The sequence below is a fragment of the Candidatus Pelagibacter sp. HIMB1782 genome (assembly GCF_052047475.1).
Classification (GTDB): Bacteria; Pseudomonadota; Alphaproteobacteria; order Pelagibacterales; family Pelagibacteraceae; genus Pelagibacter.
The window spans coordinates 517954-575322 of sequence record NZ_JBNAKE010000002.1 but is presented as its reverse complement, the minus strand read 5'-3'; the positions used below and the strand labels follow the sequence as shown (position 1 = coordinate 575322).

Genomic DNA, 57369 nt, shown 5'->3' with positions numbered 1-57369 from the left:
GAGATGGAACAGTTATTCAGTCTCATGTAAATATAACAGGTAATACTAAGATTGGTGCTAATAATAAAATTTATCCATTTGTGTCTATAGGAAATGATCCACAAGATTTAAAATTTAAGGGTGAAAAAACTTTATTAGAGATAGGTGACAATAATAAAATAAGAGAATACGTTACTATAAATCCAGGCACAGAAGGTGGTGGAGGTAAAACTAAAGTAGGTAATAATTGTCTGTTTATGGTGTCTTCTCATATTGCTCATGATTGTATTGTTGGTGATAATGTTATTTTAGCAAACAATGTTCCATTAGGTGGCCATGCTCATGTTGATGATAATGCCATAATTGGTGGCAATTCAGCTGTACAACAATTTACTAGAGTTGGTAAATTTGCAATGATAGGTGGGATGTGTGGTGTAGTAAGAGATGTGATACCGTATGGTATAGCACATGGAAATAGAAGTATATTGCAAGGGTTAAATCTTATTGGTTTAAGAAGAAAAGATATACCAAATAAAGAAATATTATCTCTTAGTGAAGCTTATAAAATAATATTTAATAATGAGAATTTAACAGAGAATTTAAGTAATTTATCAAACGATTTAAGAAAAAATGAATTAGTTTCCGAAGTAGTTAGTTTTATAGAAAAAGATAAGAAAAGACCAATTTGCACTCCCTTTTCAAAATAAAATGATTGGTTTATTTTTAGGTGACACAGATTTTCCTGAAATAGTTTTAAAGAAAATTAAAAAATTAAATAAAGAATATTTTATTATAGATTTTTCTAAAAATAATAAATTTAAAAGAGATAAAAATTCTTACAGGATTAGCATTGGAAAATTTGGAAAAATAATCAAATTAATTAAAGAAAAAAAATCTAAAAAAGTTTTGTTTGCAGGTAAAATAGCAAAGCCTAATTTTACATCCCTTAGATTAGATTTAAAAGGTATATATTATATGCCAAGTATTATTAGAGCTTCAAAAATTGGTGATGCTGCAATTATAAAATCTATAATTAAGATCCTAGCAGATGAAGATATTAAAGTTATTAGCTCTGTATATTTTAATCCAGAACTATCTCTTAAAAAAGGAAATTATACAAAAAATAAGCCTAATAAGAATGATAACAACTCAATTAAAAAAGCTAAAAATTATTTCAATAAAATTAATAGTTTGGATCATATACAGGCTTTAGTTGTCAAAGATGAAAAAATAATTGCAAAAGAGGGAAGGCAAGGAACAAAAAAAATGCTTTCAAAAGTAAAGAAAAATTCACAAGGTATATTAATAAAATTACCTAAAATTAAACAAGATTTAAGAATGGATTTACCAACTGTTGGTTTGCAAACCTTAAAAGATATAAAAAAATATGGATTAAAAGGTCTAGTTTTAAAATCTAAAAAGAATATTTTTCTTGATAAGAAAGAAGTATTAAATTTTGCTAATAAAAACAAAATTTTTATTAAAGTTATATGAAAAAAATCTTTGTATTAACTGGCGAACCATCAGGAGACAAACTTGCTTCAACTTTAATTTCAAGATTAAAACTAGAAAATCCTGAAATTGAATATTTATCCGTTGGTGGTACTCACTTACAGAATCTAGGAATTAAATCTATTTATGATTTGAAGGAAATTACATACCTAGGATTTACAAGTGTATTGCTTAATATTTTTAGAATTAAATCAAAAATAAATAAAACTGTAGAAGAAATAATAAAATTTAATCCTGATATATTGCTAAGTGTAGATAGTCCTGATTTTACTTTACGGGTAGCAGAAAAGGTTAAAAAAATAAACAGCAACATTAAAACAATTCATTATGTAGCACCTCAGGTATGGGTGTGGCGAAAAAATAGAGTTAAAAAAATTAAAAAATTTATTGATCATATTCTTTTGTTGTTTGAATTTGAAAAAAAATACTTTGACGAAGAAAATATTAATAATACTTTTGTTGGCCATCCTCTAATAGAAATAAATCAAAATAACAAAACTATTATTGACAATATTTTACCTAAAAATAAAAAAATAATATCTTTATTTCCTGGTAGCAGAAATTCTGAAACTAATGTTTTGCTACCTATATTATTAGGTTTTATTAAATTAATGAACCAAAAGCATAAGGAATATTTTTTTTACATTCATGCAACCGAAGAAAATAAAAATTTAATTTTAGAGTATGTAAAAAAATTCAACGTTGAAAATATAGATATTGTATCTGAAGAAAATATTAAATCTGAAATTTTGTCCAAATCTATTTTTGCTGTTTCAAAATCCGGAACTGTTTCGTTGCAAATTTGTAATTTTAATGTTCCATCAATTATTATTTATAAACTTAGTTTTATTAATTTTATGATCTTTAAAATGTTAGTTAATGTAAAATTTGCAAATATTATAAATATAATTAATAATCGTGAGGTAATTCCTGAATTACTTCAAAAAGAATGTAATGCAGATGAAATATATAGGTCTGTTATTTATTTTCTTAAAAACCCCATTTTGATGAAAAAACAAGTAAGTGAATGCTCTAAAACTTTAGAGGGCATCAGATCTAAAACTTCATCAGCTGGTGAGGCAAGTTCTATTTTAATTAAGTATCTTTCTTAATCTTTTCTCAACATCTGCTTTACCTAAAGATATAACAATATCATATAGGCCTGGTCCAAATTTAGATCCTGTTAGGGCTACTCTTAACGGTTGACCTACACCTTTGAAATTTGTTTCATGTTTTTTTATCAAGTTGTTAACTATTGGTTCTAAATTATCTCTAGTTAAACTTTCTAAGTTTTTAATTTCATCTTGAAATTCATTAATTATTTTTTTTGATTTATCGTCAATTAGTTTTAAATCATTTTCATTAAAATTAACTTCATCATTAATAATATATTTTGCATTATTAAATATTTCTTCCAGTGTTTTTGCTTTGTTTTTTAAAAATACTAAAGATGATTTTATTTTTGATGCTTTTTCTGTATTAATTTTATCTTTATATTCTTCACAATATCTTAAAAGATGATCATATAGATCGTTTTCATCAATATTTTTTATATAGTGCTCATTCATTGATAAAATACGGCTCATATCTAATTTTGACGGTGATTTTCCAATTCCTTCTAAGTTAAAAAATTTAATACTTTCCTCTAAAGTAAATATTTCTTTGTCTTGATATGACCATCCTAGTCTTAGTAAATAATTTCTTAATGCGTCAGGCATAATTCCAATTTTTGAATAGTCATCCAATGTTGAAGCATTATCTCTCTTGGATAATTTTTTACCCTCTATTGTATGAATTAAAGGTATGTGGGCAAACAGTGGTACATCCCATTTCATTGCTTCATAAATTTGTATCTGTTTAAAAGTATTTATTTTATGGTCATCACCCCTAATTATATGCGTCATTCCCATTTCATGATCATCTACAGTTGCTGACAAATTATAAGTTGGAGTTCCATCATTTCTTAATATTACAAAATCTTCTATTGTGCTGTTTTCTATTTCAACATCACCTTGAACCAAATCTTTAAGAATTGAACTTCCTTCAATTTTACTTTTAAATCTGATTACAGGTTTAATTTCATTAGGAGCATCTTTTTCTTCTGCATCCCTCCATTTTCTGTTGTAAATATAAGGTATTTTCTTTTGTCTAGCTCTTTTTTTTTGCTCTTCTATCTCTTCAGGTGAACAGTAACATTTATAGGCATACCCATTTTTTAATAATTCATTTGCAATTTTTACATGATTATCAATTTTATTTGACTGAATATATTCTTTACCATCATGTTTTATCCCTAACCAATTTAGGGATTTAATTATTTGTATTTTGTGTTCTTCTTTCGATCTTTCTTTGTCAGTATCTTCAATTCTTAAATGAAAAGTGCCTTTTTGATTTTTTGAATATAACCAATTAAACAAGGCGGTTCTAACACCGCCAATATGAAGAGCTCCAGTAGGAGAGGGAGCAAAACGGGTTGCTACTTTTGACATCAGAGATGTTTAGACTATTTTTTTAGAAGTTTCTATATAAAGATACTAAAACACCCTGAACTTTTACTCTATCGGGGCCAAATATTTTGGTTTCATAGTTTCTATTTGCACTTTCCAATGCAACAACTTTACCTTTTTTACGAATTCTTTTTAACATTGCTTCGTGCTCGTCAATTAATGCGACTACAATTTTTCCATTATCTGCTGTATCTGTTCTTTTAATAATAACTGTGTCTCCTTCGTGGATTCCAGCTTCAATCATTGAGTCACCTTGAACTTTCAATCCAAAATAATCTCCATTTTTTTCTAAATTATTTGGTAATGGTATTCTTGAAACTTCATTTTGTATTGCTTCAACAGGAGTTCCTGCTGCAATTTTTCCTAATACTGGAACTTCCATTTCATCAGAATTGTTAGTTTCTTCGTCTAAACCACCTTTGATAACACTTGGCGAAAAACTATTGTAAATATCATTTGCTGAAGCTGTTTCAGGTAATTTTACTACCTCTAAAGCTCTCGCTTTATGAGCTAATCTCTTAATAAATCCTCTTTCTTCCAAGGCGCTAATCAATCTATGAATACCTGACTTTGATTTTAAGTTTAGAGATTGTTTCATCTCTTCGTAAGAAGGAGATACACCAGAACTTCTCAACTTCTTGTTGATAAATAAAAGTAAGTTTTTTTGTTTTTTTGTTAGCATAAGAACAAATATCGTACAAAAGATGTTCTATAAAAGTTCTTTTGTTTTAACAATACTAAAAAATGCTAGTAAAATAGGGATTAAATTGACTACAAAACTGAAAAAATTGAATTTTCATCCAATTTTTTCAAAAGTGATTCACCAATTAAAAAAGTATTAATCGAAGTCTTATTGTTTAATTCCAATAATTCTTCTTTAGATTTAATACCACTCTCAGAAATTAGAGGTCCTTTGTGGTTTTTTACAACATTGTAAATATCATAGGTTGTATTTATATCAGTTTTAAGTGTTTTTAAGTTTCTGTTGTTAATACCAATTAGCGCATCTTTAAAATTTAATGCTTTTTGAGCCTCTTCAACAGTATGCACTTCTACTATTACTGACATATCTAATTTCAATGCCTCTTGATATAAATTGTTTGCAAGATCATCTGAGACACCAGCTAAAATAATCAGAATTGCATCTGCACCATAACTTTTGGCAAGTGGCACTTGAAAAGTATCAATAAAAAAATCTTTACATAATATTGGTAAATTAACCTTATCTTTTATTTTGCTTATATGAATTAAATTTCCTAAAAAATAATCTTCTTCGGTTAAAACTGATAAACAAGTAGCATTATTTTTTAAATAAATATTAGCTATTTCTACTGGATTGTAGTCTTCAATTATAACACCTGCAGAAGGACTTGCTTTTTTTATTTCAGCAATAATTGAAGTTTTATTGTCTTTTAAATTGTTCTCAATTTTATCTTTAAAATTTATGTATGATTTATTTTTTTGTATTAATTCGTCTAATTTTTTAAGATCTATTGATTTTTTTAGATTATCAATTTTTTCGATTTTTTTTTTAATTATATTTTCTAAAACGTTTTCAGACATTTTGTATTTGTTCCAAATGTGAAAAAGTTTTACCAGAAAGAATAAATTGTCTTGCGTGATTATAGGCCTCTTCAAAATCAACAAACTTTTCTGCAACGATTAAACCAGCTGCAGCATTTAAACAAACTGCTTTTGAAAAATCATTATCTTTGCCTTTAAATATTTCAATCATTTTATCTGCATTAAATTTTGCATCATTACCAATTAAGTTCTCAAATTTTTCTGCATTCACACCAATTGAATTAGGATCAACCAAGATTTCAGATATTTTTCCATTCTTCAATTGTATTATATTTGTTTTTGCATAAGGAGATATTTCATCCAATCCATCTTCGCTATTTACTATCCATGCAAATTTTATATTTAAATTTTTTAATCCCTCTGCAAAAATTCTTAACAATTTTTTATCAAATACTCCAACAACCTGCCTTTCTACTAGAGCCGGATTGCTTAAAGGACCAATCATGTTGAAAATAGTTCTTTTACCAATTTTCTTTCTTACAGGACCTACAAATCTCATGGCACTATGATAATTTGGAGCGAACATAAATCCAAAATTGTTATTGTTTATTTCTTGTTCTATTTCTTTCGGTTCTAAATCAATTTTAATATTAAGAGCTTCCAAAACGTCTCCAGAGCCACATTTTGAAGATACTGCTTTATTGCCATGTTTTGCAACTTTTATACCCATACTAGCTAAAAGTAAGGCTGATGCAGTTGATATATTAACAGTGTTCATGCCATCACCACCTGTACCACATGTATCTATGCAATCTTGAACGTTTACTCTTTTAGATTTTTCTCTAAGAACATAAACACCTCCAGCAATTTCATCTGCAACTTCTCCTTTTTCAGACAGAAGTGTTAAAAAATTATAGATTTGATCCTCATCAGCTTTACCAGTCATTAAAATTTCAAATGCTGACTTACTTTCTTCAAAGGTTAAATTTTCTTTATTTTTAAGTTTTTCTAAAATCTTTTCCATAAAATTAATAATTTATAAAACTTTTTAAAATTTTAATTCCTATCTTAGTTTTAATACTTTCTGGATGGAATTGCACACCATGAATATTAAATTGCTTATGTTGGATAGCCATAATTACCCCATCATCAGTTTCAGCTGTAATCTCTAAATCTTTCGAAAGGGTTTTTTTATCAATAATTAAGCTATGATATCTTGTAGCCTCAAAGGTACGAGGTAGATTTTTTAAAATCCCAATTTTTTGTGATTTAATTTTACTAGTTTTTCCGTGCATTAATTTTTTTGCTTGAATAATTTTAGATCCAAAGACTTGACCTATAATTTGATGTCCAAGACAAACACCTAAAAAGGGCAATTTTTTATGCAATGATTTTAAAATGCTTATGCAATTTCCAGATTGATTTGGATTTCCAGGTCCAGGTGAAATAACAATTTTATCATATTTTTTTCTTAATATTTCTTTAGAGTTAATTTTATCATTTCTTATGACATCAACTTTTACATCTAATGAAGAAATGTAATGATAAAGATTAAATGTAAAACTATCATAATTATCTATTAATAATATTTTCATTATCTTAAAGCATTTATCAAAGCTTTCGCCTTGTTCACTGTTTCATCATATTCGTTTGTAGGCTTACTATCAGCCACGATACCTGCTCCAGCTTGTACATAGAATTTTTTATTTTTTGCCACAGCTGTTCTTAATGCAATACAAGTATCAAATTCACCATTAGCAGAAAAGTATCCAATTCCACCAGCGTAAACTTTCCTTTTTGACGTTTCTAATTCATCAATAATTTCCATTGCTCTTATTTTAGGAGCACCAGATACTGTACCAGCAGGAAATCCTGCCAACAGTGATTTAAATTTTGAAAACTTTTTATTATACTCTCCAACTACATTGGAAACTATATGCATTACATGAGAGTACCTCTCAATTGTGAAACTCTCAGTTACCTTTACAGTATTTATTTTGGATACTTTACCAGCATCATTTCTTCCTAGATCTAAAAGCATTAAATGTTCAGAAAGTTCTTTTTTGTCTTTAAGAAGGTCTTTTTCATAAAAAAGATCTTCTTTTTTATTTTTTCCTCTTGGTCTAGTACCTGCTATTGGTCTAACTGTAATTTTATTATCTCTTAGTCTTACTAAAATTTCTGGACTTGCCCCAATAATTTGGAAGTCATTAAAGTTGAAGTAAAACATAAAAGGAGAGGGGTTAGTTACTCTAAGTTTTTTATAAATTTCCAAAGGTTTTTTTGTTAATTTTGCTTCAAATCTTTGACTTAAAACAACTTGAAAAATATCACCAAGTTTAATGTATTTCTTAGCTTTATTAACCATTGCAAGAAATTTATTTTTAGATGTGTTTGATTTAACTTTAATTTTTTTTTCTTCAAATACTCTTTTTGTATCAATATTTTTGATCGATGATTGAATTAATAGTTTAAATAGATCAGTTTTTATAGTGTCATACTTTTTTTGATAATTTCTAATTTTTTCATCATTAAAAACATTACTTATATAAAATATTTCTTTTTTTAAATTATCATGAATAACCAAGGTTCTTGGTCTCATCAATCTTACATCAGGTAAATTAAGATCATTTTTACATGAGTTAGGAATTTTTTCTATGTACCTAATAGAGTCGTATGAAAAATAACCAGAAATTAGCGAACAAATCTTAGGTAAATTTTTAGGTGTATCAAATTTAAAATTTTCAATAATTTTTTCTATTATCTCTTCTGGTTTATCTTTAAGAATGATTTTTTTATTTTCAGTGATTAAATATGACTTTTGGTTGTTGAACTCCCATATTTTATCAGGATCTTTACCAAAAATTGTGTATCTACCTTTAATTTTTCCTTTTTCAACAGACTCAAATATAAAACTATTTTTTTCCTCTAAAAAATTATCGATTAAATTTATTACTTCATCATCAGAATTTACTTTTTTAGAAGTGTATATAATCTGATTTTTTTTGCTTCTATGTCGAAACTTAAAATCTTTGAAGCTTCGATTAATTATCATTTGAAATAGTTTTTAATTCTATCAATAGTTTTTTGATTCAATTGAACCTGGTATTTATTATTCAACAGGGTATCGTAAGATTGTAAAATACTTTTTCTGTTGTTTGTATTTTGTGAATTTACAAATCCTTTGTATTCTTCACCTTGTTTATTTATAGTATTTTTATTTACATCTTTTATTTTGACTAAAAATATTTGATTATTAGTATTGTTTACTAAAGCAAAAGAATTTTGAGGTAATGAGTAGAGCATTTTAATTGAATTTACTTCAAACAGCCTATCATCACTAATTGAATTAATTAATCCAGTTTGGATTTTACCTGAACTTAACTCTATAAATTTACTTTCATTAAATCCATCATTCTGTATTTCTTCAATTATTTTTCTATTGTAATCAAATTTACCTTTTTGATAAATAAGCTCGACAATTTCACTTTTTACTATCTCATCATTTAGATCTGGTGAACGATCATATTCATCCTCTATATTATAAAGAATATAATTATCGCCACTTTCAAATATATCTAATTTGCTTGATTTTTTAGAGTAAATTAACTTTTCGTTCATACTAGAGTTTTCATCTGGAGCAAATTCATTAATATTATTCAAATCTACATTTATGTTTTCGATTATCGAACTAAAACTTTCATTTTGAGAAATTTTATTTTCTATTGCATCAATCTCGTTAAAAAAATCTTGATTAAATTCATCAATTCCAATTAAATTTTTTGGATTTAAAACCACATATTTGAAGTCAATATATTCTCTTTTTAATTGATCTTTGTTTTCTTCAATAAATGAGTTGATTTCATCTGATGTATAGTCATCTGCAATCTTATATAAATTTTCCATATCGAAGTATTCAATAGATAATGATTTATTGTTTTCTTCAAATTTACTTTCTATTAGAAATTCAGGGGTAACAGTGCCTGCACCGATAAAATCAAATAAGTGTTTCTGTAAACCTTGATTTTTTAATTTCAACTCAAACAAAGGAGCAGACATATTATTTGAAAGTAAAAATTTTTCATATTTAATTCTTTCAAAAGCACCGTTCTCGTCTTTAAAATTTTTATTGTCTTTTAAATATTTTAAAATTGTCTTTTCGTTTATAGAAAGTTTAAAATTTTCAATCTCTAGATCAATTAAAGTTGTTGAAATAAGTCCTGATAATAATTCTTCTATAATGTTGTTGTCTAAATTATTTCTTATTGCTTCTTGTGAAATTCCACTTTGATTGACATAGTCCATGAAATCTTGAGTGGTTACGTTAGTTTTATTTATTTTAGCAATGTTATTTTGATTGTTAGTGCTAAAGCCACCACCAAATCCACCAAAGCCAAAAGCTATTATGATGATTACTATTAGAACTAATCCACCAAATTGTTTCCAACCTAAATTTTTTAATTTTTCAACCATAACGTTATAAATTTATTGATCTGTAAAAAACAAATCTATAGATTAAAAAGTCAATTATGACAAATAAATATATGTATTTTATAGCTAATTGGAAAATGTTTGGAGATTTAAAAACTATAAATTCATTAGATAAAGTTATTAAATTCTCAAAAAGTCATAAAAAAAATAAGTTCAAACTAATTTATTGTCCTCCAAATACTCTAATACGTCCAATTTCAAAAAGACTTAGTAAAACAAATATTGAAGTTGGTGCACAAAATTCTCATCAAAATTTAGATTATGGAGCTTTTACAGGTCAGGTTAATGCAAGAATGCTTAAAAGTGTTGGAGCAAAATATGTGATCTTGGGTCATTCCGAAAACAGAATGGCTGGAGAAAATGACAATCTAATTAATCTTAAAATAAAAAATTCAATTAAATCTGGTTTAAAAATTATTTTTTGTATTGGTGAAACTCTAAAACAAAAAAGAGATAAAAAGACTAATCAAGTTTTAGATAGTCAATTAAAGAAAGGATTAAAATCTATCAAAAAAATTAATGATATAATTATTGCATACGAACCAGTATGGTCAATTGGAACTGGTTTAATTCCTTCATCAGAGGAACTGTCTAAATCAATTAAATTTATAAAAAGTAAATTTGGAAAAAAATCTCTAAAAGTTTTATATGGAGGCTCTGTTAACAGTAAAAATGTTGATCAATTAAAAATAATTCCTGACATAGATGGTTTTTTAGTAGGTGGAGCATCACAAAATCCAAAGAAATTTATTGATATAATTAAAAAAACCATTAATTAGTCCCCCATGGAAACATTATTACTTGTAATTAACATCATACTTGCATTTATTTTAGTTGTGCTTGTGCTACTTCAAAAATCAGAGGGTGGCGCTCTAGGTATTGGTGTTTCACAAGAAAATTTCATGCTATCGAGATCAGCTGGTAGTTTTATTACCAAAGCAACTGCGATAGTTGCAACTTTATTTATCATTTGTAGCCTTGCACTGACAATAATTTCAAGAGCAGAATTAACGCCTACAGGATCAGTTTTAGACACAGTTGAAGAAAAAACTGAAGATACTCCATCAATTCCTGAAAATAATTAATTAATACTTTCTATTTCTTTTTTTATTAGCTATAAGATAACTCCATGGCGCGATATATATTTGTCACTGGCGGCGTGGTTTCATCACTTGGAAAAGGTCTATCATCAGCATCACTAGCATATCTTCTGCAATCTCGAGGTTACAAAGTTAGGCTTAGAAAATTAGATCCTTACCTAAATGTAGATCCTGGAACAATGAGTCCATTCCAGCATGGAGAGGTTTTTGTAACAGATGATGGCGCTGAAACAGATTTAGATTTAGGTCACTATGAAAGATTTTCAGGAGTTACTGCAAAGAAAACAGATAATATTACTACAGGAAAAATTTATAGCGATGTTCTGAGGAAAGAAAGAAAAGGAGAATATCTTGGAAAGACAGTACAAGTTATTCCACATATAACCAATAGAATTAAAGAATTTATTAAATACGATACGTCAAAAGAAGATTTTGTAATTTGCGAAATAGGTGGAATTGTAGGTGATATTGAAAGCTTACCATTTGTTGAGGCTATAAGACAATTTTCAAATGATATTGGGAAAAAAAATGCTTTATTTATTCATTTAACTTTAGTTCCATATTTAAAAGCATCAGATGAAATAAAAACTAAACCAACACAACACTCCGTAAAAGAATTGAGAAGTATTGGTATTCAACCTGATATAATTATTTGTAGATCAGAAAGACCAATACCTTTAGAGCATAGAAAAAAAATATCTCTATTTTGCAATGTTGATATTAAAAATGTAATTGAAACGGTTGATGTAAAAACAATTTATGAAGCACCAATTAGTTTTGCTAAAGAAAAGTTAGATCTTCAAGTTTTAGATTACTTTAAAATAAAATCTAAAAAATCAAATAACTTAAATCCTTGGAAGAAAATTACCAAAATTACACTTAATACAAAAAAACAAGTCAATATTGCAATAATAGGTAAATATGTAGAATTAAAAGATGCATATAAATCATTAGATGAAGCCTTAACGCATGGAGGAATTACAAACAACCTGAAGGTAAATTTAGTTAGAATTGATTCAGAAAAATTAAAAGTTTCTGAAATTAAAAGCAAACTTAAAAATGTTTCAGGTATTCTAATACCAGGAGGATTTGGAAAAAGAGGAACTGAGGGAAAAATTGAAGCAATTAAATATTCAAGAATTAATAAAATACCATTTCTAGGTATTTGTTACGGTATGCAAATGGCGATAATAGAATTTGCTAGAAATAAATTAAAAATTAAAAAAGCAACTTCTTCTGAGTTTGATAAAGGTGGTGTTCATATAATTGGTTTAATGAATGAGTGGGAAAAAAGTGGAAAAAAAGTTAAAGGTACAGATAAAAATTTAGGTGGAACAATGAGACTTGGTTCTTATGATGCAATTTTAAAAGATAAGTCTAAAATTAGAGATATCTATAAATCAAGATTAATCAAAGAAAGACACAGACATAGATATGAAGTGGATATTTCATTTAAGGAAAAATTTGAGAAAAATGGACTAATATTTTCTGGTTTATCGCCAGATAATAAACTTCCTGAGATAATTGAACTTAAAAATCATCCTTGGTTTATTGGAGTTCAGTTTCATCCTGAATTTAAATCTAGACCTTTATCTCCTCATCCTTTATTCTCTTCATTTATCAAAGCAGCAAAAAATCATAAATGAGTAGTATTACAGTTAATTGTGGGAACATAGAAATTTCAAATGATAAAAAAATTTGTATTATTGCTGGTCCATGTCAGCTTGAAACAGAACAGCATGCAATGGATATGGCTGGAAAAATAAAAGAAATAACTTCCAAATATGGTCTAGGTTTTATTTATAAAACTTCTTTTGATAAAGCTAACCGAACAAGTTTAAAAGGTAAGAGAGGTGCTGGTTTGGAAGCTTCATTACCTGTATTTGATAAAATTAAAAAAGAATTAAATGTTCCAATTTTGACTGATATTCATAATTCAGAGCAATGTTCAGTAGTTGCTAATCATGTTGATGTTTTACAAATTCCAGCTTTTCTATGTAGACAAACTGATCTTTTAATTGCTGCTGCAAAAACAAATAAAATTATAAATGTTAAAAAGGGTCAATTTTTAGCTCCTTGGGACATGGTAAATGTTACAAAAAAAATATCAGACTCAGGAAACTCAAATATTCTTGTTACTGAAAGAGGTGCAAGTTTTGGATACAACACTTTGGTTTCTGACATGAGATCTTTACCTATTATGGCCAAGAATGGTTATCCGGTTATTTTTGATGCAACGCATTCAGTTCAGCAACCTGGAGGACAAGGAGAATCTTCTGGTGGTCAAAGAGAATTTGTTGAGTATCTTGCAAGAGCAGCTGTTGCTGTTGGGGTTGCCGGTGTATTTATAGAAACACATCAGGATCCTGATAACGCACCATCTGATGGGCCTAATATGGTTCCTCTAGATAAATTAGAAAATTTATTAAGACAGTTAACCGAAATTGATAAACTTATTAAGTGAGTAAAATAACAAAAATTAAAGCACGACAAGTTTTTGATAGTCGAGGAAATCCAACAGTAGAAGCTGAGGTCTATACAAATAATTTAAGTGCATCTGCCATATGTCCATCAGGTGCATCAACTGGCACATACGAAGCTTTTGAAAAAAGAGATAAAAATAATAAAAAATATTTAGGTAAAAGTGTTTTAAAAGCTGTTGAATTAGTAAATTCAAAAATTTCAAAAAAATTAAAAGGTCAAAGCGTTCATAATCAAGAGAGAATTGATGCCTTATTAATTAATTTAGATGGTACGAAACAAAAAACTAATCTAGGTGCAAATGCAATGCTTGCAGTATCAATGGCTGTAAAAAAACTTTCTGCAAAAGTAAAAAAACTACCTTTGTATAAGACATTTTTTTTAAAAAATAATTTTCAATTACCTTATCCATTAATGAATATTATTAATGGAGGAGCTCATGCCAACAATGGTCTTAGAATTCAAGAATTTATGATAAGACCAGATAGAGCAAAAAGTTTCTCAGAAGCAATGAGGATTTGTTTTGTTGTAATTAAAAACCTAAGTAATTTAATAAAAATCAAAGGTTACTCTACTTCAGTTGGTGATGAGGGTGGTTTTGCACCTATGATTAGTAGCAATAACCAGGCTTTAGATTTGATTGTCTCAGCAATTAAGAAATCTGGATTTATTAATGGTAAAGATGTTTCAATTTGTTTGGATGTAGCCGCAAATGAACTATTAAAAAAAAACAAATATTCAATCCATTCAAAAAATTTTGTTTCTGTTGAAAAATCAATAAAAGAATACCAAAAAATTATTAAGAAATATAAAATTAAATCTATAGAAGATCCTTTTGCAGAAAATGATTGGTTAGCTTGGAATAAATTAATCCGTTCTGTAAAAAACGTTCAGATTGTGGGAGATGATCTTTATGTTACAAATCTTGAGAGATTAAAAAAAGGATTTTTAAATATTTCATCTAATTCAATATTAATTAAACTTAATCAGATAGGCACTGTTTCTGAAACTCTAGATGTAATTAAATTTGCTCAAACTATTGGTTATAAAACAATAATTTCTCATAGATCTGGAGATAGTGAGGACACATTCATTGCTGATTTAGCAGTTGGAACAAATTCCAATCAAATTAAAACAGGATCTTTAGCACGTTCAGAAAGGGTTGCTAAATACAATCAATTAATTCGTATTGAAGAAGAACTTGGAAATAAGGCAAGAATGAATAAGATCAATTAATGTTGAGATTAATAAAAAGAAATTATTTTTTATTAACATCAATTTTTTTAATATTTTATTTCATTTTTAATCTAGTTTCTGGAGAAAGAGGGCTTTTTTCATATTTTAAAAAAAAAGAACTTTTGTCTGACTTGAAAAAAGAAGAGACATTATTAATTAAGAAAATAGAGGATATAGATCATAAAAATTCTCTATTAAGTACAAATCTAGATTTAGATTATGTGGAGATATTAATTAGAGAAAGATTTTTATTTGGTAAAAAAGATGAAACAATTTATTTAATAAAAAAAGATGAAAAGTAGACATCCTGAAAAAGAAAATAAGCCAATAAATCCAATTAAAAAAAAACCAGATTGGATTAGATCAAAGCTTACAAATAGCAAAGAATTTTTTTTAACGAAAACAATAGTTAATAATAATAATTTAGTAACTGTTTGTCAGGAAGCAAACTGTCCAAATATTACTGAGTGCTGGAGTAAGAGACACGCAACTTTTATGATAATGGGTGATACTTGTACAAGAGCATGTGCTTTCTGTGATGTTAAAACTGGTGTTCCTGGAAATTTAGACTTATTAGAACCAGTTAAAATTGCTGAAGCTGTTAAAAAGTTAAATTTAAAACATGTTGTAATAACTTCAGTTGATAGAGACGATCTAGATGATGGAGGTTCTGAACATTTTTATAATGTGATTAATCAAACTAGAAAATCAAATCCAAATACAACTATAGAAGTTTTGACACCAGACTTTTTAAGAAAAGGGGAAGCTTACAAAAAAGTTATTGAAGCTAGACCAGATGTTTTTAATCATAATATTGAGACTGTACCCAGTCTTTATTTAAAAGTAAGACCAGGATCTAGATATTTTACATCCTTAGAACTTTTAAAAAATGCAAAGAAAATTGATAAAAATATTTTTACTAAATCTGGAATTATGGTTGGTTTAGGAGAGACAAGAGATGAAATATTTCAAGTTATGGATGATTTAAGAGCAGCTGATGTAGATTTTATAACTATCGGCCAGTACTTGCAGCCATCAACAAAACATTTTCCATTAGATAGATATTATACCCCAAAAGAATTTGATGAATTAGGAACTATAGCAAAAGCTAAGGGATTTTTATTAGTTTCCTCATCGCCTTTAACAAGATCTTCTTATCATGCCGATGAGGATTTTGCTAAGTTACAACAAAACAGAATAAAAAGTAATTAATGCCTAAAGCATCAGTTACACGTCATATCGCACGTGATAAACAAACATTAATTGATTTTGTTTTAGATATTGAAAAGTATCCTGAATTTATTCCATTTTGCATTGACTCAAAAATTTATGAAACAAATGACGATGTGGATGTAAAAAAAATAATTGCTGATTTGACCATTGGCAAAAAACCCTTTGTAGATACTTATAAGAGCGATGTAAGATACGATAAAAAAAACGACTCTATTCACGTAACCAATATTGATGGTCCCTTAAAACATCTTGAAAATAATTGGAAATTTGTAGAAAAAGATAATTTAACAGAAGTTCAATTTGATGTTGATTTTGAAATTAAAAATAAGTTTTTGAATTTAATAATGGAAAAATCATTTCAATTTGGTTTAAACAAAATAGCTGATGCTTTTCAAAAAAGAGCTGAAAATCTTTAGGAAATAATTTTTATAATTTTATTTAATACTTCTCTTACTGTATTTTTTTGAATACTTGATCTGTTCTTAGATTTAAATTTATTTTCTAAAATTAATAAATATTTTCCTGTTTTAATCCCAATATAGACAAGACCAACTGGTTTTATTTTTGATCCTCCTCCTGGCCCAGCTATACCAGTAATTGATACATTAATTTTGCTTTTAGAAATTTTAGATAAATTCTTTACCATTTCTTCACAGCATTCTTTGCTTACAGCACCATATTTTTTAATGATATTTCTATCTACTTTTAAGATTTTGGTTTTTGCCTCATTAGAGTAAGTAATTAAACCCATTTGAAAGTATTTGGATGAATTTGCTAGTTTAGTAAGATTGCTAGCCAACAAACCTCCTGTACAAGATTCAGCTACAGAAATTGTTAATTTTTTATTTATCAATTTTTTATGTAGTTTTTTTAAATTCATCAAAATATGAAACTAACTAAATAGACTACAACCATTGAGTAAAGACCAGCCATTATATCATCCATAATTATACCAAAATAATTTTTATGATTTTTATCGAAATAGCTTACCGGAAATGGCTTTAAAATATCAAAAAATCTAAAAGATAATAAAGAAATAATATAATAAAATTCAATAGCAATATTGATTTGATTTGTTTGATTTAAATATAGCAAAAGTATCAAAGGCATCGATTGACCTAAAACTTCATCAATTACAATTTGTCTAGGATCTTTATTTTCAAATTCACTCTCTGTGTCTTTGACAGCAAAAAAAGAGTAAAAAAATAAAATAATAAAAAAAACTATTGAGAACTTTAAACTTGTATAATCAAGAATTTCATAAGCTATATAAATAAAGACTGTTGTAACAATCGATGCAACAGTGCCAGGCATTTTTGTCAAATAACCGTACCCAAAGAAAGTCGAGATTAAAACATTAATTTTTTTCATTTTGATATCGAGCAAATTACTTCACAGGCAATTGCTTTTTCTTTTCCTATTAATCCAAGTTTTTCTGTTGTTTTACCTTTTAAATTAATTAAATCTTTATTTATATTTAATAGATTTGAAAGCGAATTTAATATTTTATCTCTATATTTTGATATTTTTGGTTTTTCACATATCAGATTGATATCTAAATTATTGATATGGTAATTATTTGAATATAATAACTTTATAATTGGTTTTAGCATTTTTGGAGATCTAATATTTTTAAACTTGTTACTGTTGTCTGGAAAAAAAGTTCCAATATCCTTTTTTCTCATAGCTCCTAATATCGAGTCAATTATCGAATGAATAATTACATCACCATCCGAGTGTCCTTTTAATCCTGAGTGATAAGGTATTTTAATACCCCCTAGATAAAGTTTTTTACCTTTGATTAATCTATGGATATCAAATCCAATACCAAAGTAAGTTAATTTTTCTTTAATATCTTCTTTAAAAGTAATTTTAGTATTTAAATTTTCACCTTGAATAAATTTTACGTTTAAGTTTTTTTCAATAAATAAACTTGCCTCATCTGTAATCACTTTTTTTTGTTTAATTGATAGATTGTACAAATCTTGAAATTTAAAAGCTTGAGGAGTTTGTGTTAGAATAGAATTATCTCTACTTAAATTGATTATTTGATTTTTAATTTTATACTTGATTGAGTCTTTAGATTTGATTGAAGGTATTACTGCTTTATTTTTCTGTAGTGAAGTTATTAATTTTTTTAATAGATTTATGGTAAAATTTGGTCTTGCAGCATCATGTATTAGTACATTGGTAGGTTTGTATTTCTTAATAAACTTTAAAGCAATCAATGAAGAATCAGATCTTTCTTTCCCACCAACAATAATTGAAACATTTTTAGGAAATTTTTCTTTAATTTCTTTTTTTTTGTTAACTACAATTATTATTTTTTTGAAAAGTTTTGACTTTAAAGCCTTATCAAGAGAGTGTTTGAATAAAGGTTTACCTTCGTAAATGTTGTATTGTTTAAGTTTTTTCGAATTAAACCTTTTGCTTTGTCCCGAAGCTAGTATTATAAAATAATTAGTCATTAATTATAGAAATTTTATACCTAAATGTCAGACTTTATTAAGAAAAACATCTATTTGATAATATTATTTATTATCACATTATCGATAGGTTTTTTAACGTTTTTAACTTTTATTGACAAAGGTTTCATCAAACTAACTGATAAAAATCTACAATATCTTTTAATAGTTGATATTTTACTTTTAACTTCACTCTTTGTATTTATTTTTTTTGAAATTAGAAGAGCAATCAAAACTGATATTGATAAAGATGGTTTAAAATCTAACAAAAAGTATATTACTGTATTTGCTCTATTTACTTTAATACCCTCAATTCTAATTTCTATTTTTTCATTATTTCTTTTTTCTTTTGCCTTAGAAAAATATTTCGATAAGAAAGTTACAACTGTAGTTAATAATTCTTATGAGTTAGCTAAAAATTATGTAGAAGAAATTAGAAATAAAATTCAATCAGATATTGTTTTAATAGCCTTTGATACTAATAAAAGTAAAAATTTTTTAAATGATAATTCAAATGAATATAGAAGATTTTTAGATACCCAGAAATTAATCAGAGGTGTTGATGAAATTCACATCATTAATATTGATAAAAAATTATTATTTACATCACTAAAAGATGACCAGCCATATGTGCCCCCTGTAGATAGAGCTTTGGCACTAGTTCTTGACGATGACAGACCTTTAAAAATTATAAACGCTCCAGAAAATATGTCTGCAGCTATTATGAGGCTGCAAAATTTTGATAATAGATTTTTATATGTAATTAAATATCTAGATAAAGATATTTCAAAATACTTAACTGAATCTCAAGAAGCTATAAATTTTTATTATACTGTTGAGGAAAAAAGCACAGGTATAAAAATATCTTTTGCAATTATTTATGTTATAGTTGTTAGTGTTTTATTGTTTGTCTCTATATCAATAGCTATACGATTTTCTTCTAGATTTTTTAGATCTATTAATAATTTAATTAACGCATCTGTATCAATTGGTGAAGGAAAATTTGATACAAAAGTTCCTGAAGTAAAAACTGATAAAGATTTAGAAACTTTGAATAAAAATTTTAATTTGATGATTGATAGACTAAGAAATCAACAAGAAAAATTAATTATAAACGAAAGACATGAAGCTTGGAGCAATTTAGCAAGAAAACTTGCGCATGAAATTAAAAATCCCCTAACTCCTATTCAATTAACAATAGATAGAATGAAAACAAAATATTCTAATCAGATTAATGAAAACGAAAAAGAAAATTTTGATGAAAATTTAAAGATAATAAATAATCAAATTAAACAAATAGGAAATTTAGTTAATGAATTTTCAGATTTTGCTCGTATGCCGAAGCCTATTTTAAAAGAAAACAATTTAATTCAAATCATTCAAGACAATATTACATTATTAAATGAATTAGATAATACGATTAATATTTCGATTGCTAGCAATGAAAAAGAAGTTTATTTAAATAGTGATAAAGAACAACTTGCTAGAGTTTTCTTTAATTTAATTAAAAATTCTATTGAGAGTATTCAGCAAAGAGCTGAAAATGTCACTAATTTAGTGAAAAAGATCACTATTGAAGTTAATAAGGAAAATAACCACATAATTATAAACATTATAGATAATGGTATCGGATTTGGAATATTTGCAGCAAATATTAAAGATATTTTAAACCCATACTTTACTACTAAAAAAAATGGAACTGGATTAGGTCTTTCAATAGTAAGTAAAATTATAAATGATCATAATGGAAATATTGAATTTATACCTCTAGATGATGGTGCAAAAATTAAAATAAATTTTATTAAATAGAATGAGTTCTGAAATTTTAATTGTAGATGATAATGCCGATATAAGGAATATCATTAATGAGTTAATTTTAGATGCTGGTTATAAAACAAGACTTGCTGCTAATTATAATCAGGCATTATCTGAAATAGATAAAAAACTTCCAGATGTTGCCATTCTAGATGTAAAATTAGATAAGGGTGATAATGATGGAATAGAATTGTTATCACATATTAAATCAAAAGATAAAGATGTGCCTGTCATTATAATCTCAGGTCATGCAAATATTGAAATGGCTGTAAAATCTCTCCATGAGGGAGCTTTTGAATTCATTGAAAAGCCTTTTGATCAAGAGAGATTGTTAAATTTTGTTAGAAGGGCAGTTGAGAATTATAATCTTAAAAAACAAAATAAAGAATATGAAACAAAATTATTTTCATCATACGAATTAATTGGAAATAGTAAAAATATTTTAAATATAAATGATCAAATTAATAAAATTTCTATTACTGAAAGTAGAGTATTTATAAACGGTCCATCAGGATCTGGTAAAGAATTAATAGCAAGAAAAATTCACAAATTATCTAAAAGAAATAAAAATCCTTTTATAGTTTTAAATGGAGCATTGCTAGATTCAAATAAATACGAATTAGAATTGTTTGGAGAAGAAAAAGATAACGGCTCTATATCTTATGGAGCATTAGAAAAAGCTAACAAAGGAACTTTATTGATAGATCAAGTTTCAGAAATACCTTTGGATATACAGTCAAAAATTTTGAGAGTTCTAACAGATCAAAAGTTTAAAAGAGTTAATGGTTCAAATGACGTAAGTGTAAATGTTAGATTAATATGCTCCTCAAGCAAGGATTTGAAGAAAGAAATTGAAATAGGAAATTTTAGAGAAGATCTATTTCATAGACTTAATGTTTTTGAAATAAACGTTGAACCATTGAATCAACGTATTTCAGATATTCCACTTTTAATTAAATATTTTTCAAAAAAAATATCTGAAAATTATAATATTAATGAATTAGAAATAGATGAAGATAATACTTATATTTTAAATCATGAATGGCACGGTAATGTTAGAGAATTAAGAAATCTAATTGAACGAATTGCAATTTTGCAACCTGACACAAAGGAAAAAATTTCAAATATAATAAAAGAATCTCTAAAAAATATTAATTTCAATGAGCAATTGGCTGAAAATAGCCTATCTGTGCCATTAAAAGAGGCTAGAGAAAAATTTGAAAAGGAGTATTTAACTATTCAATTGAAAAAATTTAATGGAAATATTTCAAAAACAGCCAATTTTGTTGGAATGGAAAGAAGTGCCTTACATAGAAAGTTAAAAGGCCTAGGAATTAAAGAATTTAATTAAATGAATATAATCATTTGCGGTGCGGGTAGGGTAGGTTTTACTATTGCTAAACAGCTTAGTGAACAAGGTCATTCTATTACAGTAATAGATCCTTCTAGCGAAGATATTCAAAAAATTGACGATGCACTAGATGTAAAAGCTATTGTTGGAAAAGGAAGTTACCCATCAATACTTGAAAAAGCTAATGCTCAAGAAGCAGACATGATTATAGCAGTAACTCGAAATGACGAAATTAATATGGTTATATGCCAAATTGCTTTTTCGATATTTAAAATTCCAAAAAAAATTGCGAGAATTAGATCACAAGATTATTTAAATCCTAAGTTTACAACAGTTTATAATAAAGAAAACTTACCAATAGATGTAATTATTTCACCAGAAATTGAAATTGCAAAATCAATTCAAAGAAAACTTGAGGCACCTGGCGCCTTAGATAGTGTACCTTTTGCGGAAAATAAAATTAGGTTGCTTGAAATATTAATTAATGAAAATTGTAATTTGATCAATATTAAATTAAGTGATCTTACAAAAAAATACCCTAACCTCAAAGCAAATGTAATTGGTGTCATAAGAGAAGAGAGGTTTTTTATTCCAAAAAAAACTGATGAAATAAAAACTAATGATAAGATTTATGTGATTATAAATTCAACACAAATGTCTGAGACATTGGAAGCATTTGGACATACCGAAAAAATTTCAAAAAAAATTCTTATAGTTGGTGGAGGTAATATTGGTTTTAATTTAGCCAAAAATATTGAAGAAAATTTAGATGCTGCAAGAGTAAAAATTATTGAAAAAAATAAAGATAGGGCTGAATTTCTTGCAAGTGAGCTAAACAATACAATAGTTATTAATGGAGATGCGTTGGATGAAGAGGTTTTAGCAGAAGCAAATTTAGAAGAAGCAGAGACAGTTTTAGCTCTTACAAACGATGATGAAGATAATTTAATGGTGAGTGTTTTAGTTGAAAAATTTGCAAAAGATGAAAAAGAAATTGATGATAAACGAACAATGGCCTTAATTAATAAACCAAACTATTCGTTATTACAAAATTCACTTAAAATTGATGATTTAATTGATCCTAGAATGAATACTGTATCAAGCATTTTAAAACATATTCACAAAGGTACTATTGAAACAGCTTATACAATAATGAATGGCGAATATGAGGTAATAGAAGCTGAGATTATTGAAACATCTGAATTAATCAATAAAGAATTAAAAAATTCTAATCTTCCTGAAGAAATTAGAATAGGTGCTATACTTAGAGATGATAAAGTAATTATACCTAGATCAGACTTCGTATTTCAAAAAGATGATAAAGTTGTTTTTTTAGCCAAAAAAGACTCAATCTCTGTTGTTGAAAATATTTTTAGAATTAGCTCAATTTAATTAAATGCCAATACTTCGGGTAAAATATTTAAGTTTTTTCTTCCTATTGATTTCAATTTTTTCATTTATAAATATTATTTATTCTTATTATTTTAATTTATACTTAAACTTAAATACATATTACTTTAGCTTTATAATTTCTGCTTTAGTTGGTTTATTGTTTTACAAAATTGATAACTCAGAAAAAAAACCAACAATATTTGAAAAAATAATAACAGTTCTTTTTGGATATTTTATTATGCCATTAGTTTTATCCATTCCATTTTATTTTAGTATTTATAACTTAACTTTTTTAAACGCTTTATTTGAATCAGTTTCCGGTTTTACTTCAACTGGTTTTACAATCTTTGAAAATATAAAACATATCGATCAAGGTTTAATAATATGGAGATCATCAATTCAGTGGATAGGTGGGTTATATTTTTTATTTTCTATAATTTTTTTGATTGATATTTATGATGAAAACTTAAAAAAATCTCTTACAAATTTTTTATCATTTAATACAACTGAAATTTTAAAACAAACAATTAAAATATTTATTTTATATACAAGCTTAACTCTAGCTATTTTTATAATTCTTAATTTATTTGGAATTAGATCATTTAATTCATTAAATTTATCAATGACTATTATTTCGTCAGGTGGGTTCTTGCCTGTGAATGATCTCTCAAATATACTTATTCAAAATTCACAGATAATAATTTTTTCTTTATTAATGCTAGTTTCTTTTTTTAGTATTTTTTTTATCTACAATTTAATCTTTTTAAGAAAAAATATTAATTTTTTTCATGAGGATATTCATCTATTTTTATACTTTTTAATAACAGTTGGGATTTTTTTTATATTTTTTAGTTACGATAATACTTTTTCTTATAGTTTTTTATCTTTAGTAAGTAGTATTTCAAACATTGGAATTTCATTGAATGTTGAACAAACTAATCTTCAATTTTTGTATTTACTTTTGGTTATAATTGGAGGTTCATTTATTTCTACAAGTTCAGGATTAAGATTTTTAAAAATTTACTCTTTAACAAAATATTCTTTAAATCAAATACTTTCATTTAGCAGACCAAAAAATGTATTTATGAATAAGTTAGTATTCTCTAAAATTAACTTTGCAACTCAAGACATAAATAAATATTTTCTTACAATTGTTATTTTTATAATCTCACTTTTTTCATTAACAATTTTTTTATCTTTGAGTGAAATCAATTTTGAATATTCATTTAAACTGGCAGTTCTAACATTAATGAATACTGTTAATTCTTCAGCTTATGGAATTAGTGATTTTGATTTTCAAAATTTACATTTTATTACTAAATATATTCTTATTTTCTTTATGATTATTGGTAGAATTGAATTGTTATCTTTATTATTGATAGCTAAAAAATTTCTGTTTAAATATTAAATTTGTAATATATATGTATTTCAAATATTGCGCCCTTAGCTCAGCTGGATAGAGCATCGGTTTTCTAAACCGAGGGTCGTAGGTTCGAATCCTTCAGGGCGCGCCATTTCTTTATCTTTTGAGCATAATTTCTTCTTGAAGTAGTTTTTTTAAAATGTTTTAATCCTGCGAATTCAAAACTAAGTTTTGAATTATTTGTTAACAAATAAAAATAACTAAAAAGGAAGAATAATGTTTAAATACTTAAAACAATTAACTTCTTTAGTGGCAATGGTTGCAGTGTTGTTTACTTTTACAACAGAAACTATGGCTGCTAAAAAATCTAAAACACTTAAAAACACTCAAAAGAAGGGTTTTGTAAGATGTGGAGTATCTCAAGGTCTTCCAGGATTTTCTAATGCTGATGCAGCAGGAAATTGGACTGGTATCGATGTTGATGTATGTAGAGCAGTAGCTGCTGCAGTACTAGGTGATGCAAACAAAGTTAAGTTTACACCATTAAGTGCTAAAGAAAGATTTACAGCTTTAACTTCTGGTGAGATTGATATCTTATCAAGAAACACAACTTGGACTCTTTCTAGAGATGCTGATATCGGACTAACTTTCGTTGGAGTAAACTTCTACGATGGTCAAGGTTTCATGGTTAGAAAAAGTTCTGGTATTACTTCAACAAGCCAATTCAAAAATGGTATCTCAGCTTGTACAAACATTGGTACAACAACTGAGTTAAACATGAGAGACTTCTTTAACTCTAAAGGAATTTCTTATGAGCCAGTTGCTTTTGAAAAAGCTGACGAAGTTGTAGCTGCTTATGATGCTGGTAGATGTGATACTTACACTACTGATAAATCAGGTCTTGCTGCACAAAGAACTAAAATGACTAACCCAGATGATCATATTGTATTACCTGAAACTGTTTCTAAAGAGCCTTTAGGACCAGTTGTTAGACAAGGTGACTCAGTATGGGAAGATATCGTTAGATGGTCTTTAAATGCTATGATCGAAGCTGAAGAGTATGGAATTACTTCAGCTAATGCAGATATGATGAAATCTTCAGATAACCCAGCTGTTAAAAGATTAGTTGGTGCTGAAGGTGAATTAGGTGCTGCTTTTGGTCTAGACAATGAGTGGAGCTTAAGAATTATCAAGCAAGTTGGTAACTATGGTGAAAGCTACAAAAGAAATATAGCTGACACTGGAATTTTACCAGATAGAGGTCCAAATGAATTATGGACTAAAGGTGGAATTCTTTACGTACCACCTGCAAGATAATTGCATATTTAACTAATTAAAAAGGGCTAGATTTTTCTAGCCCTTTTTTTTATAAGCTCTTAAATGAACTTCAAATTACAAAAAATAGTTCCTCAGTTAGTTACAGTTTTAGCAGTCATATTAGTTTTTGGTTTCTTTAGTTATAATGCCCAAGTCAATATGGAAAATAGAGGTATTGATTTTGGATATGGTTTTTTATCTCAAGAATCTTCATTTGATGTTCAATTTTCTTTAATTGAATATGATGGTTCTCATTCTTATTTCAGAGCTTATTTAGTTGGATTATTAAACACGATCTTAGTCTCTGTTATTGGAATTATATTTGCAACCATACTTGGAGTAATAGTTGGTGTTGCAAGACTTTCACCAAATTATTTGATTAATAAATTTGCTGCATTCTATGTAGAATTTTTTAGAAATATTCCATTACTTTTACAGATATTTTTCTGGTATTTTGCTGCATTAAGAGCATTACCATTACCTCAAGATGCCGATGCAATGTTTGGTGTTTTCTTTTTAACCATTAAAGGTCTTTATGTTCCAGCTTTTGTTTGGGAAAACTTTAATGTTTTCTTTTATTCAATAGTTGCAGCAATAATTGCGATAGTTGTAATCAGAATTCATGCAAGAAAAGTTCAAGAAACTCAAGGTAAACAGTTACCAGTTTTATGGATGTCTTTTGGATTAATTTTTATATTACCATTATTAAGTTTTGTTATAGGTGGAGTAAGTCTATCTTTTGAAATTCCAAAATTAAAACAACTTGCAACTACATCATTTATTTATGAAGGTGGTGTAAGTTTGCCTCCTGAATTAATCGCATTAACTTTATCTTTAGCGCTATATACAGCAACTTTTATTGCAGAGTGTGTAAGAGCTGGAATTCAAGGTGTTGGAAAAGGACAAAAAGAGGCTGCTGCTTCGATTGGTTTAAATCCAAATCAAGTTTTAAAATTAGTAGTAATGCCTCAAGCTTTAAGAATCATTATACCACCAACTACTAACCAATATTTAAATTTAACTAAAAATTCATCATTAGCAGCTGCAATTGCTTATCCTGATTTAGTTTTAGTATTTGCAGGTACTGCATTAATGCAAACAGGAAAAGCTATTGAGATCGTTTCTATTACTATGCTTACTTACTTAAGTTTGAGTATATCAATTTCTATTTTGATGAATTGGTACAATAAAAAAATTGCTATTAAGGAAAAATAAATGTCAAAAATTAATTTTTTAAGACCTGATAAAGAAAATTTAAATACATTTTTGTATTTAGGTTCTTTGTTGTTTTTTATTAGTGTTTTAGATGTATTTTTGAATTCATTTTTTAATGTTAACATCACTGGTTTCCTACCAACTTTGTTAAGTTTTGTTGTACCTTTAGTGATTGGATTTATAGGTCTTCACTTTATTAGAATTGAACATAGTGGTTATAAATTTTTAGACAGTCTAAATAAAAATATCAATACCAATAGTTTTAATGCTGTTCTTTCATTATTAATTATCTTTGTAATAATTAAAGCAACACCACCAATTCTAAGTTGGTTTTTTGTTGATGCCAGTTTTGCAGGAGATAGTAAAGATGTTTGTTCAGGAACTGGTGCATGTTGGACTTATATAAAAGTTTGGTTTAACAGATTTATGTATGGAATGTATCCAAATGCTGAGCAATGGAGAATAAATTTATCTTTTATTTCTTTGGCTTTACTTGGATCAGTTGGATATTTTGCGACAGAGAAATTTAAAAAGTATTTAACTTTATACTACGTAGTAATTTATCCTTTTATTGCGTTCTTGTTTATATTCTTTTTTATTTCAGGTGGACCAGTATTTTTTGATTTTTCTTACGGTATAATTGCTGCAGTTATTTCGATTATCCTTGGATTTTTTATTCCAAGCAGATTTAAGTTTTATTATTTTTTAATTGTTCCATTAACAATTTACATAGTTCTTAAATACTTTGTTTTTTATGAGGAATTAATAGAACTTGGTAAACTTGATGGTTTAAATTGGGTTGAAACTGGAGCTTGGGGTGGATTGTCTTTAACATTCATTATTTCATTCTTTTGTTTGATTTTCTGTTTTCCTATAGGGATGGCCTTCGCTCTTGGTAGAAGATCTGAGTTACCTTTGATTAGATATATATCTGTAGGATTTATTGAGTTCTGGAGAGGGGTACCGTTAATTACAGTTTTATTTATGTCTGCTGTAATGTTTCCAATGTTTTTACCGGAAGATTTTTTCATAGATAAATTAGTAAGAGCAATTATTGCAATTTCTTTATTTGAAGCTGCATATGTTGCAGAAGTTATAAGAGGAGGCTTACAAGCTTTACCTAGAGGTCAGTATGAGGCAGCAAAATCACTGGGTATGGGATATTGGAAGATGCATATATTTGTAATCTTACCTCAAGCACTTAAATTAGTAATTCCTGGTATTGCTAATACTTTCTTAGCATTGGTTAAAGATACACCTTTAATTTTTGTAGTTGGTTTATTAGAAATAGTTGGAATGTTAAATTTAGCAAAAACTAATCCAGAATGGTTAGGATTTGCAATGGAAGGCTATGTATTTGCAGCAATAATTTTCTGGATTATTTGTTATGCAATGAGTAAGTATAGCTATAATTTAGAACAAAAATATAAAACAGAGCGATAATTATGTCTGACAGTATTATTCAAATTAAAAATGTAAATAAGTGGTTTGGAGATTTCCAAGTATTAAAAGACATAAATTTAGAAGTTAAACCAAAAGAGAAAATTGTAGTTTGTGGACCATCTGGTTCTGGTAAATCAACTCTAATTAGATGCATAAACAGATTAGAAGAACATCAACAAGGAGATATTATAGTTGATGGTAATACTTTAACTGAAGATACAAAAAATATTGAGCAAATTAGAGCTGAAGTTGGAATGGTATTCCAGCAATTTAACTTGTTCCCGCATTTATCTATTGTAGATAATTGTACACTTGCTCCTATTTGGGTAAAAAAAATGCCAAAAAAGGAAGCTGAAGAATTAGCACTAAAACATTTAGAAAGAGTTCAAATTCTTGATCAAGCTCAAAAATTTCCAGGTCAATTATCTGGCGGTCAACAGCAAAGGGTCGCAATCGCTAGAGCTCTATGCATGGAACCAAAGATTATGTTGTTTGATGAACCAACATCAGCCCTTGACCCTGAAATGATTAAGGAAGTTTTAGATGTAATGGTCGATTTAGCTAATCAAGGTATGACAATGATTGTGGTTACTCACGAGATGGGATTTGCTAAAGAAGTTGCAGATAAAATGATCTTTATGGACGAAGGTATGATAGTAGAAAAAGCTGATACAAAAGAGTTTTTTGCTAATCCAAAGAGTGATCGTACTAAGCTTTTCTTAAGCCAAATCTTGTAAAATATATATATATATACATTTTGATCTTAACAATTGCTTGACAGGTTTTTGGTTTTTAAGGTTTTTTTAAAAAAATAAATAAATTTTTCTATTGCAGTAGTTGAAATAAATTTGTTCAATAGACTTTTAAAATTTAATTAAGAGGGGTCTTAATGGAAGATAATTTCAACAAACACTTAGGGAACAAACTTAAGTTAAGAAGATTGGCTTTAGGTTTAACCCAAACAAAAGTAGCAAAAGCGATAAACGTAACATTTCAACAAATTCAAAAATATGAAAAAGGGACTAATGGAGTAAGTTCAATAAGATTACTTCAGCTTTCAAATTATTTAAAAGTACCAATAAATTATTTCTTTGAAGATTTTTCAGAATATTTAGTTAACTTAGAAAAATCGCAAGAAGGACATATGAATGTTAATTATAATTTTTTAGCGAAAGTTTATTCAGAACTTAATGCTGATCAAAAATTAAAATTTAACAAAACACTACAAATTTCAGGATCTAACATTTCTAAAGCAGTTTAATCATAACCAAAATGGGACCCCTTTGGTTGTTTGTTTATTCTTAAATATTTAAGATAAATTTTTTTTGGCTCCTCGGGCAGGACTCGAACCTGCGACCAATTGATTAACAGTCAACTGCTCTACCAACTGAGCTACCGAGGAATGTAAAAATCACAACTTACTTTTTTTTAAAACTAAAACAAGATTTTTTTTGGAGGCAACGCCCGGAATCGAACCGGGATACAAGGATTTGCAATCCTCTGCGTAACCATTCCGCCACGTTGCCTTCTTGTTTTAGACTTATAGCTTCAGGCCTTTTTATATTAAATTTTTTATATTAGTCTATTAAATAACGTTCCAAATTGATTATTGTTAAATAAGATTATTAAATTATAAACTTTAAAATCAATGAGTAACGATAAATATATCCATTCTGAAGTTGAAAATAAGATTTATTCATATTGGGAAAAAAACGAATTATTTAAACCAAAAAAAAATTCTAAAAAATTTTCAATAGTAATTCCTCCACCAAATGTAACTGGAAGTCTTCATATGGGGCATGCATTAAATAATTCTATTCAAGATTTATTAGTACGTTACCATCGGATGAATAATTATGAAACTTTATGGCAACCAGGAACTGACCACGCTGGTATTGCAACGCAAGCCTTAGTAGAGAAAAAACTCACTTCTGAAAAGATAGATAAGAATGAGATAGGTAGAGATAAATTTATTGAAAAGGTTTGGGAGTGGAAAGAGCAATATGGTGACATAATAATCAATCAATTAAAAAAACTTGGTTGTTCTTGTGACTGGTCAAGGAATGCATTCACAATGGATGAAAACTTATCTAAATCAGTTATTAAGGTTTTTGTAGAACTTTATAATAAAGGTTTAATTTACAAAGATAAGAAATTAGTAAACTGGGACACCGTACTTAAAACAGCTATTTCAGATTTAGAGGTAGATCAAAGAGAGGTAAATTCAAAAATTTACTACATTAAGTATCCTATAGATGGAACTAGTGAATTTATAACTATAGCAACCACAAGACCTGAAACAATGCTAGGCGACACTGCTATAGCTGTTAATCCAAAAGATGAGAGGTTTAAATCTTTTGTTGGCAAAACAGCAACTATTCCAATTGTTGGAAGAAAAATTAAAATTATAGAAGACGATTATGCTGATCCTGAGCAAGGGACAGGTGCATTGAAAATAACTCCTGCGCATGACTTTAATGATTATGATGTTGGTCAAAGAAACAATCTAGAAATAATAAATATTTTTACTGAAGAAGGTAAAATAAATGAAAACGCACCTGATCACTACAAAGGTCTTGATAGATTTGAAGCTAGAAAAAGAATTTTAAAAGAACTTAAAGAAAAAGAATTTTTTGTAAAAGAAGAAAATATTAAAAATAAAGTTCCATATGGTGATAGATCTAATTCTATAATTGAACCTTTCTTAACAGAACAGTGGTTTGCTGATGCTGGAAAATTATCTGTTAAAGCTAAAGAAGTTGTTAATTCAAAAAAAACAAATTTCTTTCCTGAAAATTGGTCAAAGACATATTTTCAATGGATGAACAATATTGAGCCTTGGTGTATTTCAAGGCAATTGTGGTGGGGACATCAAATACCTGCATGGTACGGACCCGATAATAAAATTTTTGTAGCTGTAAATGAACAAGAAGCAAAATCACAAGCAAAAGAATTTTACAAAAAAGAAGTAGAATTAGTTAGAGATCCTGATGTTTTAGACACTTGGTTTTCATCTGGTTTATGGCCTTTTGCTACTTTAGGGTGGCCAGAGGATGATGATTATTTAAAGAAATTTTATCCAACTTCAGTATTGGTAACTGGTTTTGATATTATCTTTTTCTGGGTTGCTAGAATGATTATGTTTGGAACAGAATTTCTAGATAAAGAACCGTTTAAAGATATATATGTTCACGCACTTGTAAGAGACGAAAAAGGACAGAAAATGTCTAAATCAAAAGGAAACGTAATTGACCCTTTAGATTTAATAGAAAAATACAGTGCTGATGCATTGAGATTTACCTTGCTTTCAATGGCTTCACCAGGGACCGATGTAAAATTATCAGAAGATAGAGTTAAAGGTTATAGAAATTTTCTAAATAAATTATGGAATGCTAATAACTTTTTAATAACAAATGAATGTGATTTTAAAGATATTGATGATCTACCTAATTTAAATGTAAATATTAATAAGTGGATATATTCGGAGCTTATAGAGGCAAAGAATAAAATTCAAAAAAATCTTGAAGATTATAGATTTGATGAAGCTGCAAAAAACGCTTATCAGTTTGCTTGGCACTCATATTGTGATTGGTATCTGGAGTTGTCTAAAACTATTCTTTTTTCAGACGATAATGATGCAAAAGCTGAGGTTAAAAAAGTATCATCATATGTATTTAAACAAATATTAATTTTACTACACCCATTTATCCCGTTTGTAACAGAGGAAATATGGCTCAAAGACCAATTTGATAAGAATGGTAGTGATTATTTGATGTATAAAAATTGGGTAACAGGAGAAGTTAATAAAGATAATAGTACAGAGCAGGTAGAAAATATCATCAACATAATTTCAGAGCTTAGATCCTTTAAAAATGAGCTAAATGTTAGCCCAGGATCATTTATTGATGTTTCAGTTAAAGGTATCAATGACTATCAAAAAGAATTTGTTAATAAGAACGAAGTAATTTTAAAAAAACTTGGAAGAATAAATAATATACTTGATGATGATTTAGAAAAACCTGCTGCAACAATGGTTGTCTCAGGTGATTTATTTAAAATTTATTTTGATAAAGATGTGGATTTAAAATTAATCAAAGAAAATTTAACAACTAAACAAAGTAAATTAGAACAAGAAATGAATAAAATTTCTCAAAGATTAGAGAATAAAAGTTTTATAGACCGCGCTCCAAAAGAGATTGTTGAACAAGAAAAAACTAATTATAATAATTTAAAGAATGATATTGAGAAAATATCAGTAACTATAAAGGGTATATAATGGCAAAATTTAATAAAAAGAAACTTCCAAGTAGACATACATCATTAGGACCAGATAGAGCACCACATAGATCTTTTTACTATGCAATGGGTGAAACTGAAAAAGATGTAGCAAAGCCCTTTGTTGGAGTAGTTTCAACTTGGAATGAAGCGGCACCTTGCAACATAGCTTTAATGAGACAAGCACAATCTGTTAAAAAAGGTGTCAGAACAAATGGTGGAACGCCAAGAGAATTTTGTACAATTACTGTTACTGATGGAATTGCAATGGGTCATGAAGGAATGAAATCTTCATTAATTTCAAGAGAAGTTATTGCAGACTCCGCTGAACTTACTGTTAGAGGACATTGTTATGATGCATTAGTCGGTATTGCTGGCTGTGATAAATCGTTACCAGGTTTAATGATGTCAATGGTTAGACTTAATGTACCAAGTGTATTTATTTATGGAGGATCAATTCTTCCAGGTACGTACAAAGGAAAAGATGTAACTGTAGTAGATGTATTTGAAGCAGTTGGAAAACATTCATCAGGCCAAATGTCAGCGGCAGAACTTAGAAAATTAGAATTAGTTGCTTGTCCAAGTGCTGGTGCTTGTGGAGGTCAATTTACTGCAAACACAATGGCATGTGTATCTGAAGCAATTGGTTTAGCGTTACCTTATTCAGCAGGAACACCTGCTCCTTATGAGGAAAGAGATAAGTATGCAAAAGAAAGTGGTAAAATGGTTATGAACCTTTTGCAGAAAAAAATTAAGCCAAGAGATATTGTTACAAGAAAAGCTTTAGAAAACGCTGCAACAATTGTTGCTGCAACAGGAGGATCTACAAATGCAGGTCTCCATTTACCAGCTATTGCTAATGAAGCAGGTATTAAATTTGATTTAATGGATGTTGCAAAAATATTTAAAAGAACTCCTTATCTTGCAGATTTAAAACCTGGTGGAAAATATGTTGCAAAAGATATGTGGTTAGCAGGTGGTGTTCCTATGTTATTAAAAACTTTATACGAAGGTGGATATATTCATGGAGACTGTATGACGGTTACAGGTAAAACCATGAAAGAAAATTTAAAAAATATTAAATTTAATCCTAAACAAAAAGTAATGAGATCTTATAAAGATCCATTATCTCCAACAGGTGGTGTTGTTGGATTAAAAGGAAACTTAGCTCCAGAAGGAGCAATTGTTAAAGTTGCAGGACTTAAGAAATTACAATTTACTGGAAAAGCAAGATGCTTTGATAATGAAGAAAGTGCTATGAAAGCCGTTCAAAGCAGAAAGTATAATGATGGTGATGTAATTATTATTAGATACGAAGGACCAGTTGGAGGTCCTGGTATGAGAGAAATGCTATCTACAACTGGTGCAATTTATGGTCAGGGAAAAGGGGAGAAAGTAGCCCTTATAACTGACGGAAGGTTCTCTGGAGCTACAAGAGGCTTTTGTGTAGGTCACGTAGGCCCTGAGGCCGCTCTAGGGGGTCCTATTGGTCTATTAAAGAACGGAGATATCATTGATATTGATGCCAAAAAAGGAACTATCAATGTTAGACTTTCTAAAAAAGAATTAGCATCAAGAAGAAGAAAATGGAAAGCTAAAAAATCTGACTTTGGATCAGGAACTTTGTGGAAATATGCGCAAACTGTTGGACCAGCATATTTAGGTGCTCCAACTCATCCAGGTAAGAAAAAGGAAGTTAAAGATTACTCAGAGATTTAATGAAAATAAGACCAGTAATTTTATGTGGTGGTGCTGGTACCCGTCTTTGGCCTAATTCTAAAAATCATCAAGCAAAACAGTTTATTGATTTTGGAAATTGGACTTTACTTGGAAAAACCTTAGACAGAACAAAAGCATCCATTTATGATGCACCCATTATAAGCACAAACAAAAAATATCTAAGTAAAGTTAAACATCATTTAAGAAAAAATAAAATCAGTAAATATAAAATTGTTGTAGAGCCAGCAAAAAGAAACACAGCCCCAGCTATTTTAAGCACAGCTTTAATTAAAGATATTCCTGATAATCAGCCGCTAATGTTTTTTACAGCTGATCATTTGATTGAGAAGATGAATATATTTAACAAGGCCATCAATAAAAATAAATCTAATCTTAATGAAAATAATATTTTTGTATTTGGCATCAAACCAAAATCCCCAACAAGTGATTACGGTTATTTCTTAACCAAAAAAATTAAAGGAAACATAAATAAAGTAACTAGATTTATTGAAAAACCTAAAGAAGCAAAAGCAAAAGAAATCATTCGAAAAAATGGATATTGGAACTCAGGAATGTTTTATCTTCGAAAAGATTCAATCATCAATAACTTTAAAAAATATAACCCAACTATATATAGAAATTGTGTAGCAGCAGTTAATAAGGCAAAATATAAATCAAACACTTATCATTTAAATAAAGCTTCATTTATAAAAGCAACCGCTAAATCGTTTGATTACACAATACTTGAAAAAACAAAGCAAATTAATGCAATTAATTTAGATATACCTTGGTCAGATCTTGGAAGCTGGAAAGAAATTTTAAAAATGTATGACAAAAATAAATACAAATACATTAAGAAGAAAAATGTTTATTACAGACCATGGGGTAGATACACAAACCTATTTGAGGGTAAAGAGTTTTTAATTAAAGAACTTTATGTAAAACCAAAAGGCATTTTAAGTTTGCAAAAACATCATCACCGTGCTGAACATTGGTTGGTTACTCAAGGAAATGCCAAAATAACACTTAATAAAGATATAATTACTAAAAAACCTGGAGAGCATATATTTATTCCATTAGAAGCCATTCACAGAGTTCAAAATCCTGGAAAAATACCAGTTAAGATTGTTGAGGCTCAAGTTGGCTCAATACTAAAAGAAACTGACATTGTAAGATTTCAAGACGTTTACGGTAGAGTAAAATAAATAAATAATGGACACTACAGTCTTTTTTGTAATTTTGTTGGCAACTGTTATGCACGCTATTTGGAATGCGATGGTTAAACATCATCCAGATAAGGCTATAGCGGTTCTAGCTATTGTTTTAGGCCACATACCTTTAGCTTTAATTTGTATTTTGTATTTTCCTTTACCTGGAAAAGAGTCTCTACCGTACATAATAGCCAGCGTATTAGCTCACCAAGGTTATCAATGGTATATGCTGAATTCTTACAAAGTAGGTGACTACACTAATGTCTATCCAATATTCAGAGGCTTTGGACCTTTGTTGGCTACATTAATCTCCATAATATTTCTTGGCGTTGTATTTAAAATAGCAACTCTAGTATCAATATTATTAATCTGTGCAGGAATTATGTTTCTTGGATTATTTGGTTCAAAAAACCAAAATCAAATTGAGATAATTAAATACTCATTACTTACCGGATCATTTATAGGTCTTTATTCTCTAATAGATGGATATGGGGCAAGAGTAAGTACATCAGCAATATCCTATATTAGCTTTTCCTTTTTATTTAGTGCTTTAGTTTTTCCTATCATTTTAAAACTTAATAAACATGAGAATATTTTTTCAAAGGTTTTTAAAGATGCAAAAATGATATTTTGGGTAGGTGGATCTATATCTTTTATTATCTATGTAATTGTTGTTTGGGGTTTCACAAAAGCTTCAATTCCTCTAGTTGCAGCTCTAAGAGAAACAAGTATTTTTTTCTCAATATTTATTGGCTATCTCTTCTTAAAAGAAACTATCAATCTTAAAAAAATAATCTCTATTGTACTTATAGTTATTGGGGTGATTGGGATTAAGCTATTTTAAATATAGTTGAATAATTTAAGAATAATTATTGTATTCAAAAGCAACAGCATTATTGGAACAATGGTTCTTATTAGTTCCATAATATGATTTACTCTATCAAGTTTTCTCTCTAATTTTCTAATTGGACTCATATTATTCCATTCTTTTTTAGTAAATCCGTATTTATTTTGATTGTTTTTCATGACAGAAAAATGTTTTAATGATTTTATGTAAAAAATCAAATTTTTGATTATTTACTAATAGTATTTTCATAATACTATAATTTAATGGAACTTTTAATAATAATTTTAGTTTTAATTATTGTTGTATTAACATTTTTATTGTTAAAAAAAGAAAGAGTATTTGGAATTAATACTGAAGATAATTTTGAAAAAGAAAAAGTAAAAATTATTGAAAGCAAAGATTATAGAAAGAATTTATATAATTTGCTAAATTACATTCCTGAAGCTGTATTAATTTTAGATAAAAGTAAAAAAATAATTTTTAGCAATAATTCCTCAAATAAACTTTTTCAAATAAAATTAAATGAAAATATAAGTGGATTTTTACGTAATCCAGATCTTTTAAATTCTATTGATAAAGCTTTTCAAGGCACAAATGTTACAGATTTAGAAATTGAAATCAGAAATCAAGCAACTCAAAGATTAAATATAACTGCTTATTTAGATCACAATAACATTTTTTTTGATGAACAATCATGCGTGCTGCTAATGAGAGATTTAACTGAATTCCATAAATTTCAGCAGCTAAAATCAGATTTTGTAGCTAATGTTTCTCATGAACTTAGAACACCATTACAGTCAATTAAAATGGGCCTTGAGACCTTTGATGACAATTCAGAATTAAAAAAAAATTCAGAAATAAACAATTTGCTACCAGTAATGATATCTCAATCAGAAAGAATGGAAAATTTGATTAGAGATTTATTGTCATTATCAAAAATAGAACTGCAAGAGCACATAAGGCCAACTCATGAGATAGATTTAATAGAATTGTTAGATTATGTAATTAAAACATACGAAAAAATAATTAGTAAAAATAATATTAAAATTAAATTTAATAAAATTGAAAATTTTAAAATAATTGGTGACAGAGATAAATTAATTGAAATTTTTACAAACCTTATTGATAACTCAATTAAATATAGTGACAAAAATAAAGAAATTACAATTTCTACAAAAAAAGATGGTGAACTTAATATTGTTTCAATAACAGATCAGGGAATAGGTATACCAAAAGAATCTTTGCATAGAATCACAGAGAGATTTTTTACAGTTGATCCTAGTAAAAGTCGTAGTGTTGGAGGAACTGGTCTTGGTTTAGCTATTGTTAAACATTTAGTTTCACAACATAGAGCTGAAATGGATATTAATAGTGTAGAAAATCAAGGAACAACAATAGATATCAAATTCAACTCACTATAATACAACTAAAAAGTTAGTAGTTGTAACAAAAGTTTAACCTTCCTTTAATAAAATATTTAAGAATCAAATCTATTTAGTTCGCATATGAATCTAAAAAGGAGAATTATGAAAAAAGTAATAAGTGTAATATTTGGATTTCTTTTAGTATTAAGTTTTACAACAACTAGTTACTCAAGAGATCAAATCAAAATTGTAGGATCATCAACTGTATATCCTTATGCAACAGTTGTAGCAGAAAAATTCGGTAAAACTGGGAAGTTTAAAACTCCAGTTATTGAGAGTACAGGTACTGGTGGTGGAATGAAATTGTTCTGTGCTGGTGTAGGTGTTAACCACCCAGATGTAACTAATGCATCAAGAGCTATTAAACCAAAAGAAAAAGCTTTATGTGAAAAAAATGGTGTATCTGAAATTATTGAAATTGTAGTAGGTAATGATGGTATTTCCTTTGCTCATGCAGTAAGTGCGCCAGATGCTAATTTTTCAAAAGAACAATTATGGAGAGCATTAGCAGCTAAAGTCGATGTTGATGGTAAACTTGTTGAAAATCCTTATAAAAAATGGAGTGATATTGATGCAAGTCTTCCTAACAAAAAAATTGAAATATTAGTTGCTCCACCTACTTCAGGAACTAGAGATGCATGGAATTCTCTTGTAATGGTTAAAGGTTGTTCAAAATCAGCTAAATCTCTGTTTGGAGATAAGGCTAAAAAAGAATGTGCAAAAATTAGAGAAGACGGTTATGCAGTTGAGGCAGGTGAAAATGACACTCTTATTGTACAGAAACTAACGTCTAACCCTGATGCTTATGGTTTCTTTGGTTACAGTTACCTTGTGGCGAACAAAGATAAGGTAAAAGCAGCTTCTATTGAAGGTGTACAACCATCTTTAGAAGGTATTCAAGATTATTCTTATCCAATTGCTAGACCATTATTCTTTTATGTTAAAAAAGCTCATATCGGAGTAATTCCTGGTATTCAGGAATTTTTAAAAGAGTTTACTTCAAAAAAAGCTATGAGTAACAGAGGTTATTTAGCAAAAATTGGGCTAGTTCCTCTAGCTTCTGAAGAGTACAAAACAACAAGATCAGCGGCTTTAGATTTAAATATAATTAATATTAAATAGATAAAAGTTATCCTGGAAAAAGGCCAGAATTTTACTGGCCTTTTTTAATTCAATCAGTGATTTAATTTGTAACAAAACTGTAACAAAGGGAAGATATAGAAATCTTCAATGAATTTTGTTCTTATATTTTTAATTACAATATTTTCTTTTTCGCTATTTTTTTATGGTCGTTCAAAAACAAAAAGTATTTCAATTGAAAAAAAAATAAAATTAAACGCTTTACCAAAGTTTTATGGTTATTATTTAGTTTTATGGTGCTCTTTACCAGCTTTAGTTTTTTTATTAGTATGGTCTCTTTTTGAACCTGTAATAATTAAATCAATAATTATCGAAACTGCTTCAAATCAAGGAGCGATTTTCAATGATAAAAATGAAGCAAATTTAATTTATGAAAAAATTAAAGCAATACATCTGGGAACATACTTTGGTGATATAGATATTATTTTAAAAGAAAGTGCTATTGCTTATGCTAAGTTTATTAATCTTTTTACAAACTCTAAAATAGTATTAATTTTTACCATTGTTATTTTATCAGTAATTTATTCATTAAAAAAAATTAAAAATAACAATAAAGCAAGAGATGATGTTGAAATAATTTTAAAAGGTTTGCTGTTTGTATCCTCCCTTATTGCTATTTTAACTACACTTGGAATTATTTTCTCATTATTATTTGAAAGTATAAAATTCTTTTCTGTAATAAATATTTTTGATTATTTATTTGGTACTAATTGGAGTCCACAAAGAGCATTTGTAAGAGATGCATCAGCAATTACACCAGAAGAATTAGAGGAACTAAAAGATGCGTTTGGATTTATACCATTAATTGCTGGCACAACTTTTATTGCATTCATAGCCATGTTGGTAGCTGTACCTATTGGTCTTTTTTCAGGTATATATATGGCTGAATATGCTTCATTAAAGATTAGAAGAGTATCAAAACCAATCATAGAAATTTTAGCAGGAATACCAACTGTTGTTTATGGTTTCTTTGCAGCATTAACTGTTGGTCCGTTTTTTAGACAGATTGGTGAAAATTTAGGTCTATCAGTTTCATCAGAAAGTGCTTTAGCGGCTGGATTAATAATGGGAATAATGATCATTCCTTATATTTCATCTTTATCTGATGATGTAATTAATTCTGTTCCGCAATCTCTCAGAGATGGATCTTATGCTATTGGAGCAACGAAATCAGAGACAATTAAGAAAGTGGTTATTCCAGCTGCATTACCAGGTATAATTGGTTCTATTTTGTTAGCAGTTTCAAGAGCTATTGGTGAAACTATGATAGTTGTAATGGCTGCTGGACTTGCGGCAAATCTTACTATCAATCCACTTGAGTCAACAACTACTATTACAACTCAAATTGTAATGATTTTAGTTGGTGATCAAGAATTCGATAGTCCAAAAACTCAATCTGCTTTTGCACTAGGTTTAACTTTATTTATTGCAACTTTAATATTGAATTACATTGCTCAACGAGCAGTTAAAAAATATCGAGAAAAATATGACTAAAGAACAAAGGTTAAAAAAGAGACATAACGCTGAAAAACGATTTAGATTTTATGGTCTAGCATCAATATTTTTTGCTTTATTATTTGTAATAATCTTGGTCCAAAACATATTTTCCAAAGGAAGTTCTGCTTTCATGAAAACTGCTATTAAAGTTGAGGTTTTCTTTGATAAAGATCTTATTGAAGTTGAACCAGGTGCTTCTCAAGAGGAGATATTAGAATCTGATTTTTTTGATATTACAATTGAAAGTCTATTAAGAGTATATCCAGTACAAAATATGGATGAGGAAAATGCTCTCATAGATTTATTTACAACAGATGCTGAAATTGAGATTAAAAAAGCGTTTTCAAATAAAAATAATTTGATTGATAAAACAATTACATTAGAGATCACAGCTTCTGATGATATTGATCAATTGCATAAAGGTAATTATCCTAGAGATTTACCTGAAGATAGAAGAAGAATATCTGATTTCCAACTTAAAATTTATGACAAACTTGTAGAAAACAAAACTATAACAAAAAATTTTAATAATTATTTTTTTATAAACGGAGACTCTAGAGATCCTGAAATTGCTGGAATAGGAGGAGCTCTTGTAGGTTCGTTCTATAGTATATTAATTTGTTTATTGTTAGCATTTCCAGTTGCTGTACTAGCTTCAATTTATTTAGAGGAATTTGCTCCAAAAAATAAAATTACTGATTTTATAGAAATTAATATCAATAATTTAGCAGCTGTTCCTTCAATAGTTTATGGTTTATTAGCTCTGCAAATTTTACTAGCTACTATCCAATTGCCCAGATCAACTCCATTAGTTGCAGGTATAACCTTGGCGCTGATGACATTACCAAGAATTATTATACCTTGTAGAGCTTCATTGAAGGCAGTGCCACCATCAATAAGAGAAGGAGCCTTAGCAGTTGGTGCTTCTAAATTTCAATCTGTATTTCATCATGTTGTTCCTTTAGCTTTACCTGGAACTTTGTCTGGAACTATTATTGGATTAGCACAAGCTTTGGGAGAAACAGCACCATTAATTTTAATTGGAATGGTTGCTTTTGTTGTGGATATTCCATCAACACCAATTGACCCATCTTCTTCATTACCTGTTCAAGTTTACTTATGGTCAGAATCTGCAGAAAGAGGATTTGTTGAGAAAACATCTGCAACTATTATGATGTTATTAAGTTTTTTAATTGTAATGAATTTTTTAGCAGTATATTTAAGACAAAAATTTGAGAAAAGATGGAACTAATGAATAGTGTAAAAATAAAATCAAAAAATTTGAATGTTTTCTACGGAGAAAAACAGGCATTATTTGATGTTAATTTAGATTTAAATGAAAAAGAGGTTACAGCTTTAATTGGTCCATCTGGTTGTGGAAAATCTACATTTATTCGATGTCTGAATAGAATGAACGATGTAATTGATATCTGTAAAGTCACTGGAAATATTGAAATTGATGGTATTGAAATTAATGACAAAAATTTAGATGTTGTATCTTTAAGGGAGAGAGTGGGAATGGTTTTTCAAAAACCAAATCCATTTCCAAAAAGTATTTATGATAACATTTCGTATGGTCCAAAAATTCATGGCAAGGGTGAATCCAAAAGCGAGTTAGATGAAATTGTTGAGAGTAGCTTAAAAAAAGCTGCTTTGTGGGAAGAAGTTAAGGATAGACTTGATGAACCAGGTACAGGACTTTCTGGGGGTCAACAACAAAGATTGTGTATAGCAAGAGCAATCTCTGTAAATCCTGAAGTTATATTGATGGACGAACCTTGTTCAGCATTAGATCCTATAGCAACAGCAAAAATTGAAGAATTAATCGATGAATTAAAAAAAACATATACTATCGTGATTGTAACACACTCAATGGCTCAAGCAGTTAGAGTTTCACAAAAAACAGGCTTTTTCCATCTAGGTAAGCTAATTGAAGTAGGTAAAACTGAGAAAATTTTTAAAAATCCTGACAATAAAATGACACAAGACTATATTACAGGTAGATTTGGATAAATTATGAGCAATGAGCACACAGTAAAATCTTACGAAGAAGAATTAAGATACTTAATTGACTCAGTGATTAAAATGGGAAGTTTAACCGAGTCTCAAATGGTAGATTCTATGGATGCTGTAATCAAAGTTGATAAAGACTCTATTGATAAAATTATTAAAAGTGATGAAGAAATAAATAAATTTAGATCTAAAATTGATACTCAGATTATGACTCTACTAGTCAAAAGAGCACCTATGGCTATTGATTTAAGAGAAACAATTAGTTCTTTAAAAATATCTCAGGACTTGGAAAGAATAGGTGATCTATCTAAAAGTAATGCAAAAAAAGTCAAACCATTACCATTAGATTTGCCTGAGGAGTTATTAGGAAATTTAAAGAGATTAGGAGACTTAGTAATTAAACAATTAAATGATGTTCTAGATAGTTATGTAAATAAAAATTATGACAAAGCTAAAGAGGTATGGGAAAAAGATGAACAAGTTGATGATTTGACCTATATAGCTATGGAAAGTGTTATTGATTTTCTTTCAAAAGATAAAAAAAATTTAGATTTTTCTACCCATTTAATTTTCGCAACAAAAAATCTTGAAAGAGCGGGAGACCATATAACTAATATTGCTGAAACAATTTGTTTTTTAATTAAAGGTGAATACTTAAAAGGTAGCAGACCTAAAGGAAAAGTTATTCAACAATAAAAATGAATGGTAGGATATTTATTATTGAAGACGAACCTTCAATAATTCAATTAGTTCAACATAATCTAGAAAAAAACGGTTTTATAGTATCATCCTCATTAAATGGTAATGATGGTTTAAAAGAATTAAAAAAATTTCAGCCTGATCTACTATTATTAGATTGGATGTTACCTGATCTTTCAGGGATAGAAATTTGTAAAAGTATAAGAAAAGATAATAGTTTTAAAAGTTTACCTATAATTATGCTAACCGCAAAAGGTGAGGAAGAGGATAAAATAAAAGGTTTAGATAGTGGAGTAGATGATTATCTAACAAAACCTTTCAGTTTTAATGAGCTTAAATCTAGAATTAAAGCTGTATTAAGAAGATCAAACCCAAATACTGTATCAAACAACTTAACATACGATGATTTAAATTTAGATAGAATTGAAAAAAGAGTATATAGGGATGACCAAGAAATCCAACTTGGACCAACTGAATTTAGATTACTAGAATTTTTTCTAGTAAATCCAAAGAGAGTTTATTCTAGGGATCAGATTTTAGAAAACGTTTGGCCAAACAATGTAAATGTTGAGAGTAGAACAATAGATGTCCATATCAGAAGATTAAGAAAATCTATAAATATTAAAAACAAAAAAGAGCTGATTAGAACCGTTAGATCGTCTGGTTATTCTCTTATTTAAAAATTATTTAATTTTTTTGAAGTTCGTAAATAGAAACATAATGTTTCTTCTTAGGGAGTGGGATTATGGTTGGAACTTTAGTCAATCTTGGTTTTATTGATTTATTTCCTACAATAATATTTTTGTCATAATTTTCTAAATTAACTTCAGGATGAGGGTTTCCATCATTGATTAATGGCCAAGCATCACAAGCTCTATAACCAAATAAAATTAAAGGTCTTGAGTTATTCATAAGATTATGTCCAGAACCATGAACTGATCTACAATGAAAAAAAACAACTGTTCCAGCAGTTCCTGTTATAGAAACACTATCTTTAGTTCCTATTTTATTTTTCTTAGTATCTATTTTTCCAACAAAATAATTTTCTTTACTGTGGTGGCTGTATAATTTCTTTTTGTGTGAATTTTTAATTATTTTAAGAGGCCCATTTTTCTCATAGCAATCATCTAAATATATACCAACTGTGATTAAGTCATCGTTTGTATGAGGGTAAAAAGCCCAATCTTGGTGCCATCCAATTTCACTTCCTTTTTTCTTATTTGGAAGCTTAAAATTTAATTTACCAAGATGAAATCTTACTGTTCCACCTAACAATTTTTTAGCTATGGATATAATCTTTTTATCTCTAGATAATTCATAGAAAACTTTATGCCTGTTCTGAGGATTATTTAGTCTTAAAATTTCTTTATTTTTGGATGAGTCTGAATTGTAAACAAAATGGTAATTATTATAGGATTGAGTTCCATTTACACCATTACGATATTTTTTCTTTTTCTCTTTTGAAATTACTTCATTAACAATTTTATTTATTTTGTTTATCTTTGTTTGAGAAATTAAATTTTCTTTAACAAGAAAGCCATTTTTTTTAAATAAATTTAAATCGTTCATAAAATCAAAATATAAAGAAAATAAATCCTCTTAGAAAAAATTACAATGCTTATTGTATTATAAAAATATCAGTGAATGTTATATGTTAATACGAGAATTTAAAAAAATTCCCTGATTAAACCTAATTTTTAATTAACAACCTTTGAAAGATGCAGACATATTTCTTATTAAATTGAAATATAGATCTTTGCCTGGATCTAATGTTGCACCTAGAGGATCCAGAACACCAGTTTTAATCTTCATATCTTTTGCTACAGCATTGATAATATCAGGATTAAACTGAGGCTCTGAGAACACACAAGCTACTTTATCATGCTCAATAATTTCTCTTATTTCAGCAAGTTGTTCTGCACCAGGCATTACATCAGTATTAACAGTAAATGCACCTAATACTTTAACGTTAAATCTTTCCTCGAAATATTGATAAGCATCATGAAATACAATTGAAGATACGCTGTTACTTAAATCAGTCATTACATCAATTGTAAGTTTATCAATTTCTTGCAAAGCCTTAGCTAAATTACTTTTGTATTTAGCTTCATTTTTTGGATCATTTTCAATTAAATGTTCTGCCATTTCATTTAAGATAGCTTTTGCATTAATTGGGTCCAACCAAATGTGTGGATCAAATTCACCATGTGCATGTCCATTATGATCATCATGTCCATGTTCGTCATGATCATCTTCTTTTTTACCGTGATCGTCGTGATCGTGGTCGTGATCATCTTCTTTTTTACCGTGATCGTCGTGATCGTGGTCGTGATCATCTTCTTTTTTACCGTGATCATCATCATGTCCATGGTCGTCATGATCATGTTCGTCAAAAATATTTCTTTCTCTAAATTTTAATACTTGTAATCCTTTGATTTCTATCAGTTCAATTTTTTCAGCTTTTTTTGCGATAGAACTTAACGGTTTTTCTAAAAAATTTTCTAAATCTTCTCCTATCCAAAACACAAGATCAGCATTTTGAAGCATTTTTGCATGAGATGGCTTCATTGCAAATCCATGAGGTGAGCTATAACCATCCACTATTAGATCTGGTTTACCTACACCATCCATTAAATAACTTGCTAATGAATGTATTGGTTTAATAGAAGCAACTACTTTAATTTCAGCATTTGCTGATGAAAATATAGTTAAAAAGGATATTAATGAAAAGATTATTGGTAATTTTTTTAGATTTATCATAAGTAATTATTTAAAAGTTGTTATATTATAACATTATGTAATAATATAACATTTACAAGTCAAGGAATAAATGAACTCTGAGAATAAAACTTTGGTTCAACTAAATAATGTAGGCTTTCGACAAAACGGAAAGTGGTTGGTAGAAGGTGTTTCGTTAAAAGTTGAAAAAGGAAAAATTGTAACTTTAATTGGTCCTAACGGGTCAGGAAAAAGTACAACTGCGAAAATTGCTTTAGGCATTTATAAAAATATAGAAGGGAATGTTGAAAAATATACTAACAAGATTGGATATGTTCCTCAAAAAATATCCATAGATTGGACATTACCTCTTCGTGTTTATGATTTTATGCTTTTAACAGAAAATATTGATGAGGAAGTAATAGATGAAGCTTTAAATTTAACTGGTGTCATTCACTTAAAAAATAAAAATTTAGGAAATTTATCTGGGGGTGAGTTTCAAAGAGTTTTAATAGCAAGGGCTATTTCAAAAAAACCAGAATTATTAGTTCTTGATGAACCTGTTCAAGGTGTAGATTACACAGGTGAAATTGCTCTTTATGAATTGATTAAAAAAATTTCAGACACTCTCAATTGTGGAATTTTGTTAATTTCACATGATTTACACACTGTCATGACAGCTACTGATCATGTTGTTTGTTTAAACGGCCACGTTTGCTGTTCTGGTACACCAATGGATGTGGCAAAAAACACCGAATATAAAACTTTATTTGGTGAAAAAGCATCTCAAATTCTTTCTGTATATGAACATAAACATGACCATGTTCATTCAGAGGAAGGGCAAATAAAGAAAAATTAATATGTTTGATGATTTTTTTATTAGAGCTTTAGTTGCGGGAATAGGTGTGGCTTTAGTTACTGGCCCCTTAGGTTGTTTTGTAATTTGGAGAAGATTATCTTATTTTGGTGATACACTCTCTCACTCAGCTTTATTAGGAGTGACTATGGCTTATTCTTTAGAGTTAAATATAGCCTTATCTGTTTTTGTAATTTCATCTGTAGTTGCTTTAATTCTTATTCAACTTCAAAAAAAAACTAATCTACCTGGTGATGCTTTGCTAGGTTTATTAGCCCATTCTTCTCTAGCAGTAGGCTTGGTTGTGATAGGTTTTTTAACATTCATTAGATTTGATATAATGGGTCTGTTGTTTGGTGACATATTAGCTGTAACTACAAATGACATACTAATAATTTGGATAGGTGGTGCTATCATATTGCTGATTTTAAAATTGATATGGAAACCATTATTTGCATCGACTGTTAATTATGAATTAGCTGAGGCAGAAGGGTTAAATCCAGAGCGAGCCAAAGCTGTATTCACAATTTTAATGGCAGCAATCATCGCAATTTCAATAAAAATGGTAGGATTATTATTAATAACCGGAATGCTAATCATTCCAGCTGCTATGGCTAGAAATATCTCAGACAGTCCTCAGAAAATGATATTTTTCTCAATTATAGGTGGTTTATTATCTGTAATACTAGGATTGTTTTCTTCACTTGAGTTTAACACAGCTTCAGGACCCTCAATTATTGCTGCTTCATTGTTTTTATTCATTTTATCTTTGTTTAAAATAAAGCAATCCATTCAATTGAAAAACTAATGACTAATTGATAAGAATTTATAGATGCAAAAAGAACACAATCTTTCTAAAAACCAAAAAATAATTTTTGATCTCATTGATAAATCTGGTGAACCTATGAAGGCTTATTCAATTCTTTTTAATGTTCAAAAAAAAGGGATTAAAGCACCATTACAAGTTTATAGAGCTTTAGATAAATTAGTTGAAATTGGAAAAATCCATAAGATCGAAAGCAGAAATGCTTTTATTGCATGTCAAAATTCTAGTTGCCAAATTTCTAAAGCAACAGCTTTTTCTATTTGTGAAAGCTGTGAAAAGGTTTCAGAGATAAATAATTCAAAACTTTCAAAATATTTATCAAATTTTGAGGATGACTCAGGAATGAGATACAACAAATATAACTTAGAATTTTTTGGTTTATGTAAAAAGTGTAAATCGAAGTAATGAGCACAGTATCTTTAACCTTAGATGAAATATTTGAACTTGCCAAAAAAACTCTTTTGGCTAATGGATGCGATGATGAAACAGCATCAATTTTATCAGATTTAATAAGAAATGCAGAAAGAGATGGCTCAGTATCTCATGGTTTATTTAGATTGCCAGCATACGTTACTGGTCTTAAAAGCGGAAAAATTAATGGAAAAGGTAAACCTGAAGTTAAAAAAATATCTCCATCAGTAATTAAAGTTGAAGGAAATAATTGTTTAGCACCTGTTGTATTAAATAAAGGATTACCAGAACTAGCTAAAGCTGCAAAAGAAAATGGTGTTGCAGTATTAGCAATAAATAATTCACATCATATGGCTGCTATGTGGCCTGAAACAGAAAAGTTAGCCGAAGATGATTTAGTTGCTTTTGCATGTACGTCTTACAAGCCTGCTGTTGCACCTGCAGGAGCGATAAAACCATTATTTGGAACGAACCCAATTTCATTTGCTTGGCCAAGACCTGGCAAAACTCCAGTTGTTTATGATATGGCAACTGCATCGATGGCAATGGGTGAAGTTCAGGTTGCTAAAAGAGAAGGGCACAAAGTTCCACTTGGAACTGGTTTGACTAAAGATGGAAAAGAAACAACTGATCCAGGTGAAATTGCTGATGGTGGAGTATTATTACCTTTTGGTGGTTACAAAGGTTCTGCGATTGCTATGATGGTTGAATTATTAGCTGGCGCTTTAGTTGGTGATAATTTTAGTTATGAAACAGCTGCTAAAGATAATAATGATGGGGGTCCTCCAAGTGGTGGTGAATTTATATTAGCAATAAGTCCAGATAAAACTTCAGGAACTGATTGGCAAAAACATGCAGAAGAATTTTTTGAGAAGATGAAATCAATGGGTGAAGTAAGATTACCTGGCGAAAGACGTCATAAAAATAGATTGGACAATGGCCCAAGAAATATAAACGAAGAGTTAGTTAATAAAATAAAATCTTTAAGTTAAAGTAATTTCAATAGGAGTGTGGTCAGAGGGTTTTTCTCTTCCACGAGGGTCTTTATTGATATTTATATCTTTAATTTGATCAATTAGTGAATTTGAAACTAAAAAATGATCAATTCTCATGCCATTATTTTTTTGCCAGGCACCTCTCATATAATCCCAAAATGTATATCCTTCTTTCTCTTCATTAAAATATCTATACACATCATTGAAACCTAGATTTATCATCTCTCTAAATTTTTTTCTGATTTCCAACCTATATAAAGCGTCATCCTCAAAACTTTTTACATTATAAACATCTTCTGATGAAGGAATAATATTAAAATCACCTGCAAGAATTAAATTTGGATTTTTCTTAGATAAAATTTTTAGTTGTTTGATTAATTGATCTAGCCAATTTTTTTTGTAGTCATATTTTTCAGTATCAACAGGGTTTCCATTTGGAGTGTATATATTTATTATTTGAATAGTTTTTTTCTTATGTTCAAATTCAGCAGAAATTATTCTTGATTGTTTTAATTTATCTTTAATCAAATCAGTTCTGATATTTTTTAATTTATTTTTAGAAATAATTGCTACACCATTATAACTTTTTTGACCAAATACGTGGCTTTCATAATCCATTGAAGAAAAATCATCATAAGGAAAATTTATATCTTCGGTTTTGATTTCCTGCATCATTAAAATATCTGGTTTATATTTTAATAAATAACTTTTGATATTTTCAATTCGTGCTCTTACAGAATTGACATTCCAGGATGAAATTAGCATTAAAGTGAGAAAGAAACACCACAACCACAAGAGGATTTTGTTTGTGGGTTAGATATTTTAAATTGTTCACCTATTAACTCAGAAACATAATCAACTTCAGATCCTTTAAGTAAATCTGCAGAGGTTTTATCAATTAAAATATTTTGATAATTTAAATCGTCGTCTTGTTTTGATTTATCGAAAGTGAATTCATATTGAAATCCTGAACAACCACCACCTTTAATAGCGATTCTAAAAAATGAACCTTTGTCTTTTTTTGCTAACAAACTTTCTATTTGTTTTAACGCATTATCTGTAAATTTAATTTCTTTAATCATGTCTCAACACTGATATTACTAATATAATACTTAATTATTTTAATTAAAGGATGAAAAAAGACGCTTTGTTAGGGGTATACAAAAGTAAAGGCAGACTAATTAAGGAATCTAATTCAAAATATCGATCTCCTTTTCAAAGAGATAGAGATCGTATTATTCATAGTGCATCATTTAGAAGGTTAAAACATAAAACCCAAGTATTTGTTAATACTGAGGGTGATCATTTTAGAACAAGGATTACTCACTCAATAGAAGTTGCTCAAATTGCAAGATCAATAGCTAAATATTTAAAATTAAATGAGGATTTAGCCGAAACTTTAAGTTTAGCACATGATTTAGGCCACACTCCGTTCGGTCATGCTGGAGAAGATGCCTTACATGAATGTATGGAGGATTATGGTGGTTTTGATCACAACCTTCAAACTTTAAGAATAGTTATGTTTTTAGAAAATAAGTATTTTAAGTTTAAGGGATTAAACTTAACTATAGAAACGTTAGAAGGTCTCCTTAAACATAACGGACCTGTAGAGGATATTGCTTTAGTTAATAAGTTAATAGGGATAAAAACTTTTAAAGGTAAAATTAAATATAATTCATTTCCCTATCTAGAAGCTCAAATTTCATCAATTTCAGATGATATTGCATATAACAATCACGATATTCAAGACGGTATAAAAGCCAATCTTTTTAAAATGGAGGAATTGGTCGAAATAGATTTTTTTAAAAATATTCATAAAAAATATAAAAATAAAATTACTAATAAAAATTATAAAATTGCAATTTATCAAATAATAAGAGACTCAATTGATCTCATGGTTAGAGATTTATTGATCAATACCCAAAAAAATATTCAAAAACTTAAGGTAAAATCCTCAAGAGATGTATCTAAATCTAATGAGTTAATCGTTTGTTTTTCTAACCAAATTAAGAATGCAGAAAAAGAAATTAAATCTTTCTTAAGAGACAAAATGTATGACAACAAGTCAGTATTGAAAAAAAATCATAAAGGTAAATTAATAATTAAGAAATTGTTTAAAATGATTAAATCAAATCCAAGAAAATTTTTGTCCAAAGATCAATTGACTAAAGACAAATATAGAGCTATTTCAGATTTTATATCCGGTATGACTGATAGATATGCTATTAACCTTTATAACGATAATAAATGAATATTTTTGAATTATATTTAGATAAAATTAAATCTGTTATCGTTAATTTGAATAAAAATAATAAACTAGAAATTCCAGAGAATTTTAATGGAATTAATGCAGAAATACCTCCACCAAAATTTGATTGTGATATTTCAACAAATGTTGCAATGGTTTTATCAAAAATCAATAAAACCTCACCATTACAGCTCGCAGAAAAACTTGCTCCCGAAATTAAAAATAATGACAGTGAAATTGAAACAATATCTGTAGCCAGACCAGGATTTATCAATATTAAATTTAAACCATCTTATTGGTCAAATTTTATTAAAAATATCACAGATAATGCAGATAGTTTTGGAATAAATGACAAGGAGAAAAAAAATAATTATTTAGTAGAGTTTGTTTCAGCAAACCCAACAGGTCCTTTACATGTAGGACACTGCAGAGGTGCTATTCTAGGAGATGTTATCTCTAATGTTTTAATTTTTAATAAACACAAAGTTACAAAAGAATATTATGTTAATGATTATGGTAACCAAATTATAAATTTTACTAAATCAGTATATTATAGAATTAGAGAAGTTCATTTTAAAGAAACATTTCCTGAAGATAATCCTGATTTGTATCCCGGAGATTATCTAATTGATTTTGCAAAAAATATAATTTCAAATAATTCAGATCTTAAATTTGATAATTTTGATGAAATTAGAGATAAATTAACAGTCTTATCAATAGAGCAGGCGCTTCTGCTTATCAAAAACAATCTTAATAGCTTGGGTATTAAACATGATAATTTTGTTAGTGAAAAAAATATCGTATTAAACAATGAAGTTGAAAGTGTAATAGATTTTTTAGAAAAAAATAACTTTATTTATAAAGGAAAAATCAAAGCCCCAGCTGGTGAAGATAACAAAGATTGGGTTGAAAGAGAGCAATTATTATTTAAATCAACAGAATTTGGTGACGATAAAGATCGTGCACTTCAAAAATCTGATGGCACATGGACTTATTTTGCAAGTGACGTTGCTTATCATAAAAATAAAGTTGATCGAAATTTTGATTACTTAATCAATATTCTTGGAGCAGATCATGCAGGTTATATAAAACGGATTACCTCCTCGGTTGAAGCACTGTCTGGAAAAAAAGATACGTTAATTTGTAAAATCAGTCAGTTGGTAAAGTTAATTAAAGACAACAAGCCTTTCAAAATGTCTAAAAGAAAAGGAGATTATATTACCGTAGATGACTTGATTGAAGAAGTTGGAAGAGATGCAACAAGATTTATTATGCTTAACAGAAGTAGTGATGTTGAATTAGATTTTGATTTCGATGCAGTCAAAGAAAAATCTAAGGACAATCCATTATATTATGTTCAATATTGTTACGCTAGAATTTCATCTGTATTTAGACATATAGATAAAGACTTAAATTCAAAAATTGAATTAAATGATTTTAATTTTGAATATTCTAATGATGAAATTAAAATTTTAAAAAAATTATCTGAATGGCCAAAATGTATTGACGCAGCTAGTACAAAATTAGAACCACATAGAATACCTGTTTACTTATACGATCTTGCATCTGAATTTCACTCGTATTGGAATTTAGGAAAACAATTTCCAGAAAAAAGGTTCATTAATGATCAAAAAACAGTCTCACCAGATAAATTGATCTTTTTGAAGGCTATTTCTAATGTAATAAAAACAGGAATGGATATTGTTGGTGTCGATACACCAAATCAAATGTAATGCTTAAAGAAATAAAGTACTTAATATTTGTTTTAGTAATACTTTTATTTATATTTTTTACAGGAAAATATTATTTTTCAGATGAACACAAAAAAAAATCATACAGATCTCATCAAAATATTGATGAGAAAATAAAATTATATTCAAAAAATTTACCAGTTTTAGAGAATGATACTGAAAATGTAATTGAGTATGTTAAGCAAACAAACAAAAAGAAAAAGAAAAAATTTAATTTTTGGAAATTATTAGACAATGATAAGTAAAAGAAAATCTTTTATAGTTGGTTTAAAATCAACAAAATTATCTAAAAATGAAATTTTATTTCTAAAAAAATATAAACCCTGGGGAATTATCCTATTTACTAGAAATATTAAATCTTTTGACCAAGTTAAAAAATTAACCTCTAGTATTAGAAAAATTTTTAAGGATAAGAAATATCCAATTATGATTGATCAAGAAGGAGGAAGAGTAAACAGATTAAGAAATTTAATTTCCTTTGATAATATGTCATCTGAATATTTTGGAGACTTGTTTAATAAAGATAAAAAAAAATTTGAAATCGTTTATAAGTTATTTGTAGATAAGAATTCTTATTTATTGAATTTAATTGGTGTGAATATTAATACTGTTCCAGTTTTAGACCTTAGAGTTAATGGCGCTAGCAAGGTAATTGGTGATCGATCTTATTCAAAAAATAAAAAAATTGTCTCTAAATTAGGGGATATTTGTATTGAATTATTTCAAAATAACTCAATAGGAACTGTAATGAAGCATATACCTGGTCATGGTTTAGCAAAAGTCGACAGTCATTATTCAACACCGATTATTAACAAAACATTTGGATATCTTCTAAAAAACGATTTTTGGACATTTAAAAAGAAGAAATGTTTATTTGCAATGACAGGTCATGTTGTTTATTCAAAAATTGATAAAAATAACACTGCCACTCACTCTAAAAAAATAATTAATATTATTAGGAAAAATATAGGATTTAAGAATATTTTAATTTCAGATGACTTATCAATGAAGAGTTTAAGTGATGATTTAAAACTTAATACTATTAATTTATTCAGCGCAGGTTGTAATATAGCACTTCATTGCAATGGAAATATGAAAGAAATGAAGATAGTCGCAGAAAATTCACCTAAAGTGAATAGTTTTATTCTTAAAAAAACATCTCAATTTTATAAAATTTTAAGTTAATATCTTTCCATGTCCACAAATGATTCTGAATTATTTAATGTTGATATAAATAATTATAATGGACCATTAGATGTACTTTTAGATTTAGCAAAAGCTCAAAAAGTTGATTTAGAAGAAATATCTATAACTAAGTTAGCAGATCAATTTCATGAGTATATTACCAATGAAAAAAACTTAAATTTAGAAATTGCTTCTGAATATCTTTTAATGGCTACTTGGTTAGCTTATTTAAAATCAAAATTACTTTTACCTGGTACCCCTGAAGAAGAATTTAAAGTTCAAGAAGTTGCAGAAAAGTTAAAATTACAGCTAAAAAAATTAGAATTAATTCGATTATTATCTGAACAAATGCTTAAGAGAAAAAGATTAGGTAGAGAGATAAGAACTAGAGGCATGAAAGGAAGTATTAGATCAATTTATAGCACTGAATATAATTTAAGCTTATTTGAACTAATGAAAGCTTACTCAACAATAATAATGACTAAAGAATTTCAAAAAATGAATATTCCAAAACTTCCTGTGTTCACAACAGAAGATGGGATTAAAACAATTAGAGAATTTTTTGGCAAACTATTTGAATGGAAAAAACTTGATGAGTTAATTCCAAGTAATTTTAAAAGTGGTTCAAAATACAAGAAAACTGGTAAGGCTGGAATTTTTGCTGGATCATTAGAATTAGTTAAAGAAGGAAATTTATCAATCAAACAAGATAAATTGTTTGATGAAATATATGTAAAGGAAATAAATGATTAAAAAAGCAAAATCTTCAAAAGATAATGTTTTAAAGTTTCCATCAAAATTATCAGATTTAGACAAAGAGATAGAAGCAATTATTTTTGCGGCAGCTGAGCCTTTAGATGTAGACACTATAGAAAGTAAAGTTTCTAAAAAAGGTAACGTTCCAGACTCTTTAGAAAAATTAAAACAAGAATATTCCAACAGGGGAATTAATTTAATTTGTATAAAAGATAAGTGGTCTTTTAGAACGTCACCAAATTTATCAAGTTTGATGTCGCAAGAAAAAACTGTTGAAAAGAAACTATCAAGAGCTGCAGTAGAGACATTGGCTATAATTGTTTATCACCAACCGGTTACGAGAGCTGAAATTGAAGAAATAAGGGGTGTTGCTTTTGGTACTAATACTTTAGAGATATTAATGGAATTAAATTGGGTAAAACCAGGTGGTCGAAAAGATGTTCCAGGTAGACCAATTCAGTACATAACTACTGATGATTTTTTAAGTCATTTTAACATACAAAAATTATCTGATCTTCCAACAATTGATGAATTAGGAGCTGCTGGTTTAATTGATAGTTCAAGTGTTGATAATGCTATTTTTGGGACTGGAAAATTTTACAAAGAAAAGCAAGAAGAGAAAAAAGAAGATATTTATTCTAATATAGATGAAATGCTTAATAGCACTCTAGATCCTGAAGAGAAAGAATAGTAAAAAGTAACTTTCAAAATAACCTTAAAAAGGTTATAAGTTTTTTATGAGTATAGGAATTTGGCAAATAGCTATTGTAGTTATATTGGTTGTTTTATTGTTTGGAAGAGGAAAAATTTCAAGTTTAATGGGTGATGTAGCTAAAGGAATTAAAAGTTTCAAAAAAGGAATGGCGTCAGACGTGACTGACGATACAGAGCCAAAAAATATATCTGACGATAACAAAGACTCGGATAACAAAAATTAATTTAAATGCCTACTATCGGTTGGTTTGAAATTTTAATTGTTGTTGCTATTGCAATAATAGTTCTTGGACCAAAGGATTTTCCAGTGATGTTAAAGAAAGCAGGCTCCTGGATTGGATCAGCAAAAAGGTACGTTAATAATATTCAAAATGAAGTTTCAAATCTAGAGATAGATGAAGAAAAAATTGATAACGAAATAAAAAAAGAAATTAAAAAAGATGAGTAATGAAGATCAGGAAGGTGGATTTGTAAGTCACCTAACAGAATTAAGAAAAAGGTTAATAAATAGCTTTATCTTTTTATTTATCTTTTTTGTAATTTGTTACTTATTTGCAGAACATATCTATGGTTTTCTTGTTGATCCATTTGCAAGAGCTGTAAAAGAAGACGGCTCTGATAGAAGATTGATATTTACAGCTTTACAAGAGACCTTTTTAACATATCTTAAAGTATCATTCTTCACTGCTTTTTTTGTTACATGTCCATTTATCTTGATGCAAATTTGGAAATTTATTGCACCCGGATTGTACAAACATGAAAAAATAGCAATTCTGCCTTACCTTATATTAACACCAATATTATTTTTTTTAGGAGGCATGCTAGTTTATTATTTGATAATGCCTCTTGCGATTAAATTTTTTCTTTCATTTGAAAGCACAGGTCTTTCAACAAATTTACCAATCCAATTAGAGGCTAAAGTTAATGAATATTTATCACTAGTTATGAAATTAATTTTTGCTTTTGGTATCAGTTTTCAGTTACCAGTTGTTTTAAGTCTATTAGCTAGAGTCGGAATAGTTGATAGTCAATTTTTAAAAGAGAGAAGAAAATATGTAGTTGTTATAATATTTGCAGCAGCTGCATTGTTAACACCACCAGATCCAATTACTCAAATAGGTTTAGCAATACCTTTATTAATTCTGTATGAATTATCAATATTTTCAGTAAAATTTATAGAAAATAAAAATTTACAAAAAGAAGATGCATAACATTAAAGAAATACGAAAAGATTTTTCCAAATTTCAAAAATCTCTTGAAAAAAGAAATTTAGAAGTAGATTTTGAAAAAATTCAAAAATTAGATGAACAAAATAGAAATTTAATTCAAAAAAAAGAAAGTTTAGAAAAAGAAAAAAAAGATATTTCTAAATCAAAAGATGAGAGTTTGTTTAAGAAATCTAAAGAAATTAGCAAGGAACTCGAGAAAATTGTAGAAGATCAAAAACAAATTAAGTTTGATTTAGATAGTATACTGTCTAGCATACCCAATATACCACATGAAGATGTTCCAAATGGTAAAGACGAAAATGATAACAAAGAAATATTAAAATCAGGAGAGATACCCAATTTAGAATTTAAACCTAAAACACATTACGAATTAGGTGAAAAACTAAATATGCTTGATTTTGATTTAGCTACAAAAACTACTGGTTCAAGAT

60 protein-coding genes and 3 tRNA genes (2 of these 63 cut by a window edge) are annotated in these 57369 nt (G+C 28.1%); 46 read left to right on the top strand and 17 right to left on the bottom strand.

Annotated features, from left to right (window positions below; genetic code table 11):
* The 3 genes in view from lpxA to lpxB are tightly spaced (at most 1 nt apart) and all read left to right on the top strand, a layout consistent with a single transcriptional unit that may run on beyond the window.
* Positions 1 to 686, top strand: partial view of an acyl-ACP--UDP-N-acetylglucosamine O-acyltransferase gene (gene lpxA, locus ACTTAO_RS07715; protein ID WP_440691800.1) — the 3' portion only. Its footprint begins 97 nt before the window's first position; the window shows 686 of its 783 coding nt (coding positions 98–783); its start codon lies beyond the left edge, outside the window; it ends in the stop codon at positions 684 to 686.
* Position 687: 1 nt separating this feature from the next.
* Positions 688 to 1473, top strand: coding sequence for a UDP-2,3-diacylglucosamine diphosphatase LpxI domain-containing protein (gene lpxI / locus ACTTAO_RS07710; RefSeq protein ID WP_440691798.1), 786 nt, complete (start codon positions 688 to 690; stop codon positions 1471 to 1473).
* Positions 1470 to 2603 (top strand): lipid-A-disaccharide synthase, encoded by a 1134-nt coding sequence (gene lpxB / locus ACTTAO_RS07705; protein WP_440691796.1) that lies wholly within the window; start codon positions 1470 to 1472, stop codon positions 2601 to 2603. Before lpxI ends, lpxB begins: the two co-directional genes overlap by 4 nt.
* On the opposite strand, the gene gltX is transcribed toward lpxB, so the two are convergent.
* The 7 genes from gltX to ACTTAO_RS07670 all read right to left on the bottom strand — a co-directional run bounded on the left by gltX (position 2583) and on the right by ACTTAO_RS07670 (position 9995).
* Positions 2583 to 3980, bottom strand: a complete 1398-nt coding sequence (gene gltX, locus ACTTAO_RS07700; RefSeq protein WP_440691794.1) for a glutamate--tRNA ligase — start codon at positions 3978 to 3980, stop codon at positions 2583 to 2585. The genes lpxB and gltX overlap by 21 nt on opposite strands.
* A 22-nt stretch (positions 3981 to 4002) precedes the next feature.
* On the bottom strand, positions 4003 to 4680 hold the full coding sequence (gene lexA, locus ACTTAO_RS07695) for a transcriptional repressor LexA (RefSeq protein ID WP_440676839.1): 678 nt from the start codon (positions 4678 to 4680) through the stop codon (positions 4003 to 4005).
* 89 nt (positions 4681 to 4769) lie between these two features.
* A complete protein-coding gene (locus ACTTAO_RS07690; RefSeq protein WP_440691792.1) occupies positions 4770 to 5561 on the bottom strand; it encodes an indole-3-glycerol phosphate synthase TrpC in 792 nt (263 codons plus the stop codon).
* Positions 5554 to 6546 (bottom strand): anthranilate phosphoribosyltransferase, encoded by a 993-nt coding sequence (gene trpD, locus ACTTAO_RS07685; RefSeq protein WP_440691790.1) that lies wholly within the window; start codon positions 6544 to 6546, stop codon positions 5554 to 5556. Before trpD ends, ACTTAO_RS07690 begins: the two co-directional genes overlap by 8 nt.
* 4 nt (positions 6547 to 6550) lie before the next feature.
* Positions 6551 to 7117, bottom strand: coding sequence for an anthranilate synthase component II (locus ACTTAO_RS07680; RefSeq protein ID WP_440634093.1), 567 nt, complete (start codon positions 7115 to 7117; stop codon positions 6551 to 6553).
* Complete coding sequence (gene trpE / locus ACTTAO_RS07675) at positions 7117 to 8574, bottom strand: anthranilate synthase component I (RefSeq protein WP_440691811.1); 1458 nt, start codon at positions 8572 to 8574, stop codon at positions 7117 to 7119. Before trpE ends, ACTTAO_RS07680 begins: the two co-directional genes overlap by 1 nt.
* Positions 8574 to 9995, bottom strand: a complete 1422-nt coding sequence (locus tag ACTTAO_RS07670) for a SurA N-terminal domain-containing protein (protein WP_440691787.1) — start codon at positions 9993 to 9995, stop codon at positions 8574 to 8576. The genes trpE and ACTTAO_RS07670 overlap by 1 nt, the downstream gene beginning before the upstream one ends.
* A gap of 56 nt (positions 9996 to 10051) precedes the next feature.
* Between ACTTAO_RS07670 and tpiA the strand changes: the two genes are divergently transcribed.
* From tpiA to ACTTAO_RS07630, 8 genes are read left to right on the top strand one after another with little or no spacing between them, the layout of a single operon-like run.
* Positions 10052 to 10792, top strand: coding sequence for a triose-phosphate isomerase (tpiA, locus tag ACTTAO_RS07665; protein ID WP_440691785.1), 741 nt, complete (start codon positions 10052 to 10054; stop codon positions 10790 to 10792).
* A gap of 6 nt (positions 10793 to 10798) precedes the next feature.
* The gene (gene secG / locus ACTTAO_RS07660) at positions 10799 to 11098 is read left to right on the top strand and encodes a preprotein translocase subunit SecG (protein ID WP_075506676.1); all 300 of its coding nucleotides are present in this window, start codon (positions 10799 to 10801) and stop codon (positions 11096 to 11098) included.
* A 44-nt stretch (positions 11099 to 11142) separates the two neighbouring features.
* Positions 11143 to 12759: a CTP synthase gene (locus ACTTAO_RS07655; RefSeq protein ID WP_440691783.1), complete on the top strand. Its 1617-nt coding sequence runs from the start codon at positions 11143 to 11145 to the stop codon at positions 12757 to 12759.
* Positions 12756 to 13577, top strand: a complete 822-nt coding sequence (kdsA, locus tag ACTTAO_RS07650) for a 3-deoxy-8-phosphooctulonate synthase (RefSeq protein ID WP_440691781.1) — start codon at positions 12756 to 12758, stop codon at positions 13575 to 13577. The genes ACTTAO_RS07655 and kdsA overlap by 4 nt, the downstream gene beginning before the upstream one ends.
* Entirely contained in the window at positions 13574 to 14830 is a 1257-nt protein-coding gene (gene eno / locus ACTTAO_RS07645; RefSeq protein WP_440691779.1) for a phosphopyruvate hydratase, read from the top strand. Before kdsA ends, eno begins: the two co-directional genes overlap by 4 nt.
* On the top strand, positions 14830 to 15132 hold the full coding sequence (locus tag ACTTAO_RS07640) for an FtsB family cell division protein (protein WP_440691777.1): 303 nt from the start codon (positions 14830 to 14832) through the stop codon (positions 15130 to 15132). Before eno ends, ACTTAO_RS07640 begins: the two co-directional genes overlap by 1 nt.
* Complete coding sequence (gene lipA / locus ACTTAO_RS07635) at positions 15122 to 16042, top strand: lipoyl synthase (protein WP_440691775.1); 921 nt, start codon at positions 15122 to 15124, stop codon at positions 16040 to 16042. Before ACTTAO_RS07640 ends, lipA begins: the two co-directional genes overlap by 11 nt.
* A complete protein-coding gene (locus ACTTAO_RS07630) occupies positions 16042 to 16479 on the top strand; it encodes a type II toxin-antitoxin system RatA family toxin (RefSeq protein WP_440691773.1) in 438 nt (145 codons plus the stop codon). Before lipA ends, ACTTAO_RS07630 begins: the two co-directional genes overlap by 1 nt.
* Here ACTTAO_RS07630 and ACTTAO_RS07625 read toward each other — a convergent pair.
* From ACTTAO_RS07625 to ispF, 3 genes are read right to left on the bottom strand one after another with little or no spacing between them, the layout of a single operon-like run.
* Entirely contained in the window at positions 16476 to 16943 is a 468-nt protein-coding gene (locus ACTTAO_RS07625; RefSeq protein WP_440691771.1) for a CinA family protein, read from the bottom strand. The genes ACTTAO_RS07630 and ACTTAO_RS07625 overlap by 4 nt on opposite strands.
* On the bottom strand, positions 16943 to 17434 hold the full coding sequence (locus tag ACTTAO_RS07620; RefSeq protein WP_440691769.1) for a phosphatidylglycerophosphatase A family protein: 492 nt from the start codon (positions 17432 to 17434) through the stop codon (positions 16943 to 16945). The genes ACTTAO_RS07625 and ACTTAO_RS07620 overlap by 1 nt, the downstream gene beginning before the upstream one ends.
* Entirely contained in the window at positions 17431 to 18531 is a 1101-nt protein-coding gene (gene ispF, locus ACTTAO_RS07615; protein WP_440691767.1) for a 2-C-methyl-D-erythritol 2,4-cyclodiphosphate synthase, read from the bottom strand. The genes ACTTAO_RS07620 and ispF overlap by 4 nt, the downstream gene beginning before the upstream one ends.
* A gap of 24 nt (positions 18532 to 18555) precedes the next feature.
* Between ispF and ACTTAO_RS07610 the strand changes: the two genes are divergently transcribed.
* The 10 genes from ACTTAO_RS07610 (at position 18556) to ACTTAO_RS07565 (ending at position 29685) form a co-directional block, all read left to right on the top strand.
* Complete coding sequence (locus ACTTAO_RS07610; RefSeq protein WP_440691765.1) at positions 18556 to 20337, top strand: ATP-binding protein; 1782 nt, start codon at positions 18556 to 18558, stop codon at positions 20335 to 20337.
* A gap of 1 nt (position 20338) precedes the next feature.
* Complete coding sequence (locus ACTTAO_RS07605; RefSeq protein ID WP_440691763.1) at positions 20339 to 21694, top strand: sigma-54-dependent transcriptional regulator; 1356 nt, start codon at positions 20339 to 20341, stop codon at positions 21692 to 21694.
* Complete coding sequence (gene trkA / locus ACTTAO_RS07600; protein ID WP_440691761.1) at positions 21695 to 23086, top strand: Trk system potassium transporter TrkA; 1392 nt, start codon at positions 21695 to 21697, stop codon at positions 23084 to 23086. It abuts the gene before it with no gap.
* Positions 23087 to 23090: 4 nt separating this feature from the next.
* Entirely contained in the window at positions 23091 to 24494 is a 1404-nt protein-coding gene (locus ACTTAO_RS07595; RefSeq protein WP_440691759.1) for a TrkH family potassium uptake protein, read from the top strand.
* Between the two features lie 29 nt (positions 24495 to 24523).
* Positions 24524 to 24600 (top strand) — tRNA-Arg (locus ACTTAO_RS07590).
* A 125-nt stretch (positions 24601 to 24725) separates the two neighbouring features.
* The gene (locus tag ACTTAO_RS07585; protein WP_440618463.1) at positions 24726 to 25766 is read left to right on the top strand and encodes an amino acid ABC transporter substrate-binding protein; all 1041 of its coding nucleotides are present in this window, start codon (positions 24726 to 24728) and stop codon (positions 25764 to 25766) included.
* Between the two features lie 63 nt (positions 25767 to 25829).
* On the top strand, positions 25830 to 26981 hold the full coding sequence (locus ACTTAO_RS07580; RefSeq protein WP_440691758.1) for an amino acid ABC transporter permease: 1152 nt from the start codon (positions 25830 to 25832) through the stop codon (positions 26979 to 26981).
* Positions 26982 to 28424 (top strand): amino acid ABC transporter permease, encoded by a 1443-nt coding sequence (locus tag ACTTAO_RS07575; protein ID WP_440691756.1) that lies wholly within the window; start codon positions 26982 to 26984, stop codon positions 28422 to 28424.
* Positions 28425 to 28426: 2 nt separating this feature from the next.
* On the top strand, positions 28427 to 29161 hold the full coding sequence (locus tag ACTTAO_RS07570) for an amino acid ABC transporter ATP-binding protein (protein WP_316963573.1): 735 nt from the start codon (positions 28427 to 28429) through the stop codon (positions 29159 to 29161).
* 152 nt (positions 29162 to 29313) lie between these two features.
* Positions 29314 to 29685: a helix-turn-helix domain-containing protein gene (locus ACTTAO_RS07565; protein WP_262589252.1), complete on the top strand. Its 372-nt coding sequence runs from the start codon at positions 29314 to 29316 to the stop codon at positions 29683 to 29685.
* Positions 29686 to 29750: 65 nt separating this feature from the next.
* Here ACTTAO_RS07565 and ACTTAO_RS07560 read toward each other — a convergent pair.
* Both ACTTAO_RS07560 and ACTTAO_RS07555 read right to left on the bottom strand, forming a co-directional pair.
* Positions 29751 to 29826, bottom strand: a tRNA-Asn gene (locus ACTTAO_RS07560).
* A gap of 50 nt (positions 29827 to 29876) precedes the next feature.
* Positions 29877 to 29950, bottom strand: a tRNA-Cys gene (locus tag ACTTAO_RS07555).
* A gap of 122 nt (positions 29951 to 30072) precedes the next feature.
* Between ACTTAO_RS07555 and ACTTAO_RS07550 the strand changes: the two genes are divergently transcribed.
* Genes ACTTAO_RS07550 through ACTTAO_RS07535 form a run of 4 tightly spaced genes read left to right on the top strand, consistent with a single transcriptional unit; the run spans position 30073 to position 36473 of the window.
* On the top strand, positions 30073 to 32700 hold the full coding sequence (locus ACTTAO_RS07550) for a valine--tRNA ligase (protein ID WP_440691754.1): 2628 nt from the start codon (positions 30073 to 30075) through the stop codon (positions 32698 to 32700).
* Complete coding sequence (gene ilvD, locus ACTTAO_RS07545) at positions 32700 to 34418, top strand: dihydroxy-acid dehydratase (protein WP_440691753.1); 1719 nt, start codon at positions 32700 to 32702, stop codon at positions 34416 to 34418. Before ACTTAO_RS07550 ends, ilvD begins: the two co-directional genes overlap by 1 nt.
* A complete protein-coding gene (locus tag ACTTAO_RS07540) occupies positions 34418 to 35623 on the top strand; it encodes a sugar phosphate nucleotidyltransferase (protein WP_440691751.1) in 1206 nt (401 codons plus the stop codon). The genes ilvD and ACTTAO_RS07540 overlap by 1 nt, the downstream gene beginning before the upstream one ends.
* Before the next feature lie 7 nt (positions 35624 to 35630).
* Positions 35631 to 36473 carry an EamA family transporter gene (locus ACTTAO_RS07535; protein ID WP_440691749.1) on the top strand — a complete coding sequence of 281 codons (843 nt, stop codon included), beginning with the start codon at positions 35631 to 35633 and terminating at the stop codon, positions 36471 to 36473.
* Here ACTTAO_RS07535 and ACTTAO_RS07530 read toward each other — a convergent pair.
* Positions 36470 to 36655, bottom strand: a complete 186-nt coding sequence (locus ACTTAO_RS07530) for a hypothetical protein (RefSeq protein ID WP_262589247.1) — start codon at positions 36653 to 36655, stop codon at positions 36470 to 36472. The two genes, ACTTAO_RS07535 and ACTTAO_RS07530, sit on opposite strands and share 4 nt — an antisense overlap.
* 84 nt (positions 36656 to 36739) lie before the next feature.
* On the opposite strand from ACTTAO_RS07530, the gene ACTTAO_RS07525 reads away from it, so the two are divergent.
* From ACTTAO_RS07525 to phoB, 7 genes are all read left to right on the top strand, one after another.
* Positions 36740 to 37897: an ATP-binding protein gene (locus ACTTAO_RS07525; RefSeq protein WP_440691747.1), complete on the top strand. Its 1158-nt coding sequence runs from the start codon at positions 36740 to 36742 to the stop codon at positions 37895 to 37897.
* A gap of 105 nt (positions 37898 to 38002) precedes the next feature.
* A complete protein-coding gene (locus ACTTAO_RS07520; RefSeq protein WP_440691745.1) occupies positions 38003 to 39022 on the top strand; it encodes a substrate-binding domain-containing protein in 1020 nt (339 codons plus the stop codon).
* A gap of 108 nt (positions 39023 to 39130) precedes the next feature.
* Positions 39131 to 40534, top strand: coding sequence for a phosphate ABC transporter permease subunit PstC (gene pstC, locus ACTTAO_RS07515; RefSeq protein WP_440691743.1), 1404 nt, complete (start codon positions 39131 to 39133; stop codon positions 40532 to 40534).
* Positions 40527 to 41789 (top strand): phosphate ABC transporter permease PstA, encoded by a 1263-nt coding sequence (gene pstA, locus ACTTAO_RS07510; RefSeq protein WP_440691741.1) that lies wholly within the window; start codon positions 40527 to 40529, stop codon positions 41787 to 41789. Before pstC ends, pstA begins: the two co-directional genes overlap by 8 nt.
* Positions 41789 to 42550, top strand: coding sequence for a phosphate ABC transporter ATP-binding protein PstB (gene pstB / locus ACTTAO_RS07505; RefSeq protein WP_440691740.1), 762 nt, complete (start codon positions 41789 to 41791; stop codon positions 42548 to 42550). The genes pstA and pstB overlap by 1 nt, the downstream gene beginning before the upstream one ends.
* Positions 42551 to 42553: 3 nt before the next feature.
* Positions 42554 to 43246 carry a phosphate signaling complex protein PhoU gene (phoU, locus tag ACTTAO_RS07500; protein WP_262589241.1) on the top strand — a complete coding sequence of 231 codons (693 nt, stop codon included), beginning with the start codon at positions 42554 to 42556 and terminating at the stop codon, positions 43244 to 43246.
* 2 nt (positions 43247 to 43248) lie between these two features.
* Positions 43249 to 43929 carry a phosphate regulon transcriptional regulator PhoB gene (gene phoB / locus ACTTAO_RS07495; RefSeq protein ID WP_440691738.1) on the top strand — a complete coding sequence of 227 codons (681 nt, stop codon included), beginning with the start codon at positions 43249 to 43251 and terminating at the stop codon, positions 43927 to 43929.
* Between the two features lie 7 nt (positions 43930 to 43936).
* Here the strand turns inward: phoB and ACTTAO_RS07490 are convergent, their stop codons facing one another.
* Both ACTTAO_RS07490 and ACTTAO_RS07485 read right to left on the bottom strand, forming a co-directional pair.
* On the bottom strand, positions 43937 to 44818 hold the full coding sequence (locus ACTTAO_RS07490; protein WP_440691736.1) for a phytanoyl-CoA dioxygenase family protein: 882 nt from the start codon (positions 44816 to 44818) through the stop codon (positions 43937 to 43939).
* 132 nt (positions 44819 to 44950) lie between these two features.
* The gene (locus ACTTAO_RS07485; protein ID WP_440691735.1) at positions 44951 to 46009 is read right to left on the bottom strand and encodes a zinc ABC transporter substrate-binding protein; all 1059 of its coding nucleotides are present in this window, start codon (positions 46007 to 46009) and stop codon (positions 44951 to 44953) included.
* Positions 46010 to 46079: 70 nt separating this feature from the next.
* On the opposite strand from ACTTAO_RS07485, the gene ACTTAO_RS07480 reads away from it, so the two are divergent.
* From ACTTAO_RS07480 to ACTTAO_RS07465, 4 genes are read left to right on the top strand one after another with little or no spacing between them, the layout of a single operon-like run.
* Positions 46080 to 46826 (top strand): ATP-binding cassette domain-containing protein, encoded by a 747-nt coding sequence (locus ACTTAO_RS07480; protein WP_440691733.1) that lies wholly within the window; start codon positions 46080 to 46082, stop codon positions 46824 to 46826.
* Position 46827: 1 nt separating this feature from the next.
* Positions 46828 to 47631 (top strand): metal ABC transporter permease, encoded by an 804-nt coding sequence (locus tag ACTTAO_RS07475; protein WP_440634127.1) that lies wholly within the window; start codon positions 46828 to 46830, stop codon positions 47629 to 47631.
* A gap of 24 nt (positions 47632 to 47655) precedes the next feature.
* On the top strand, positions 47656 to 48054 hold the full coding sequence (locus ACTTAO_RS07470) for a Fur family transcriptional regulator (RefSeq protein ID WP_440614396.1): 399 nt from the start codon (positions 47656 to 47658) through the stop codon (positions 48052 to 48054).
* A complete protein-coding gene (locus ACTTAO_RS07465) occupies positions 48054 to 49052 on the top strand; it encodes an Ldh family oxidoreductase (protein ID WP_440691731.1) in 999 nt (332 codons plus the stop codon). The genes ACTTAO_RS07470 and ACTTAO_RS07465 overlap by 1 nt, the downstream gene beginning before the upstream one ends.
* Here ACTTAO_RS07465 and xth read toward each other — a convergent pair.
* Positions 49044 to 49820, bottom strand: coding sequence for an exodeoxyribonuclease III (gene xth / locus ACTTAO_RS07460; RefSeq protein WP_440691729.1), 777 nt, complete (start codon positions 49818 to 49820; stop codon positions 49044 to 49046). The two genes, ACTTAO_RS07465 and xth, sit on opposite strands and share 9 nt — an antisense overlap.
* Positions 49820 to 50137 carry a HesB/IscA family protein gene (locus ACTTAO_RS07455; RefSeq protein ID WP_262589230.1) on the bottom strand — a complete coding sequence of 106 codons (318 nt, stop codon included), beginning with the start codon at positions 50135 to 50137 and terminating at the stop codon, positions 49820 to 49822. The genes xth and ACTTAO_RS07455 overlap by 1 nt, the downstream gene beginning before the upstream one ends.
* A gap of 50 nt (positions 50138 to 50187) precedes the next feature.
* Here ACTTAO_RS07455 and ACTTAO_RS07450 point away from each other — a divergent pair, with 50 nt between their 5' ends.
* The 10 genes in view from ACTTAO_RS07450 to serS are tightly spaced (at most 46 nt apart) and all read left to right on the top strand, a layout consistent with a single transcriptional unit that may run on beyond the window.
* Positions 50188 to 51306, top strand: a complete 1119-nt coding sequence (locus ACTTAO_RS07450) for a deoxyguanosinetriphosphate triphosphohydrolase (RefSeq protein ID WP_440691728.1) — start codon at positions 50188 to 50190, stop codon at positions 51304 to 51306.
* A complete protein-coding gene (gene argS / locus ACTTAO_RS07445) occupies positions 51303 to 53036 on the top strand; it encodes an arginine--tRNA ligase (RefSeq protein ID WP_440691727.1) in 1734 nt (577 codons plus the stop codon). The genes ACTTAO_RS07450 and argS overlap by 4 nt, the downstream gene beginning before the upstream one ends.
* Complete coding sequence (locus tag ACTTAO_RS07440; RefSeq protein ID WP_440691725.1) at positions 53036 to 53299, top strand: hypothetical protein; 264 nt, start codon at positions 53036 to 53038, stop codon at positions 53297 to 53299. The genes argS and ACTTAO_RS07440 overlap by 1 nt, the downstream gene beginning before the upstream one ends.
* Positions 53289 to 54239 (top strand): glycoside hydrolase family 3 N-terminal domain-containing protein, encoded by a 951-nt coding sequence (locus ACTTAO_RS07435; RefSeq protein ID WP_440691724.1) that lies wholly within the window; start codon positions 53289 to 53291, stop codon positions 54237 to 54239. The genes ACTTAO_RS07440 and ACTTAO_RS07435 overlap by 11 nt, the downstream gene beginning before the upstream one ends.
* A gap of 9 nt (positions 54240 to 54248) precedes the next feature.
* Entirely contained in the window at positions 54249 to 54992 is a 744-nt protein-coding gene (locus ACTTAO_RS07430; protein ID WP_440691722.1) for a segregation and condensation protein A, read from the top strand.
* On the top strand, positions 54985 to 55686 hold the full coding sequence (scpB, locus tag ACTTAO_RS07425; RefSeq protein WP_440691721.1) for an SMC-Scp complex subunit ScpB: 702 nt from the start codon (positions 54985 to 54987) through the stop codon (positions 55684 to 55686). Before ACTTAO_RS07430 ends, scpB begins: the two co-directional genes overlap by 8 nt.
* Positions 55687 to 55732: 46 nt before the next feature.
* Entirely contained in the window at positions 55733 to 55933 is a 201-nt protein-coding gene (gene tatA, locus ACTTAO_RS07420) for a twin-arginine translocase TatA/TatE family subunit (RefSeq protein ID WP_262589223.1), read from the top strand.
* 5 nt (positions 55934 to 55938) lie between these two features.
* Positions 55939 to 56157, top strand: a complete 219-nt coding sequence (gene tatB, locus ACTTAO_RS07415; protein WP_262589222.1) for a Sec-independent protein translocase protein TatB — start codon at positions 55939 to 55941, stop codon at positions 56155 to 56157.
* The gene (gene tatC / locus ACTTAO_RS07410) at positions 56150 to 56920 is read left to right on the top strand and encodes a twin-arginine translocase subunit TatC (protein WP_440691719.1); all 771 of its coding nucleotides are present in this window, start codon (positions 56150 to 56152) and stop codon (positions 56918 to 56920) included. Before tatB ends, tatC begins: the two co-directional genes overlap by 8 nt.
* A protein-coding gene (gene serS, locus ACTTAO_RS07405) for a serine--tRNA ligase (protein WP_440648414.1) crosses the window boundary here: on the top strand, positions 56913 to 57369 show its 5' portion. 803 nt of this gene lie beyond the right edge of the window; the window shows 457 of its 1260 coding nt (coding positions 1–457); the start codon lies at positions 56913 to 56915; the stop codon falls past the right edge of the window. The genes tatC and serS overlap by 8 nt, the downstream gene beginning before the upstream one ends.

Bases quoted from the DNA above. Each gene is read 5' to 3' on its own strand.
- lpxI (WP_440691798.1), top strand. From the start codon at position 688: ATGATTGGTTTATTTTTAGGTGACACAGATTTTCCTGAAATAGTTTTA.
- lpxB (WP_440691796.1), top strand. From the start codon at position 1,470: ATGAAAAAAATCTTTGTATTAACTGGCGAACCATCAGGAGACAAACTT.
- gltX (WP_440691794.1), bottom strand. From the start codon at position 3,980: ATGTCAAAAGTAGCAACCCGTTTTGCTCCCTCTCCTACTGGAGCTCTT.
- lexA (WP_440676839.1), bottom strand. From the start codon at position 4,680: ATGCTAACAAAAAAACAAAAAAACTTACTTTTATTTATCAACAAGAAG.
- ACTTAO_RS07690 (WP_440691792.1), bottom strand. From the start codon at position 5,561: ATGTCTGAAAACGTTTTAGAAAATATAATTAAAAAAAAAATCGAAAAA.
- trpD (WP_440691790.1), bottom strand. From the start codon at position 6,546: ATGGAAAAGATTTTAGAAAAACTTAAAAATAAAGAAAATTTAACCTTT.
- ACTTAO_RS07680 (WP_440634093.1), bottom strand. From the start codon at position 7,117: ATGAAAATATTATTAATAGATAATTATGATAGTTTTACATTTAATCTT.
- ACTTAO_RS07670 (WP_440691787.1), bottom strand. From the start codon at position 9,995: ATGGTTGAAAAATTAAAAAATTTAGGTTGGAAACAATTTGGTGGATTA.
- tpiA (WP_440691785.1), top strand. From the start codon at position 10,052: ATGACAAATAAATATATGTATTTTATAGCTAATTGGAAAATGTTTGGA.
- secG (WP_075506676.1), top strand. From the start codon at position 10,799: ATGGAAACATTATTACTTGTAATTAACATCATACTTGCATTTATTTTA.
- ACTTAO_RS07655 (WP_440691783.1), top strand. From the start codon at position 11,143: ATGGCGCGATATATATTTGTCACTGGCGGCGTGGTTTCATCACTTGGA.
- kdsA (WP_440691781.1), top strand. From the start codon at position 12,756: ATGAGTAGTATTACAGTTAATTGTGGGAACATAGAAATTTCAAATGAT.
- ACTTAO_RS07640 (WP_440691777.1), top strand. From the start codon at position 14,830: ATGTTGAGATTAATAAAAAGAAATTATTTTTTATTAACATCAATTTTT.
- lipA (WP_440691775.1), top strand. From the start codon at position 15,122: ATGAAAAGTAGACATCCTGAAAAAGAAAATAAGCCAATAAATCCAATT.
- ACTTAO_RS07630 (WP_440691773.1), top strand. From the start codon at position 16,042: ATGCCTAAAGCATCAGTTACACGTCATATCGCACGTGATAAACAAACA.
- ACTTAO_RS07625 (WP_440691771.1), bottom strand. From the start codon at position 16,943: ATGAATTTAAAAAAACTACATAAAAAATTGATAAATAAAAAATTAACA.
- ACTTAO_RS07620 (WP_440691769.1), bottom strand. From the start codon at position 17,434: ATGAAAAAAATTAATGTTTTAATCTCGACTTTCTTTGGGTACGGTTAT.
- ispF (WP_440691767.1), bottom strand. From the start codon at position 18,531: ATGACTAATTATTTTATAATACTAGCTTCGGGACAAAGCAAAAGGTTT.
- ACTTAO_RS07610 (WP_440691765.1), top strand. From the start codon at position 18,556: ATGTCAGACTTTATTAAGAAAAACATCTATTTGATAATATTATTTATT.
- ACTTAO_RS07605 (WP_440691763.1), top strand. From the start codon at position 20,339: ATGAGTTCTGAAATTTTAATTGTAGATGATAATGCCGATATAAGGAAT.
- trkA (WP_440691761.1), top strand. From the start codon at position 21,695: ATGAATATAATCATTTGCGGTGCGGGTAGGGTAGGTTTTACTATTGCT.
- ACTTAO_RS07595 (WP_440691759.1), top strand. From the start codon at position 23,091: ATGCCAATACTTCGGGTAAAATATTTAAGTTTTTTCTTCCTATTGATT.
- ACTTAO_RS07585 (WP_440618463.1), top strand. From the start codon at position 24,726: ATGTTTAAATACTTAAAACAATTAACTTCTTTAGTGGCAATGGTTGCA.
- ACTTAO_RS07580 (WP_440691758.1), top strand. From the start codon at position 25,830: ATGAACTTCAAATTACAAAAAATAGTTCCTCAGTTAGTTACAGTTTTA.
- ACTTAO_RS07575 (WP_440691756.1), top strand. From the start codon at position 26,982: ATGTCAAAAATTAATTTTTTAAGACCTGATAAAGAAAATTTAAATACA.
- ACTTAO_RS07570 (WP_316963573.1), top strand. From the start codon at position 28,427: ATGTCTGACAGTATTATTCAAATTAAAAATGTAAATAAGTGGTTTGGA.
- ACTTAO_RS07565 (WP_262589252.1), top strand. From the start codon at position 29,314: ATGGAAGATAATTTCAACAAACACTTAGGGAACAAACTTAAGTTAAGA.
- ACTTAO_RS07550 (WP_440691754.1), top strand. From the start codon at position 30,073: ATGAGTAACGATAAATATATCCATTCTGAAGTTGAAAATAAGATTTAT.
- ilvD (WP_440691753.1), top strand. From the start codon at position 32,700: ATGGCAAAATTTAATAAAAAGAAACTTCCAAGTAGACATACATCATTA.
- ACTTAO_RS07540 (WP_440691751.1), top strand. From the start codon at position 34,418: ATGAAAATAAGACCAGTAATTTTATGTGGTGGTGCTGGTACCCGTCTT.
- ACTTAO_RS07535 (WP_440691749.1), top strand. From the start codon at position 35,631: ATGGACACTACAGTCTTTTTTGTAATTTTGTTGGCAACTGTTATGCAC.
- ACTTAO_RS07530 (WP_262589247.1), bottom strand. From the start codon at position 36,655: ATGAAAAACAATCAAAATAAATACGGATTTACTAAAAAAGAATGGAAT.
- ACTTAO_RS07525 (WP_440691747.1), top strand. From the start codon at position 36,740: ATGGAACTTTTAATAATAATTTTAGTTTTAATTATTGTTGTATTAACA.
- ACTTAO_RS07520 (WP_440691745.1), top strand. From the start codon at position 38,003: ATGAAAAAAGTAATAAGTGTAATATTTGGATTTCTTTTAGTATTAAGT.
- pstC (WP_440691743.1), top strand. From the start codon at position 39,131: ATGAATTTTGTTCTTATATTTTTAATTACAATATTTTCTTTTTCGCTA.
- pstA (WP_440691741.1), top strand. From the start codon at position 40,527: ATGACTAAAGAACAAAGGTTAAAAAAGAGACATAACGCTGAAAAACGA.
- pstB (WP_440691740.1), top strand. From the start codon at position 41,789: ATGAATAGTGTAAAAATAAAATCAAAAAATTTGAATGTTTTCTACGGA.
- phoU (WP_262589241.1), top strand. From the start codon at position 42,554: ATGAGCAATGAGCACACAGTAAAATCTTACGAAGAAGAATTAAGATAC.
- phoB (WP_440691738.1), top strand. From the start codon at position 43,249: ATGAATGGTAGGATATTTATTATTGAAGACGAACCTTCAATAATTCAA.
- ACTTAO_RS07490 (WP_440691736.1), bottom strand. From the start codon at position 44,818: ATGAACGATTTAAATTTATTTAAAAAAAATGGCTTTCTTGTTAAAGAA.
- ACTTAO_RS07485 (WP_440691735.1), bottom strand. From the start codon at position 46,009: ATGATAAATCTAAAAAAATTACCAATAATCTTTTCATTAATATCCTTT.
- ACTTAO_RS07480 (WP_440691733.1), top strand. From the start codon at position 46,080: ATGAACTCTGAGAATAAAACTTTGGTTCAACTAAATAATGTAGGCTTT.
- ACTTAO_RS07475 (WP_440634127.1), top strand. From the start codon at position 46,828: ATGTTTGATGATTTTTTTATTAGAGCTTTAGTTGCGGGAATAGGTGTG.
- ACTTAO_RS07470 (WP_440614396.1), top strand. From the start codon at position 47,656: ATGCAAAAAGAACACAATCTTTCTAAAAACCAAAAAATAATTTTTGAT.
- ACTTAO_RS07465 (WP_440691731.1), top strand. From the start codon at position 48,054: ATGAGCACAGTATCTTTAACCTTAGATGAAATATTTGAACTTGCCAAA.
- xth (WP_440691729.1), bottom strand. From the start codon at position 49,820: ATGCTAATTTCATCCTGGAATGTCAATTCTGTAAGAGCACGAATTGAA.
- ACTTAO_RS07455 (WP_262589230.1), bottom strand. From the start codon at position 50,137: ATGATTAAAGAAATTAAATTTACAGATAATGCGTTAAAACAAATAGAA.
- ACTTAO_RS07450 (WP_440691728.1), top strand. From the start codon at position 50,188: ATGAAAAAAGACGCTTTGTTAGGGGTATACAAAAGTAAAGGCAGACTA.
- argS (WP_440691727.1), top strand. From the start codon at position 51,303: ATGAATATTTTTGAATTATATTTAGATAAAATTAAATCTGTTATCGTT.
- ACTTAO_RS07440 (WP_440691725.1), top strand. From the start codon at position 53,036: ATGCTTAAAGAAATAAAGTACTTAATATTTGTTTTAGTAATACTTTTA.
- ACTTAO_RS07435 (WP_440691724.1), top strand. From the start codon at position 53,289: ATGATAAGTAAAAGAAAATCTTTTATAGTTGGTTTAAAATCAACAAAA.
- ACTTAO_RS07430 (WP_440691722.1), top strand. From the start codon at position 54,249: ATGTCCACAAATGATTCTGAATTATTTAATGTTGATATAAATAATTAT.
- scpB (WP_440691721.1), top strand. From the start codon at position 54,985: ATGATTAAAAAAGCAAAATCTTCAAAAGATAATGTTTTAAAGTTTCCA.
- tatA (WP_262589223.1), top strand. From the start codon at position 55,733: ATGAGTATAGGAATTTGGCAAATAGCTATTGTAGTTATATTGGTTGTT.
- tatB (WP_262589222.1), top strand. From the start codon at position 55,939: ATGCCTACTATCGGTTGGTTTGAAATTTTAATTGTTGTTGCTATTGCA.
- tatC (WP_440691719.1), top strand. From the start codon at position 56,150: ATGAGTAATGAAGATCAGGAAGGTGGATTTGTAAGTCACCTAACAGAA.